Below are 57,671 nucleotides of genomic sequence, written 5' to 3' on the forward strand. Positions count from 1 at the left end.
TTCGCCGCTTGCCGTGGCGAGCAGCGCAAGGAGATACTTTACTCTCCCGTTTCCCTCTTGTCAAGAACTTTTTTCAATTTCTTTCAAAAAGTTTTTGAGGTTGATGGCTTCCACCATCGTCCCTTGACCAAGTGAGTCACGGTGCTGTGTTCTCTCCTCGAAAACGCAGCCCGAATATAATACCGAGCACCCCTACGTTTGACAAGAGGTAATTTTAACTTTTTTCAAAATTTGGGTGAAGAAGGGCGGCGTGGGCGGTGTTATAGTGGCGAAACCGCAGGTGGCGGGTGGTGTGCTGCGTTTGCATGGGCGTGAAGAAAGGTATCTTGAGCCTTCGGATGACTGACTAGCTGATGCCAAGCGGGTCTCGACGGGCACTGAATTGTCGTTGGAGGGCAGTGGGTACCTTATACTAGAGAGTGTCGGCCGCTTTCACTTCTCTTTTTGTCTTCCTTATAAGGAGTGGGTGCAGTGGGCGATTCAGGCGAGAGGAGTTGCGCATGGGTGAACAGACGATAGCTACCGCGAACGCCGAGGGCGTTGTTATTGCGCTGCCAGCACATGCGCTGCGTGCCCTTGAGTTGTTGGAGGGCGCAGGGTATGAGGCGTGGTGCGTGGGAGGGTTTGTGCGCGATGCGCTGTTGGGGCGGCCGGGCGACGATGTGGACCTTGCCACCAACGCGGCGTGGACTGACGTGCAGCGCGTGTTCGAAGACGCGGGCTATCGGACCCATGAGACGGGTGTGAAACACGGCACGCTCACCGTAATAGTGGAGGGCGAGGCACTGGAAATTACCACGTACCGTACCGACGGTATATATAGTGATGCGCGTCACCCCGAGGCCGTCACCTTCGTGCGCACGATAGAGGAAGATCTTGCGCGGCGCGACTTTACTATCAATGCGCTTGCGTACCACCCCACCCGCGGGCTGTTGGACCCGTATGGTGGCGTGGAGGACATGCGCGCGGGAATCATACGCGCCGTGGGTGAGCCCGCCAAGCGCTTCTCCGAGGACGCGCTGCGTATCTTGCGGGCGTGCCGGTTTTGCGCGCAGCTGGGCTTCTCGCTTGACCCGGACACCTATGCGGGCATGATGGCGAACAAATGCCAGCTTTCGCGCATTTCGGCCGAACGTATCACTCACGAGTTGGATCGCTTCCTTTTGGGGGCATTCGCGGGCGAGGCGCTGATGCGCACTGTTGATGTGATCTCTGCGGTGCTGCCGGAGCTGGTGGCCATGAAGGGGTTCAACCAACACACGCCTTACCATATATATGATGTTCTTGAACACACGGCGCATGCGGTGCAGGCTGCAGTGCCTGAGCGGCTGGTGCGCTGGGCGGCGCTCTTCCACGACACCGGCAAGCCGGCGGCGTTTTTCCAGGATGCGGAAGGCACGGGGCACTTTTACGGTCACGCAAAGATCAGCGTAGAGTTGGCACGCTGCTCCATGAATAAGCTGCTGCTGTCCCCTGCGTTCCGCGACCGGGTGCTTGTACTCATTGAACGCCACGACGATGTGATAGAGCCCACGCCCAAAGCGGTGAAGCGGGCACTCGCGCGACTGGGGGGCGATACGGAGTTGTTCCGTGCTCTGTGCGCGCTCAAGCGGGCGGATGCGGCAGCCCAGGCGCCGCAGTGCGCGGGGCGCGTGGCGCTGGCCGATGAGTTGGAAGTGATTCTTGATGAGTTGCTGGCGGCCGACGAGGCGTTCACGTTGAAGAAGCTTGCCCTTGATGGGCGCGCGGTGATGGCGGCCGGCGTTGCGCAGGGGCCGGATGTGGGTGCGGTGCTGGCCGCGGCGCTCGACGCGGTGATTGATGAGCGCGTGCCGAACGAAAAGGACGCGCTGCTTGGCTTCGTAAAGGAGTGGCTTGGCGCGCGTGCGGATGCTGAGGGTGAGTCTCGCTGACGCTATGCCTCTTCGATTTCGCTTCCCCCTTCGCCTTCTTCTTCGCCTTCCTTATAGTGGTGGCTTCTCGCGGCCACTGGACGTGGCGAACCTTTTACGGGTGGCCCACCTGCGCGCAACGATAGCGTGCGGCGGTGCGGTGCGGTGCTTCCCTGCTTCTATACTGGGCCGACTAGTGCGCAGACGTGCAGGTACGCGAGGAAGCGAGGCGCCATGGCAACCATGATGGCAGAACGGCAAAGCGAACAAACTCCCGACACTCAGACAGACACCCGCGCCGAGGCCCTTGAGGGGGCGGCGCGATCCATGAGCATTACTATCACGAAAAACGGCCCCTACGTGGTCTCCGGTGGCGTTCCCCTGCTGCAGGAAATTATCACGCCGGTGGACGGCCATCGCGAGTACCGTCTGCGGCGCTCCTTTCCGCCGGCTCAAACCTATGCGCTCTGTCGCTGCGGGCGCACGAAAACGCCGCCGTTTTGCGACGGCTCGCATATGACGGTGGGGTTTGAGGGTGCCGAAACGGCGAGCAAAGCCCCTTATGAGGAACGTGCCGATATTTATCCGGGGGCAGGCGTATTCCTGATGGACGACAACCGCTGCGCGTATGCACGCTTCTGCCACCGCGAAGACGGCGACGTATGGACGCTCACCGAGCGCTCGGGTGATGCGCGGTTGAAGGACGAAGCGATCAAGGCGTCGTCGGACTGCCCCGCCGGGCGGCTCGTTCACTTTGATGCGGCTGAAGGGGGTTCCTATGAACCGCAACTGGAGCCGTCGATCTCGCTGTTGGAAGACCCTGAGGTGGGTGCCAGCGGGCCGTTGTTCGTGCGCGGCGGCATTCCGCTGATTGGCGCGGATGGCAGCGTGTATGAACTGCGCAACCGCTATGCGCTCTGCCGGTGCGGTTCGTCGCGCAACAAACCGTTTTGCGATGCCATGCATGTGACTGTGTCGTTTTCTGATGGGCTGTTCTAGAGCGCAGGCCGCGGCGGCGAGGCGACGCAACCGGGGACGCCGAGCACCCGGTCGGTGACCCCACAGGCCAAAGTTTCCGAAAAAAGTTGCCAAGAAGGCTTGACGAAGGAAGCGTCACCCCGTAATATATCCACTCGCGCTCGCGTCTTACGACAAACATCGCAGGACGCGCATCGGTAAGCCGATGGGGTGTCGTCTAATGGCAGGACAGCGGTTTCTGGTGCCGTATGTGAGGGTTCGACTCCTTCCACCCCAGCCATTTTTAAGGTATACTGGCACAGCGCAACAACGTGGCTCCGTCGTCTAGCGGTTTAGGACGCCGCCCTCTCAAGGCGGAGGTCGCCGGTTCGAATCCGGTCGGAGCTACCACGAAACTTGCAGGCCGGGGCTTATGCCCCGGCCTTTTGTTTATTCTGCACCAACGGGCACGACGAATGCGTGCGTGTGGCGTCGGGCTGCGGCCGGCGCGGGAAAGGAGCTTCCCATGCAGGTTGATCTCATCATCGAAAGCGAACACGTGTTCACGGGGTGCGAGCCCACCACGCGGTCGGGTGCCGTTGCCTGCGCGGATGGGCACCTTGTGGCCGTGGGGCCGCGCGAGGATGTGCGGACGTTCGCGCGGCAGATGAACGCGGCGAGCGGCGCGGCGGCACCGGAAGTGCGCGACTTCGGCGATGCACTCGTGATGCCGGGGCTTCACGATTCGCACCTGCACTTCTTTCATTCGGCCGTGTACTCGTCACCCCTTGCGACCACCTTTATGGGTACGAGCGAGGCCGACTGCGTGACGCGCATGAAGGCGTTCGCTGCTACGCGCCCGGAAGGTTGGCTGCTCGCCCAGGGATGGCGCGAGTATCGGTGGGAGCCGCCGACCATGCCAACGAAGCGCTCACTTGACGAGGCCTTCCCCACGCGCCCAGTGGCGCTGTATTCAGGTGACGCACACACGCTGTGGCTGAACTCGGTGGCGCTGCACGAGCTGGGGCTTTCGCTTGAAAGCGTGCCGCCGACCGGCGGGTCGTACGACCGTTTCGAAGATGGCGAGTTGACCGGCATTGTGCGCGAGGCGGCGGCCATGGAGCTGATGCCGAAGATCATGGGAGCGTTCAGCAACGCGGAGATCATGGACGCGTACCGCGGGTTCTTCGCCACGTTAGCGCGCAACGGCGTGACGAGCGTATGTGACCTGTCGCTTATGGCACACCCCGGGCTCGACTTCATCCGCGACGATGTGCATGCGGCGCTGCTTGCGCGTGGTGAATTGACGGCGCGCGTGCACGTCTTCCCCACCCTGTTGGCTGACATGAGTCGCTTCGAAGCCATGCGGCAGACGTACACGGGGCCGTATTTGCAAGCGCCGGGGTTCAAGCAATTCTTCGACGGCGTGTCGAGTCAGCATACAGCCTGGGTGAGCGAGCCGTACGCGAACGCGCGCTCGGCGGGAGACTGCGGACGGCCCACGGTGGATGTCGACACCATGCGGACGTTGGTGCTGGCTGCAGCCGCGAAGGGGTATCCCGTGCGCATTCACACGATTGGGGATGCGGCCATTCATGCGGCGCTTGATATCTTTGAGGAAGCGCGCGCAACCTATGGGCCGCTGCCCGAGGGGCGGCGCAACTGCTTGGAACATCTGGAGAACTTCCTGCCTGGCGATGTGGAGCGGCTTGCGAAGTTGCAGGTGGTGGCAGCGGTGCAGCCGCCTCATATGACGCTTGACCCCGGCGGCCCCGAGCGCGACTTGGGACCTGAGCGCGTGCCATACATGTGGCCCTTCCGCACGCTGCTTGACCGGCAAACCGTGTTGGCCTTTGGCACGGACTCGCCCGTGGTGGACGTGAACTCTATGGATGTGCTATACGCAGCCGTGACCAGGCAGGACCCGAAGTCGCACGAGCCGGCGGGCGGCTGGCTTCCCGCCGAGCGTACGGGCATGGCCGAGGCGTTGCGCGCCTACACACAGGGCAGTGCCGCAGCGGCAGGACGGCGCCGCGAGTTGGGTACGCTGGAGGTGGGGATGCTCGCCGACGTGTGCGTACTTGACCGCAACGTGCTTACCTGCGATGTTGCGGACATCCAAAAGACGCAGGTGCTCGCCACATTCATGGGCGGCCGCTGCGTATTCGAACGCTAGGACGACACCGGGCGGCCAGACGAGCAGCGGCGCGCCCGGCGCTATTCCTCGCTGGCCGAGAAGGCCTTGATGGCGGCCTTGTTGCGATACATCGCCTCGTCGGCGCGCTTGAACACCGCATTGAAATCGCAGTCGATAGTTTCGTCGTACACGGCAAGACCACGGGCGAGCGACACGGGGCTCGCCAGCTGCGCGTCGGCATTGACCTGCTCGATCTTTCGTTCTAGATCGTTCAGCAGTTCGCAGCGGCTTGTGAGATCGCGCTGTTCGAGAATGACCACGAATTCGTCTCCCCCGACCCGATAGACTGGGCTGTGCTTAAACACGTCACAGATAATCTTTCCCGAATCAATGATGAGCATATCGCCGAAATCGTGGCCGTGGGTGTCGTTGACATCCTTGAGGTCGTTGATATCAAGTACCACCACACCGAACGCGGGTTTCCCCGATCGTATCTCTTCGTTAAGCCGCTCAACTGCGTCGTTGTAGGCCATCTTGTTCTTCAAGCCGGTGAGTCCGTCGCGATAGGCTAGCCCGTTGATGTATTCCAGATAGCGCCGCAGATGTTCCACCGTTTGCCGGAAGCTTTCCGTGAGGGTGCCCACCTCGTCTTTCGTCCGGCTTTCAAGCTTGATGGACAGGTCGCCGTCGGCGATGCGTTTTGCCGCCCGATCGAGGTCCTTCAGCGGCTGGATAATCCGGCGTGTGACCAGCACCGTAAGCACAATTGAGAGAAGGGCGATGAGCGCAAACGAAATCACATTCTGGAAGATGAGCGCATTCATGGCTGCGTCAATTTCGGACACGGGAGCCGTAATGCCCAGCCGCATTCCGTTATGCAGCGTCGAGAGCGCCATGCGTTTGTCATTGCCGCGCCAGGTGTACGAAAGCAGCCCATTATCTGAAGCCGAAGCAACCATCTGGTCAGCCGTTGGCTGTAAGCCCTGTTCCAGGTCGGCCATGAGGGATCCGTGCGGTGCCGATTTGTGGCTGAGGATGCGTGCGTCGTCGTCTACAAGGAACGCGTACCCCGTGTCGTAAATGCGAATGTCCTTCACGATGTGCTCGATGACTTCGAAATCGATGTCCATGCCCACCACGCCGATGGCCACGCCGTCGCGATAGAGCGGGATGACGTAGGAGATCATCTGCACGCCGATGTTTTTGTTCTGGTAGGGCATCATCCAGAGCGGTTTGCCGTTTTCGATGGGCTGGTAGTACCACCCCACGTGCTCCACATCCTCCGCGCTGTAGCGTGAGATGTCGGTGGGTTTGAGTTCGGTGAAAGAGCCGCTGCGATCGGTGCGGCTCCAGAAGAGGCCTGCCGTGGAAGGGGCCAGGTCAGGACTGAAACGCACGTACACCGCGAGCGCGCCTTCGGTGTTGTTGGCGGCGTTGAGCGCGACGGCGCGAATCTGGTCGGTGACGGTGTCGACGTAGCTCGCATCGTCGTGGAAGCGCGTGAGGTCGGTAATTTGTCCGGCGGAGTATTCGGCAAGCGTATTGACCGATTGCTCGATGCGCAGCAAAAGCGCATCAATTTCTTGCGCGCGATCGTCGCAGGTGAGGTTCATGATGCGGCCGGAGTCCTCGTCGATCACGCGCCCTGCACTCAGGATGCCCGCGCCGCCGATTACGGCCGCCGAAAGCAACACGCATCCGAAGATGAGCAGTATGAACTTGGTTTGGATCGATTTCACGAAAGGCCTTTCCAGCCACCGACGCTTTGCTACCGTTCAGAGAGCAGACGAACTTTAGCATGGGCGTTCAGGGCCGTAAAGGCATTGAACTTATAAGTGAGGATAGCGAAAGGCGCTCTGGGGCGAAGCCTACTCGTACTCCCACATATGGTTAAGCGGGCCGCTTCCGTGGCCAAGGTTGAGACCAGCGGCCAGGGCACCGTAGACGTAGTCCTTGGCGGCACGCACGGCCTGCTCGGTGGTGAAGCCCTGGGCGAGGCCGCAGGCGATGGCGGACGAAAGCGTGCAGCCGGTGCCGTGCGTGTTCGGCGTGTCGATGCGCGGGGCGCGCAGCCAGAGTGCAGGGGCGTCTGCGCTGGTGACGAGCACGTCATCGGCGCTTTCGGCAGCGTGGCCACCTTTTACGAGCACCGCACCCTTCCCTACCGCGGTCAGCTGGCGGGCGGCGCGTTCGAGGGATGCCTCGTCATTGGCCGGGAAGCCGCAAAGAACCGCCGCTTCGGGCATGTTCGGCGTGAGGACATCCGCAAGGGGAAGCAGGTGCTGAGTGAGGGCGCGCACGGCGTCTTCGTCGATGAGGCGCGCGCCGCTTGTGGCCACCATGACGGGGTCGACCACGATGTTGGCTGCTTTGTGCGCTTGCAGGCGCTCGGCTATCGCTTCGATGATGGCGGCCGAGGACACCATGCCAATTTTGACCGCAGCGGGGCGAATGTCTTCGAAGACGGCGTCGATCTGCGCGGCGACAAACGCAGGGTCTATGGCAACCACGCCGGTCACGCCGAGCGTGTTTTGCGCCGTGAGCGCCGTGAGCGCGGTTTCGGCGAACAGGCGGTGCGCCGCGATGGTTTTGATGTCGGCCTGAATGCCGGCACCGCCGCTTGAGTCCGATCCGGCAATACTGAGCACTGCTTCCATGGTGGCCTCCTTTGGTGGCTAGACGCTGAGGGTGTCGCGCACGAGGGTGCGCAGCGTATGGGCGCTTGCACGGATGTCGTCGGCGGCGAAGAGGGCCGATACGACGGCCACGCCATCGGTGCCGGTGCCCGCAAGCGCAGGCACCGTTTCGGCATTGAGCCCGCCGATGGCAACAACCGGAATGTCAACCGCGGCGCGGATAGCGGCAAGACCTTCGACGCCGACGTCGGCGGCATCGGGTTTCGTGGCCGTACCGAATATGGCACCGACGCCCAGGTAGTTAGCGCCGTCGGCCTGGGCGGCGAGCGCCTGGTCGACGGTTTGCACCGACACGCCCACGATGGCTTCGGGGCCGAGCTTGGCGCGCGCGGCGGTGCAGGCGGCGTCGCTTTGACCCACATGTACGCCATCGGCGCCGGCCGCGAGCGCGGCTTCCACGTCGTCGTTAACGATGAGCGGCACGTCTGCTGCCTGGCAAAGGGGCAGGAGTGCTTGTGCCTGGCGTACCACTTCCGCCGACGGCGCGCCTTTTTCGCGCAGCTGCACACAGGTGACGCCACCCGCAAGCGCCTCGGCCACGCACTCCGCGAGCGTGCGGCTGTCGAGCCACGCACGGTCGGTCACCGCATAGAGCGCCATCGCGCGCCGAAGGGATTCTCGTGGGTACATGAGGGTCTTCTTTCTGCTTGTTAGTGTGCCAGTTCTTCTACCTTGGCACCTTGTTCCAGGGCATCACCGGTGAGGTTGAAGAGGATGTCGAGAAGATAGGTGCGGAAGGAGCCGTTGCCGTCGAAGCCACCCATGCGCCCCTGGGCCGTCTGGCCGGCGAGACCCATGGCCGCCACGGCTGCCACCTGGGATTCCAACAGCGCGTCGGGGTTCGCCACAGCGAAGGCAGCGCAGATGCACGTGAGCATGCAGCCCGCACCCGTGATGCGGCCCATGAGCGCACTGCCGTTGCGGATGGCGAACGCGCGGTTCGCATCAGCCACAATGTCGATGGCACCCGTGATGGCAACCACGGCACCCGTCTGTGCCGCGAAGTCGCGGGCGAACGCCGCGCTGGCTGCCAGGTTGTCCTCGGTGACCGCGTCGTCCGGGCATACATCGACGCCGCGCGTGGACGCCGCGCCGCCGGCAAGCGCCTTCACTTCGGACATATTGCCGCGAATGACGGCGATGGGGAACTTGTCAAGTAAGTCACCCGCCGTGGTGGTGCGCAGGGTAGAAGCCCCCGCCCCCACCGGATCGAGCACAATGGGATGGCCCAGTTCAGCCGCACGTTCGCCCGCTGCGAACATGCCTTCAATGGTGTGCTGGTTGAGCGTACCGATGTTGAGCACGAGGCCACCGCAGATGGTTTGGATGTCGCGCACGTCGTTCGGCTCGTCGCTCATGATGGGACTTGCGCCAATGGCCAAGAGCGCGTTCGCGCAGTCGTTCACCGTCACGTAGTTGGTAATGTTGTGCACCAGCGGCGTCGTAGCACGGACAGTATCAAGAGCAGCTTTCAAAGCGAAGGGTTGCATGGGTTATTCCTTTCCCAGGTCAATTGTTAGTCCGTTCATAATCTGGTTTACCGTGCGCATGGCGCACATTTCGCCGCACATGGTGCAGGTGCCGTCCGTCGAAGGCGGGGCGCTTTCGAAATACGCGCGGGCGCGCACCGGGTCGAGCGCTTCGGCGAACATGCCCTCCCAGTCCACGCGGCGGCGGGCATCGCTCATGCGGTTGTCGCGGTCGCGCGCACCGGGCACGCCCTTCGCGATGTCGGCGGCGTGGGCAGCAATCTTGGTGGCCACAAGGCCTTCGCGCACGTCAGCCGCATCGGGCAGGCGCAGGTGTTCGGCCGGTGTGACGTAGCAGAGGAAGTCCGCGCCCGCAGCGGCGGCCACCGCGCCACCAATGGCGGCCGTGATGTGGTCATACCCCGGCGCGATGTCGGTCACGAGCGGCCCCAGCACGTAGAAGGGCGCGTCGTGACAGAGCCGCTTCTCCAGCTTCATGTTGGCAGCAATCTCGTCGAGCGCCATGTGGCCGGGGCCTTCCACCATCACCTGCACGCCCGCGTCCCACGCGCGGCGCGTGAGCTTCCCAATCTCGATGAGTTCGGCTATCTGACCTGCGTCGGTGGCATCGTAGGTGCTCCCGGGGCGCATCGCGTCACCGAGGCTAATGGTGCAGTCGTGCTCGTGCAGGATGGCCAGCACCTCGTCGTAGAACTCGTAGAAGGGGTTCTCGTTGCCGGTGGCTTCCATCCACGCGAATATGAGCGAGCCGCCGCGGCTTACTATATTAGTAAGGCGGCCCGTTTCGCGGAACGACTCGATGACCCGGCGGTTCATGCCGGCGTGAATGGTGACGAAGTCAACGCCGTCCTCGGCATGTGCGCGCACAACATTGAGGAAGTCCGCCGCCGTGATGCCCACGAGCGGCTTTTCCAAGTACCCTATGGCGTCATACAGAGGCACGGTGCCAATCATGGCTGGCGACTTCTCGATGAGCGCGCGGCGGAAGGCGGCCGTTTTGCCGCTGTTGGAGAGGTCCATGATGGCCTCGGCGCCCAGCTCAAGCGCCACGTCCACCTTCTTCCATTCCTCGGCCTCGTTGGCGAGGTCGCCCGAGATCCCTAAGTTAACATTCACTTTCGTGTGCAAGCCACCGCCCACGCCCTCGGGCGAAAGCGATGTGTGGTGGATGTTTGCGGGGATGGCAATGCGCCCGGCCGCCACGCCCTCGCGGATGAATTCGGGGTCGCGGCCCTCTTTGCGCGCCACGGCTTCCATCTGGCGCGTCACCGTACCAGCCCGCGCAGCGTCGATCTGCGTGACGGTTCCGTCACGCGGCGCATTAACATGCGTCATAGAACTCCCTTCGTTGGCATTACCCATGTCAGGTTCTTCGGGTCGAAGCGTGACGGCGCTTCCTCTCAGCCTGCCCGGCCGCAACGCGGCTGCAAGCTCCCCGGTATGAAAAGGTGCGAACACAGTATAGGCGAAGCGCCGCTTGCCGCACTCCCCCATTTCGCGCAAAGCGCGAAAACTCACGTTGATAGGTAGGTTCTGGTGGAGAGTGTCATCCCTGAGCGAAGGCGGCGAAGCCGCCGGAGTCGCGACGCAAAGCTAGTCCCGTAGGGGAAGGATCCCGTGCGGCGCTAGCAGGAAGACTCACGGTTGACACCGCACGGGATCCTTCGACTCGCTTCGCTCGCTCAGGATGACAAGAGGCGCGTTTTGCGGTGTTTCACAATTAGGATGACAGAGAAGGAAATGCATCAAGGCAAAGGATAAAAAACGTAGAGTGTGCCCTCTTCGACGGCGATTCTTGCGGGTTCGCCGGTGAGTTCGTTGGAGAGGCCGCGGGAGGTGCGGTTGGTGAGGTCTTCGTCGTTGAGCGAGTATTCCAGGCCGCGCTCGATGACGCCGCGGACGCGATCGTTTGCGGCGAGCACCGACACGGTGCCTGCATCGAGGTCGGGCAGTTCCAGCACGTCAGGGCCCGTGAGCAAGCGCAGAGCGAAGGTGTCGCCAACCGCCGTCACATACAGCTCGCGCTCGGAGAACGTGGCAAACAATTGCAGGTTCGCAATGGTGTGATCCAGCCGACCTCCCAGCGCACCATAAATGATAAGTTCGTCGTAATCCCAGGCCACGGCCTTCTCAAGCGCCAGCTCCATGTCGCTTTTGTCCTTCTTCACGGGGTGGCGCGACACGCGCCGACACTTCGGCACATAGCCAAGCGAATCGAAGTCGCCCACCGCCATGTCGGGCGCAATTCCCAGCGCCTCAAGGTGAGCAAACCCCGCGTCAACCGCAATCACGAACTCAAACAAGCCCGCGTCATAGCGCGCCTTGAAATCCTCAGCGTTAAAGTCAGAAGCCCCCACCAAAGCACACGTGGCCATTATTGTTCTCCTTATACCCACCATCACGGTTCACCCAGGTCAGAAATGAGCGCCCCACGCACCCCAAAAGCGCGCAGGTAGGTTCACCTTATCTCCCCGGTCCACCTGTGCTAGAATACCATACGCGAGCGGGCCAGACGATCGCGCACTTCGGTGTGAGGAAAGTCCGGGCTCCACAGGGCAGGATGCCAGCTAACGGCTGGGCGGGGCGACCCGACGGAAAGTGCCACAGAAAAGAAAACTCCCCCGTGACCACGCGCTTCGGCGCGCCACAACGGGAGAAAAGCTGAAACGGTGCGGTAAGAGCGCACCAGCGCGTCGGCAACGGCGCGGCTTGGAAAACCCCATCCGGAGCAAGCGCAAATAGGAACGCGACACGGTGGCCCGCCGTACGTTCGGGTTGCGTGCTTAAGGCGTCTGGCGACAGACGCCTCAGATAAATGGTCGTCCAACGACAGAACCCGGCTTATCGACCCGCTCGCACTTCCCACCTCCGAAAACTTTTCTGTCACAGGACGCGAGTTGCGGCGTCTAACTCTGTGCATGGGAAACGATGGGCGTTTCCCCGCTTTGACGAAAGGTGATGAACATGCAACCTGAAACCCCTGATCCTACGTTCGATCTCGTCGATCGCGCGGTGGCTGGCGACACGCAGGCGCTTGAGCAGCTGTTGGCATCGACGCACGGACTAGTGTTTAACCTGGCGCTGCGCTTCCTGGGCACCATCCCCGATGCGGAAGATGCCGCGCAGGAAATTGCCGTCAAAATCATGACGCACCTGTCCACCTTCCGCAAGGAAAGCGCATTTTCTACCTGGATCTACCGCATTGCGGTGAACCACCTGAAGGACTGCCGCACGCACCGATTCGCGAACGCGCCGTTCAGCTTCGAAATGTACGGCGCCGACATCACTGACGAGCGGGCACGCAACGTGCCCGACCTTTCCGAGGGCGTCGACCGCAACCTGCTGGCGAGCGAGCTGAAGCTGTCGTGCACGAACGTGATGCTGCAGTGCCTCGACGCGGACAGCCGCATGGCGTATGTGCTGGGCACGATGTTCAAGGTGGACAGCGCCACGGCGGCCGACGCGCTCGGCATCACGCCCGAGGCCTACCGGCAGCGGCTCTCGCGCGCACGGCGCACCGTGGCGGAATTCCTGCGCGCATACTGCCAGCACGGAGGCTCCGAAACGTGCTCGTGCACGCGGCGCGTGGACTTCGCCATTGCCACGCACCGGCTGGCCCCGCACGACTTGGAGTACAGCCGCCTTTCGGAGGAAGAGCGCGCCACGGGTGCGTTTGTCGAGGCCATGGACGAGTTGGACGGCTACTCGTGCCTGTTCGACGAACTGCCTACCTACCGCCCCACCCCGCGCGCGAAGGAACTGCTGGAAACGTGCATGGCCACGGCGAGTTTCGCCACGGTGGCGGACGGGCGCGCCGAAGCAGGCAAGGGGGTGCACCGTGGGTAACGCCACCATGTTGGAGTTTCTGGCGGAGTTACACGAGAACAACTCCTACGACTGGATGCACGCCCACGAGCAGCAGAAGAAGGACGCGCAGGAGGCGTTTGTCGCGCTGGTGGCCAGCCTCGTGGCCGAACTCGCCGTTGACAAGCCGGAACTAGCCGCGCTTGAGGCAAAGGACCTTGTGTTTCGCATCAACCGCGACACGCGGTTTTCCGACGACAAGTCGCCCTACAACCCGACATTCCGCGCGCACATTTCGCCGGCCGGGCGCGCGCCCGTGCCCGTGGGGTATTTCATCAGCCTGACGCCCGGCGGCACGTTCGCCGGCGGCGGCCTGTTCGCGCCGCACTTCAAGGACGCGACGCGGATGGTGCGCGAAGCGATTGCCTCCGATCCCGCAGGGTTCTTGGGGATGGTGGAAGCACCCGCGTTCAAGGAACGCTTCCACTTTGTTGGCACGCCGCTCAAGCGTGTGCCCGCTGGCTTCGACGCAGAAAGCCCCGCCGCCGAGTACCTCAAGTGCAAGTGCTGGGCCGTTGAGGACTTCCTCGACGACGCCGTAGTGGCTGATGACGCGGCATGCCGCCAAGCGTTTCTGGAAAGCTTCCACGCCATGCGAGCATTCAACCAGTGGCTAAACGATGCCCTCAAAGGCTTCGAGATGCCGACGCGCTAGCACGAAAGCGCAGGTCAAGGATGGGTTCTCCGCCTTTGGCGGAGAGGGCGCCCCTACGAGGGTTGCCGTTCTTGCGAAAAAGACTTGCGAGTACGCGCCCCCGTCATGGTGATAGGGAGAAGGATGCCTTGTGGTTTAATAGATAGCGCGAAGCGCGTCACACTTTTACCCTTGTGCGGGGAAGAGGGTGTAGGCGCGGCCCTCTTTGGTTTCGTGGGGTTGGATAGTCACACCGAAGGCGTGTTCGATGGCGTGGGCGGCAAGCACTTCGTCCACGGCGCCGGCGCAGGTGGCTCTTCCCCGCTCCATTACCAGCAGGCGGTCGGAGTAGCGCAGGGCCAGGTCGAGGTCGTGGATGACCATGACGATAGTCTTGCCATGGTCGCGGTTGAGGGTGCGCACGAGTTCCATCGTTTCGTGGCACGCGCGAATATCGAGGTAGGTGGTGGGCTCGTCAAGCACGATGAGGTCGGTGTCTTGCGCGAGCGTCATCGCGATAAACGCGCGCTGGCGCTCGCCGCCGGAGAGGCGACGCAGTTCATGGTCGCGAAACCGCGCGATACCCGCCAGCTCAAGCGCGTGTTCCACGTGCTCGCGATCTTCCCGAGAGAGTCGCCCCTGATGCGATTGATACGGATAGCGCCCGCACGCCACGAGCGCCTCCACCGTCATCGCCGGCGGCCGCGACGCCTGCGCCAAAACAGCCACCCGCCGCGCCCGCTCCTTCGCCTTCATCGACAACGTGGGCACCCCATCCACGAACACCTCACCCACACGCGGCCGCAGCAGCCCGTCCACCAACTTCACCAACGTAGACTTCCCACACCCATTCGGCCCTACCACACTAGTCACCGCCCCATGAGGAAACGAAGCCGAAAGCCCCTCGATAAACGGCTCTTCCCCATACGAGAACGAAACGCCGCGCACTTCAATTGCAGGGGAATCACATTCAGCAACCGGTGCTTCTGATGCCGGAGTGACGGGGGTCGGGGGATCCGCCGCGAGTTCCGCACGAGCCTCACCAGCAGAAACAACAGGTCCAGCGACCTCTGATCCCGGCTGTAGCATCTGGGTGGCGGGGGTCTGATGCGAGTTCCGCACGAGCCGAACGTCCCTGTGGGACGTTCGTGCGAGCAGGACTGTCTGAGCAGCAGACTCCCGCCGCCCAGACGCGTCCCAGGGAGCAGTCGCATTGTTCAAGGCCGCTGCAAGTTTCGCGCGAACAGGACTGTCTGAGCGCCGGACTCCCCGACCCTCGTCCCGGAGGACCCGGAAAAAACTCGCACTAATCAAGGCCGCGCCTCCTGTTCTTCAAGATGAGGTAGATGAAGAAGGGGCCGCCGAGAAAGGACATGAGGATGCCCACGGGCACCTCGTAGGGCGCGAACAGCACGCGCGACAGCAAATCGCACACCACCACAAACGCCGCGCCCGTCACCGCCGAAAGCGGAAGCACCCAGCGGTTGTCGTGCCCGACGAAGAAGCGCACGAGGTGCGGAATGATAAGCCCCACGAACCCAAGCAGCCCCGCAAAACTCACCGCCGCGCCCGCAAGTACGGCAGCCAAACCAAGCATGGCCAGGCGCGTCGCCCCCACGTTCATGCCAAGCGCGTGGGCCGTTTCGTCGCCCAGCGCCATGATATTGAGCTTCCCCGCCACAAGCAGCGCCACCGCCAAGCCACCCACCACGTAGAGGGCTGGCCACCACAAGTCGTCGAGCAGCACGCCCGCCAGGCCACCCACCAAAAACGATGACGACCCGATGTAGGCATCAGGGTTCACAATGAGGATAGTGTTCATCCCCGCGCCAAACACCGAGGTGATGGCAATACCCGCCAGCACCACGGTGAGCCGCGAGGTGGAAGCGCCAAGCGAAATGCCGAAGATGATGAGCGCCGTCACAAGCGCCCCTCCGAACGCCGCGAGCGGCGGCAACCAGAGCGCGCTGGGGAATACGCTCGCCGCAATGAGCACGAACAGCCCCGCGCCCGAGTTGATGCCGATGATGTTGGGGCTGGCCATGGGGTTGTCAAGCACCGCCTGGATGATGGCGCCCGCCACCGCAAGCGCGCTGCCCGCCAGAAGCGCGGCAAGCACGCGCGGCAGGCGCACGTTCACCAGGATGCTCTTCGCCGAAGCCGCCACGTCACCGCCCGTGGCCCACGCCACCAGTTCGCCCAGGCTCACCGACGACGAGCCCACGAGAAATGCCGCCGCCGTTGCCATCACTAGGAGGGAAACGGAGACAACCGCGATGACCGGCGCTGCTTTATCTCGGTTGAATCCGGCCACGTCAGACGCTACTTTCGCCTACGCGTAGAGCGCGTCGAACAGCGCCTGGTAGCTTTCGTCCCAGCGCTCGTTGGGCTTGTACTGGAACAGGTGCGGGTCAAGCGTCACATAGGTGCCGTTCTGCACGGCGGACAGTGTGGACCAGGCGGGGTTCGCTGAGGTCTGGTCCTCAAGCGCTTTCATGGCAGCCGCGTTGTCGTTGCCCATGGGCACCACGAAGATGAAGTCGGGGTTCAGTTCGATGAGAGATTCTAGGCTGAAGTCCTTGAGCAGGCTCTTGTTGTCGTCAACAAGGTTCTTGACACCCAGGTCGGCCAGCATCGCGCCGGTCATCGTGGAGGATGCCTGCACGCGCGTGCCACCCGAGTAGGTGGTGAGCACGAGCGCCGTGGGGGCCTCGCCCGCGGGAACCTTCGCCACAATGTCGTCGATGCGCTTCTGTGTGGCTTCGCCGTTCTGCTCGTAGAGGTCGGCGCGACCGGTGATGTCGGTGCAGGTCTTAAGCATGCGCAGGTAGTCATCGAACGTCGTCACCTGGAAGGCGGCCACGGGAATGTCGGACGCCTCGAGCGCGGCCCTGAGGTCGGTCTGGCTCGATTCGCCGCCGCGGCCGCCGGAACCGCTGGTCATAATGACGAAGTCGGGCTCAAGGGCGATGATGGCTTCCAGGTTAGGGTTGGTGAAATCGCCCACCTTCTGCACGTTAGGGGACGTGAGGTCGTAGTTGGACAGCGTAAATGCGTCATCAGATGCGCCGACGAGCGTGCCACCGGCAAGTTCCCAAATGCTCGCGAAGCTGCCCATGCAGGCCACCACGCGCTGCGGGTTGTCCACGGTGACTTCCGCGCCCGTGTCGTCGGTGAAAGTGACGGAGGCGGCAGCTGGCGTGGAGGCAGGCTGCTCAGGGGCGGGAGCTGGCTCCGCTTCTGCCGCAGGCTGCGTCGTGGAGCAGCCCGCAAGGAGCGTGAGGGCGAGAGCAGCCGCGAAGGTGGTAGCGACCAGGCGCTTTAAGGTGGTAAGAGTCATGGAAGTCCTTTCTCGTTGAATCAACCTACATGCACGACGTGCTGGCGCGGATACAAGCGACGAAACTGCAAGCCATCGGCCGCGCCTTAACATGGGGGTCAGACCAGGTCTACATCAGTCAGCGAGAAGCGTCGAGGTGCCCAGAATTGCTGCGTTTCGCGGCCGAGCGTGCTTCGCACGTGAGGGTAAGCGAAAAAGCGGCAAGGCTGGGTGCATCGGCGCTTCGCAGCGTCGACTTGTTCCGGCGGCCGTCAGGCCGACGGAACCAAAACATTGCCGTGGGCGCAGTAGTCGTCTTGGGCGAGGATGTCGCCTTCGTGGTAGTAGGCGGCTCGGGCGCGGCAGCCGCCGCAGCCTTGCTTGTAGTCGCAGGTGCCGCAGGAGCCGGAGTAGGCTTGCGTGCGCAGCTTCTCGAATACCGGGCTCGTGTTCCATATCTCGTCGAAGGGTTGTGTGCGCACGTCGCCGGCCTCTTCGGTCATGTAGGCACAGGGGCGCACAATACCCTCGCTGCCAATGACGCAGTACGTGAGCCCCGCGAGGCACCCGCGCGAGAAGCGCGTCTCCACGCCCAGTTGCTTCGCCACGCGCGTGAACTGCGGCGCGCAGGTGGGCTTTACGTCAATGGACACGCTTGCCGCCTTCGTCATAAGGTCGGTGAGCAACTTCTCATTCTCAAGCACCTCAAGCGATGTTTCCTGGATGAACTTGCCGCGACCCACCGGAATCAAAAAGAACACGTAGTGTGCGATGGCGCCTATCTCCACGGCGAAGTCGGTGATGGCGCAAATTTCGTCGCGGTTCCAGTCCACCACGGTGGTGTGCAGCTGAAACGGCAGGCCCGCCTGCTTGCATGCTTCGATGCCCGCCATCGTGAGGTCGTAGGCGTGCTCCAGGCCGCGGAACTTATCGTGCTTCTCGGGCACAAGGCTGTCCACCGAGATACCCATGGCGCACGCCCCGGCCTCCTTCAGGCGCGCGGCCACCTCGGGCGTGATGAGCGTGCCGTTCGAGCCGAACACGGGACGCAGGCCGTTGCTGGCCGCATGCGCCACCAGCTCATAGATGTCCGGACGCATGAGCGGCTCGCCGCCCGAGAAGATCATCACCTTGAAGCCGGCACGCGCAATCTCGTCGATCATCTTCTTGCCCTCGGCGGTCGAAAGCTCCCGGTCGCTGGCTTCCTCGGCGTCCTGATAGCAATGCACACATTTGAGGTTGCATTGGTTCGTCGTCATCCACGACACGAGCATGGGCAACTCCTTTCATCTGGGCGCACCGACAGACGGCGCGCATGACTGCGGCATTCGGAAACGTGAAACGATTGAAAGGAATGCGCCGGTCGGACGCGGTACCAGGAGAGATACGGGAGCGGTACCGCGTCCAACGAGCGCCGAATAAGGCTAGTCGGCCGGGTCAGGGCAGCCGCGATACGCAGCCACAACGGCCTCCAGGTAATTGAACACCGCTTGGCGCAACTCGTCGAATGAACCATCGTCGTTGCCGTGCGGCGCGATGTTTTCCATGAGAATAAAGTTCCGCTCGGCCGTGGCTGCGTCCTGCGATGCATCGAGCGCAAGGTAGCGCTCGGCCAGGTCACGGTTGCGGGGGCTGTCGAGGGGCTCACCCGCGGGCATGAGGCGAATGGTGTCGGCAATAAGCTCGTGCCACTTCGACACGGACTCGCCGCGGGCCACGCGCTCATCGGCGGCTTCGCTCGGCGCGTCCTCGCGAATGCAGGTGAGACGCCAGAAGAACTGGCTTTCGCCCTGGCAGCGCTCCACGGCAGAGGCAAGCGCCTCCCAGTCCGACGGGCCTTCGCCCGCTTCAACGGCCTCATCGTGAAGGGTGCGCAGGGTGGTCATGCGCCGAAACAGCTGCTGGAACTGCTCTTCGATGGCATCCATCTGCTCGTCGGCCAACTCCTGCAGTGCGGCGGGCGCGTCGAAGAGGGCTGCGTCCGATTTGATTTGGGCGAGAGAAAGCCCCAGGTACTTCAAGGTAAGGATGCGATAGAGATCCTTCACGTTGTCGTCGGTGTACAGGCGCTGATTCTGAGGGCCCTTCGCCGACGGCGACAGCAGGCCCTGCTGGTCGTAGTATTGGATCGTGCGCACCGTCACCCCGACGCGGCGGGCAAGCTCGCCCACGGTCAGGTATCGTTGATCGGTCATGCAAGTCTCCTCGTGCGATGCCGCGTCCAGCCGGCGCGACCGCTTCCTCGTCCTTTCGTCGGACGCCCCCGTCCGACGAAACCGAGCATATGCGATGACGCTACGTCATCGTCAACGACAATCTGTGAGCTTCTGGGAAATGGAGCAAAAAAGCGGGAAAACCCCTAACAGTAATCCCTGAGGTAAGGACGAAATAAAAAAGCGCGTCCCGGAAAGGAACGCGCTTTCGTACCGTTATTCAACCTGCGAAGCTAGTCAATCTCTTCGAACTCAAACGCGTCGTCTGCGTCACCGAAGCCGGAGAGATCCTTCTCTACGCGGGAGGGCGTCGGGGTGGCCGGTGCCACGGTTACGGCGTTGGTTTGCGGCGTGGCGTAAGAGCTGCCCTCTTTGTTGATGGGAGCCTGCGCCGGGGAGGTGACAACGCGGCCGGTTGCTGCCTGCTCGGGAGCAGCGACGCGGGCGTGTGCGCTCACGGGCAGCGCGGGCGCGGGCACGTCGCCACCGATCTCGGCCAGCTTGCGCGTTGCGTCGGTGATGAAGTCGGTCAGCAGCTCCTGGTATTCCTCGCGAGCATCCTCGCGGTCGTCCTCAAGCTTCTTGATGGCGTCGAGCACCTTCTGCTTCTCGGTTTCAGCCTTGCCCACAATGCGCTCGGCCTCTTCCTCGGCGTCCTTGATGGTGCTGGCCGCCGTGGCGTTGGCGTTCGCGATAATCTCGTCGGCGGAGCGCTGCGCGATGATGAGCGCCTGGGCGATGGCGTTGTCGTCAGCCTTCTTCGCCGCCAGTTCACGCTCAAGCTCAGCGATGCGCGCGTCTTTGGCCGCCAGTTCCTCATCACTCGCTTTCGCGGCCGGAACCGGCGCATCGTCGATGCGAGCCGGCGTATCAAACCCGGCGAACGAGGTGTCGTCAAGCTGACTTTCCAGCGTCTCGATCTGGTTGTTCAACCCGTCGATTTCGTCGGCGACGTGCTCAAGGAACACGTCCACTTCGTCGACGTCGTAGCCCTTGCGGTCTATCGAGAAACTTTGGTTGTGTATCTCAGCCGAGGTGATTGCCATGTCGATCCCTTCGTTACGTCCGCGCGCGAACGCGGTCAGGCGCAGTTAAAACAAACCTATCACTAATCGTACCCCGAATTGTAATACAAGCAGGGCAATGATAGGGGTTACATCCACCATACCTCCAAGAGGTGGTATGAGCTTCTTAAAAAGGTTGAGGTACGGATCGCACACTTTGCCCAAAATGCGGTAGATATCGGCAAGGATGCCGCGGTCGGTGGGCAGCCACGACATGATGACATACACGAACAGCACCATGCTGTACGCATCGGCAAGTGACACGATGAGGTACTTCAGGCTTAGCACAGGCCTTGCTCCTTAGAACGTAAAGGCAGGTCAAACTTACAATGCAAACATGCTCCAGCGCTACAGCACACCTTGGTTGCGCAGGGCACTTCGTTCGGCCTCGGTCAAAGCATCGCCGCGCGTGATGGCGAACACCTTGTCGGCAACGCATTCCACACGGGCATCGAGCGCGCTCGACACGCCAAACGAGAAGTCCAGGATGCGCTTGGCCAGCGAATCAGGCGTGTTGCGCAACGCAAGCACCACAGCATCCCCCGCCTTGAGCACCTTGGCCACGCGCTCAACCTCGCCATACGCGGCCGGCTTGATAACCGTGAGCGAACGCGAGGGACCATGGGCCGCCGAACCGGAGCCAGCGTAGGCTTCGTACGGGTCAAACGCGCCGGTCACTGCCGAGGACGTTGTACTGGCAGTTGACGACGTGGTGGCCGCATGGGCACCCGCTCCGACAGACGCTGCGGACGTGCTGGGCTCGAAGAGCGAGTTCAGCCCCTCAGACCTCTCACGCTGAGCCGCCGTGTGGGCCGGCGAAGACGGCGCGGGTGCGGTGGCATTCACCACCGTGCGCTCGCCGCGGTAGCCACCAGCCGTTGCAGAAGCGCTGCTCACGCGGCGCGGCGGCAGCGGATCACGATTCAAGCTGTCGGGCACCTGCGTGTGGGCACGCACGTCGTCGATGGACACCAGCTTGGGGAACTCGGAGTCCGACGCGCCTGTACGTGAGGAACGCCCACCACGCGCGGGACGCGTGGTCACGGGCGCGTACGGATCGTAGCGCGAGGCCGGAGCTGCATCGTCGTAGTCCGGGCCGTATTCGCCATACTCGTCGTCATAGGTGCCGTAGTCGTCGGCGTAATCGTCGTAATACTCATCCTGGCCGTGATCGGCCTCGGCAAAGCCGAGTTTCGACTTAATGCCGTCGAGCATTCCCCCATGCTCCGATTTCTTGATTCTGGGCAGCTCCATGTTCACCACCTGCTTCGTTTGATTCCGACGGTCGAACCGCCGCTGCGTTTCATCCTGCTGCTGTTATACAGGCCACGTCCCCGCGCCTGCGACTTCACTTTTCAAAGGCGTCGTCAAACACCGCTCTTCCGATGCGCACTATGGTAGCGCCCGCGGCCACGGCCTCGCGCCAGTCTTCGCTCATACCCATAGAAAGCCCATCGAACGCCGCCGCCTGCTCGGCGTCCAGGCCAGCGCGCAGTTCATCGCGCAAACGGGCCAGCCCTTCGAAGGTTTCGCGCGCGGTGGCCGCGTCTCCACGGGGTGCCATGGTCATGAGGCCGCGCACGCGCACGTTGGGAAGCGCGGTGCACACCTCCAGAAGTTCGCGCACGTCAGCGGGCGTGCGACCGCTTTTGCTGGCCTCGCCCGATACATTCACCTCAAGAAGCACGTCTTGTATCTTGCCTGCGGCGCGGGCCGCTTCGTCAATTTTGCGCGCGTGCCGCTCTTCGAAAAGCGAATGAATGAGCGCGGCTGACCCCACGATATCCGGGATGCGCCGCGACTGAATATTTCCAATAAAGTGCCACGTGGCCTGCGGATACACTGCCGCTTTCTGCACGAGGCCCTCGGGGCGATTTTCGCCGAAGTCGTGCGCGCCCGCTACCAGGGCCTCACCCACTGCTTCCGGCCCCACCGTCTTGGAGACGGCGACAACGCGCACCTCGCGTGGGTCACGGCCGGCGGCTCGACACACCTCCGCCACCTCCGCGGCTACCTTCTTATAGCGTTCTTCAACGCCCACGAACAATCACCCTTTCTGCAATACCGCAAACGCGCCGTGGCGGCCGCACCGGCCCCCAGACGCGCGGTAGGAGAAGTACTCATCAGAATGGCAGACCGTGCACACCCCCGCATCGGCAATGCGGCTTGGTTGCACACCCGCCTGCTCAAGGTCGCGCGTGATGGCGCGCGCCAGGTCAACGTGATGCGCATCGGGTGCCACTTCTGCGCCGAAGCGCTGCACGAACTGTTCGCGCACATCAGCACCCGTTTCAAAGCAGCACGCACGAATGTGGGGTCCCAGGTAGGCATTCAGCGTGGAAGCTGCCGTGCGCTCATCAACACCTGTCTCGGCCGCCTCGCGCGCCGCAACGAGCCGCGCGGCCTTGCCCGCCACGCCCGCCACCGCGCCGCGCCACCCCGCGTGCGCAACGGCGAAGCGCCCCGAGGGCGCAGCCACAATCACCGGGACACAGTCGGCAAAGCACAGAAGCGCCACCACCTCAGGCGCGCCCACTACCAGAATATCAGCGCCAGCCGCAGCGTGGCGGCGCGCCTCTTCCACTGCAGCCGCATCGGCCGAGGTCACTTCCACGGCTTCGTCACCGTGCACCTGGCTGGGAACAAGGAGCGGCGCGTCTGCCGCGCCCAGCGCTTCCAGCAAAAGCGCGCGGTTCACCTCCACCGCAGACAGGTCGTCGTCCACGTGCGATCCCAAATTCAAGCTGTCGTACGGCGCTTCACTCACCCCGCCCCCACGCGCCGTGAAGGCAATGCGCAGGCCCGTGCGCTCAAACAGCGACTCGTCGGTGAGCGCGGATATGCGACGCGCGCCAAACAGGCGCGCGTCGAGATGTGGTTTTGGAAGCTCCACGATGTTCGCGAGCATGCGGGCGAACCCTTAGCGCTGGCGCTTCAGGAAGTCGGGAATGTAATCCTCATCCGCAAAGCGACCGCTGTTCGACGACGTGGAGAACGACACCGGCGGCGCAGAAGGCTGCGGCGTGGACACCGGCATCGACGGCTCCGGCGTGGTGGATGCAAACAGGTTGCTGCGCGAGAAGTCCATGGAGGACTGCTGCTGGCCGTTGGACTTAAAACCCGTGGCAATAACCGTGATGCGCACCTGGTCACCCATGCCCTCATCGACAATCTGGCCGTAGATGATGTTGGCGTTCTCGTCGGCGCAGGCCTCAACGGTGCGAGCCGCGGCATCCACTTCGGTAAGCGTCAAGTCAGGCCCACCGGCAATGGAGAACAGCACGCGCGAAGCACCCGCGATGGAGGTCTCCAGCAAGTTCGAGTTCGTGGCCTGCTGAGCGGCGTCGAGCGCACGGTTTTCGCCCTGCGCAATGCCGATGCCCATCATGGCCGTGCCAGCATCCTTCATGACGGTGCGGATGTCCGCGAAGTCAAGGTTGATGAGGCCCGGAATGGTGATGAGGTCGGTCACGCCCTGGATGCCCTGGCGCAGCGTGTCGTCGGCGATGCGGAACGCGTCCAGCATGCTCGTTTTCTTGTCAACAATTTCCAGCAAGCGGTCGTTCGGGATAACAATGAGCGTGTCAACTTTTTGCGACAGCAGATCGACACCCTGCTCGGCCTGGTTCCGGCGCGTACGGCCCTCAAACGAGAACGGCTTGGTAACCACGCCCACCGTCAGCGCGCCAATTTCTTCGCGCGCAATTTCAGCAATAATAGGAGCGGCGCCCGTACCCGTGCCGCCGCCTTCGCCAGCCGTAACGAACACCATGTCCGCTTCGGCAAGCGCCTCGCGAATTTCCGCGCGGCTTTCTTCCGCCGCCTGGCAACCCACCTCAGGATTCGCACCGGCACCCAGGCCGCGTGTCAACTCCTCGCCGATGTGAATCGTCTTGTCGGCATCCGACATGAGCAAGGCCTGTCGGTCGGTGTTCACGGCGATAAACTCGACGCCACGCACCCCCGCCTCGACCATGCGGTTCACGGCATTCGTGCCGCCGCCTCCGACACCGACGACCTTAATGACCGCCAAATGATCGGAACCCATTTTGTTTGGCATTGTATCCTCCACACCTGCTGCGTTTTGAGTCTGCGATTCCCGTTGGGTACAGTTCACGTGGGGTTATTGTACACGATGCTCAACCATTTGCAAATTACACCGAGGTAATGAAAACCGCACGTCCACAGATATAGCGGATGAACGGAACTGAGCCGTGCGCCTTATAAGGATTACGCGCCCGCGCAGGCGAAAACGCCGCTTCAAAAAGCGCTACAGCGCGCGCCAGGTGGGGCGTTCGACGGCTCGGACGTTGATGTAAACGACATCCGGGTTGTCTTCCATGATTTTGAGGCAGACGCGTTCCTTTTCGCGGATGTCGTCTGCTTTGCCGAAGGCTATCTCTACGCCGCTGTCCAGTTCGAGCTTTGTTTCCTCGGGACCGGCGGCCGATACCTTGGTGACGTGGTCGGCCAAATCGGTGGTCAGGCCCGACACAATGTCAAGCGCGTTATTCACGTTATCGTCGGAGCAGTACGTGCCGATGTCGGCCTTCGTTGCGTAGGGTACGTCGGTGATAGCCAGCACGGCGGCGGCATCCTCGTACACCTTGGGGCTGGTGGCCTTACCTGTTTCGGACTCGGGGTCGGGGATGGGCATGAGCCACATGTGATCCGATGCGATGGCCCACTGCTTGACAGACGTGGCGTCCTCGGTGGGCACGTGCACCACTGCAGCGATGGTACGCTCGGTTACCGCCAGTTCCAACGTGTTGGGAAATACGCGTTTGACCTGCGCGTCTTTCACCCACGAGTTCTTCAGCAGCCGCTCGCGAATGCCGGAGGCATCCACGCGCAGAAGCGTGGTGTTCGCGGGCACGTTCGCCATGTTCGTCATGTCGTTGGCCGTGAGGTGCTCCACGCCGGAAACTGTCACGTTTTCGATGGCGAATGCGTCGGAGTAGTACACGGCAACGCCGCCGCCCACGAGCGCGGCCACCACGCAGAGCACGGCCACAATGCGGATGACGTGGCGACGGTAGGTGTTGTGGGCGCGCTGGGCACGTTCGGCGCGGTCGAGGTCACCCACGCGCACCGACGTGATGCGCTGCTGCGGACGCGGCGAACCCGTGTAGCGGCCGCCCGGCATAGCGCGGTAGGCCCCGGCCTGCGAAGGGCGCGACGAAGTGCGCCCGGAACTGGTCGGACGATTCCCCTGCCGCGTGCTCCTGCCCGCCTTCGCTTGCGAGCGGGTAGAACGCGACGAGGGCGCTGGCGTCCGTCCGCGTCCTGACTTACTGCGAGAACCCGAGGAAGCGGACTTCCGGTTGTAATTCGATGCCATAGGTTTCGCTTACCTTCGCCTGTACGAGTTCGATAAGATCCTTCACGTCGCGCGCCGTGGCGTCGCCCGTGTTCACGATGAAATTCGCGTGCAGCTCGCTCACCTGCGCGCCTCCCTTACACACGCCCTTGAGCCCGGCGCCTTCCACGAGCGCGCCCGCCGAGTTGCCCTCGGGGTTGCGAAACACGCTGCCGCACGAGGGGTCCGACAGCGGCTGTGTCTTCTTGCGCCGCGCGAGCGAGGCCTCCATCTTACCGCGGATGAAGAACGGATCGGCAGGCTCTACGGAAAGTTCGCATTCGAGAATGATGTCCTCGGGGCGAAACGAGCTGGTGCGATAGTCCCACGCAATCTCGTCGCCCGCACGGCGCACAAGGCCCTCACCTGGGGTGAACGTGGTCACCGAGGCCACGCGCTCGCCTATCCACTCGTCACGCGAGCCGGCGTTCATACGCAGCGCGCCCCCCACCGTGCCCGGGGTACCCACGGCGAACTCAAGCCCCGCAAGCGAGCGGCGAAACGCCTCCTGCACCACCGACGACAGCGGCACGCCCGCACCCACGCAAAAACGCTGCGTGTCCTCGTCGAAGCGGCAGGTGCGAAAATCCCGCCCGAGCGCTATCACCACGCCGGGAAAGCCCTCGTCAGCCACCAGTAAATTACTGCCGCGGCCAACGACCACCCACGGTACGTCCGTGCGTTCGCACGCTTCCACCAGCCGCGTGAGCGCGCCGATGGACGCCACCTGCACGTAGAAGCGCGCGGGGCCGCCGATGCGGTACATCGTGTGGCGGCTCATGGGTTCGGAAGGATACACATCGGCGTCGAAACGACCGTCGACGAGCAGCGCCTCCAGCGGCGAAGATGCGTGGCGTGCGGTCACGGCTGCCCTACCTTTGGGTGGGGGCTGCGGAAGCCGCGCTCGAGTCGCCCGCGTGCAGCACCTCAACCAGCTGCGGCCCGATGGCCGTCACGTCGCCCGCACCCATGGTGATAACCAGGTCACCCGCGTTCGCTTTCGCGGCCAGATACGGCACCACTTCAATGCGGCGCGGCACGTAGGCCGCCTCGGGGTGACCCGCATGATCCAACACCACGTTGAGGAACGTCTTGCCACTCACACCCGGGATGGGCGCCTCGCCCGCCGGATACACGTCCATGAAGGTGACGGAATCCGCCGCGTCGAACGCGCGGCCAAATTCGTCGGCCAGCACCTCGGTGAACAGGGGGGCACGCGAGTAGCGGTGCGGCTGGAACAGCACGTGCACGTGGCGATAGCCCAAGCGCGAGGCCGCCTCAATGGTGGCCGCAATCTCGGTCGGGTGGTGCGCGTAATCGTCCACCACCGTAATGCCGGCCGCCTCCCCTACCAAATCGAAGCGGCGGCGCACGCCGGCAAAGTTGCCTATGGCCTGGGCTGCCACCAGCGCATCCATGCCCAGCGCGTCAATGAGCGTTATAACACCTGCGGCATTGAGTGCGTTATGCGAGCCAGGATTCTGCTTAATGTGAGCCGCCAGTACGCGCCCGTCAGGCAGCGCGAGCGAAAAGTCACTCCCCACGCCCTTCGGCTCAAACGACACAATGCGCGCGTCGCAGTCTTCGCCAAAGCCGTACGTGATGACCGGGCGGCCGGTGGAGCGTGCCAAGCGAGTGAGTTCTGCGTCGTCGCCGCAGACCACGGCCACGCCGCCATCCTCGGGCACCGATGCAATGAACGCGCCAAACTTCTCGTAGATTTCGTCGAGGTCGCGGTAGTGATCCAAGTGATCGGCCTCGATGTTGGTCACCAGCACAGCGCGCGGCGACAAGTACGTGAACGACTTGTCGCTTTCGTCGGCCTCCACCACGTAGTGCGGCCCGCGCCCGGAATGGGCGTTGGTGCCGTAGGCGCGCACGATGCCGCCAATGAGGAACGTGGGGTCTTCGCCCATGTCATCCAGCACGCTGGCCAGCATAGAAGACGTGGTGGTCTTGCCGTGCGTGCCCGCCACCGCAAGCGTTTCCAAGTCGCGGCCCAAATGCGCCAGCATCTGCGCGCGGTGCCAAATGGGCAGGCCACGTTCTTGGGCGGCGCGGTATTCGGGGTTGTTGTCCAAAATGGCCGTGGACACCACCACGCGGTCGGGCGCCGCATCGGTACATCCCGGGCCACCGGGAATATTCGCCGCATCGTGGCCAATGTGCACGTCGATGCCTGCCGCTTTCAGCTGCTTGGTGTAGCGGCTTTCCTTCAAATCCGAGCCGCTCACGCACAGGCCCTGGTCAAACGCCACGCGCGCAATGCCACTCATGCCGACGCCGCCCACCCCGATGAAGTGCACCGAGCGCAGGTTGCAATTGTCGTTGGTATCCATATCGTAGTGCCTTTCCTCTGCGAGCCTTCCATGGTAACCAAAGAGGGCCTAACGCGCCGCCTCCATCACAACATCTGCCAATCTTGCAGCCGCGTCCTCAGTTTTTTGCGCGCGGGCCGCTGCACTCATGCGTGCGCGTACGTCCGCATCATCCAGCAGCGAGTGCACAAGCTGCGCGAACTCGGGGCCTTCTACCTTGTCGTCTGCCACCAGGTACGCGCAACCCGCTTCCACGTAGGCGCGCGCGTTCGTGGTCTGGTGGTCTTCGGTGGCGAAGGGGAACGGCACAAGCAGCGCCGGCAACGCCCGCGCCGACACTTCGGCAAGCGACGAGGCCCCCGCGCGCGACACGATGGCATCGGCCGCCGCCATGGCCGCACCCATAAAGTCCAGGTAGCCGAAGAGGTGCCAGCGCTTTTCTTCTTCCGGCGTGAGCGCCAGGGCATCACGCACGGCGTCATACTCCTTCGGACCCGTGACGTGCACCACATGCACATCAGGCGCGGACAGAAGGTCACCCTTCATGGCGCACACCGCCTGGTTGAGGTGGCGCGCACCCAGGCTGCCGCCCGTCACCAACAGCAGGCGCGCGTCCTCCGGCACGCCCAAACGCTCGCGACCTTCGGCGCGTGTGGCCGACAGCACGCTGCGGCGCACCGGGTTGCCCGTCAGCACCACGCGCGAGCGCGCGGGTTCTTTCAGCGGAGCGGCGGCATGCTCGTAGGTGAGACACACGGCGCGCGCCTTCTTCGCCAGGTACTTGTTTGCCATGCCCATGACGGAGTTTTGCTCGTGTATGACCACGGGAATGCCCAACTTTTCGGCCGCGCGCCCCACGGGAATGCACACGTAGCCGCCGAAGCACACCACGATGTCGGCACCAATCTCGGCAAGCCACTTCTTTGCGGCACCCGTGCTCTTTTGGATTTTCGCCACGCCCTTTGGCAGCGTGAGCGGGTGGTTGCGATTGAAACCAGCGGCCTCGAACGCCTGAAACGGGATGCCCGCCTCGCGCACAAGCCGCCCCTCCACGCCCTGTGGGGTACCGGCGAAACGCACGTCGCAGCCGCGCTCTTTCAGCACCTCGGCCAGCGCAAGCGCCGGGTTAATATGACCAGCGGTTCCGCCGCCGGAAAGTACGACCAGCATGTTCTACCTCCTGTTGCTGCGGGCGCGCGACGAACCACTGCGCGGCTCGGCCGGCTCGGCGCGCACAACGCGTAAGTCGGCGCGACGGCGCTCGTAGACCTCGGACACATTCGACCCCTGCGACACCGACAAGATCAACCCCACCATCATAAGCGAGGCAATGAGCGACGAGCCGCCGGACGATATGAACGGCAGCGGCTTTCCCACCACGGGGAACCACCCGATAACCATGGCGATATTCAGAAACGCCTGGAACGCTATCATAATAGTAAGACCGCCGGCAATCATGGTACCGAACCCGTCGGGTGCCGAGCGCGCCACGCGCATGCCAGCGTACAAAAACAGCAGGAACAGCACGATAACTGCCAGCGCGCCCACCAGCCCCAATTCCTCAGCAATGATGGCGAAGATGAAGTCGGTGTCGGACTGCGTGAGGTACAAGAACTTCTCGTGCGAGTTGCCCAACCCCACACCGAACAGGCCACCGCCCGAGATGGCATAGAGCGAGTGAATGAGCTGGTAGCCCGTGCCGTAGCCACCCTCGCCGTCGTTCCACGGGTTCAGAAACACCATGAGGCGCGCGCGGCGGTACTCCGACCCGAAGATGCCCACCAGGCCAAGCGCCACCACAGCCAGGAGCACCACCACAATCACACGCGTGGGCACCTCGCCCAGCCACATGACCGCGACAATACCCACGACGCAGATCATGGCCGTGCCGAGGTCCGATTGCTGCACCAACACCAGCAGCACGGGGGCCAGCACCAGCAGAAATATCAGCACGAAGAAAGTGGACACCGTAAGTTGGCCGTCGCGGAAATCCGAGAACAGGCGCGCGGCCACCAGCACGAGCGCAATCTTGGCGAACTCCGAGGGTTGGAGGCTGGCGCCTCCCACGGCAAGCCAGCGACTCGCGCCCCACTCGTCTTCACCCACGCCCATAAACGCGGTAGCCAGCAGCAGCACAAACGCAACGCCCCACACAATCCAGACGGCGTTACTCTTCCAAAGCGTATAGGGGATGAACTTCCACAAAATGATGGCGAGCACAATACCCACGGCGGCGTACTTTACCTGGCCCACCATGTCGGCCATGGGGTTGACCTCGGCCGGGTCACCCGTGGAAAGCGCAATGACCGACGAGGTGGAATACACCATGACGAAGCCCAACAGCAGCAACGCCAGTGTGGTCAGCAGAAGGATGATGCGCGGTCCCATGATGTGCGCGGGGACTTCCCGCGCTCCGCGCGCGCCCCGGGCAGCCATGACAAGCCTACCCTTCCGCGCGGGCTGCGCGCTGGGCTACGAGCGCCTTAAAGACACGCCCCCGCTCTTCGAAGGAGCCGAACTCATCAAACGACGCGCAGGCCGGGGACAGCAACACCACGTCCCCCGGGCGTGCGGCTGCGAGTGCCGCGTCGAAGGCGTCTTCCAGGTGGGCGGCGCGCAGGACGGAGAAATCCTCAGATACAGATCCACTAAAAGCTTCGCTAAAGCGTGACCCCGCTTCGCCAAAGCACACGACCGCGCGGGTGTGTGCGTGCGCGGCTTCTACCAGCGGTGCGAGGTCGGTTCCCTTGTCGTCGCCGCCCAGAAGCGCAATCACGCCCGTGCCGGGGAACGACGCGAGCGCCTTCAGCGTGGCGTCCACATTCGTGGCCTTGGAGTCGTTAACGCACGTGACGCCTGCCACCGAACCGCACGGTTCGATGCGATGCTCAAGCGGTGCGAAGGTGCGCAGGCCGCGCGCAACGGATGCCTCATCAGCGCCAAGAGCCAGCGCGCAGGCCGCCGCAGCAAGGGCGTTGCCCGCGTTGTGTGCGCCTTCGATAAGCAACTCGTCGGCGCGCACGAGCGCGTGCTCGCGGCCGCCCAATGCCACGGTAAGCGTGTCATCAGCGGCGATGAAGGCCGCGTTGTGGCTGCCGCAGCGCGCACGCATGTCGCCTGCCAAACCCTCTGCCGTGCCCAGCGGCACGTAGGCAAACCCGCGTTCATCGCCGAGCGCGCGCAGGCGCCTCACCTCAGCACGCACGATGTCGTTCGTCGCGTCAAGCACCGCCACAGAACCCGGTATGTCCGCCAAGTTCGCCAGCAACTTCAACTTAGCGTCACGATACGCCTCAAACGTGCCATGCCAGTGCAAGTGATCAGAGGTAATGTTCAGCAGCGCCGCCGCGTTTGGCGCAAACTGCCTTGTGGAGGCCAACTGGTAGGACGACACCTCAGCCACATACACGTCAGTGCGCCCCGCCGCCACGGCGGCAATGCACGTGTCGCCGATGTTGCCCACGGCCGCGGCACGCGTTCCCGCTTCGCGCATGAGGTGCGCGACAAGGGACGCCACCGTTGTCTTGCCGTTCGTGCCGGTGACGGCCGCCCACCGGCTGTCCGCCGCGCTCTCGCGCCAGGCGAATTCCACTTCGCTCACTGTTTCGGCGCTGGTCGCGGCACCGGACGCATAGAGCGCCGAAGACTGGGGAATACCAGGGCTCGGCACGCAGATATCAAACGCGGGGTTCTGCTCACGCACAGGCAACGCAGCCACCAGTTCGGCCACGGCATCATCGCCGAACGCCACGTGCGCACCGGCCGCAGCCGCTTGGGCCGCGAACGCCTCGGACGCATCCGTGCGTGCGCCGGCCGCTATAGCCAGCGCTTCCACGCGCTCGCCCACCAGCGGCAGGCAGTAGTCCACCATGGCGCGGCCGGAGGCCCCCAGGCCCAAAATAAGCACACGCCCCAGGCGCATTGGCGCGCATCGACGCCCTTCGATGAAGCCCTCGCGCGTCATACCCTACGCCACCGCCATGAGCGACTCGGCGAAGTACAGCGAGAAACCGCAGGCCGCAAGCACACCGGAGATAATCCAGAAGCGCACAACCACCTTCGTCTCGCTCCACCCCTTCTTCTCGAAGTGGTGATGCAACGGCGCCATGAGGAAGATGCGCTTGCGGGTTTTCTTGAAGTAGAACACCTGAATCATGACGGACAGGGCCTCGGCCACAAACAGGCCGCCAATGATGATGGAGATGAACTCGGTCTTCGTGAGCACAGCCAGGCACCCAAGCGCCATGCCGAGCGCAAGCGAGCCGGTGTCGCCCATGAAGATGTCGGCCGGGAACGAGTTGAACCACAGAAACCCGACGCACGCGCCCGCGATGGCGGCCGCAAAGATGGCGGGCTCCAGAAGGTCGGAGCGGTACGCGATGGCGGCCATAACAATCATAACAATCATGACGGTGCCGGCGGCCAGGCCGTCCAGCCCGTCAGTGAGGTTCACCGCGTTGCACAAGCCCACCAACAGGATATTCACGAACAAGAGGTAGAGCCACGGAATGGCGATGCCGTCGCCAATGGGCACCACCGTGGTGAGAATGCCGAAGTCAAATGTGTAGATAAACGGAATCTCCACCGTGGGCTCAATGCCAATGAGGTTCACTGCCACCAGGCAAAACACCGTGGCAATGGCGAACTGGCCCACCAGTTTCATCTTCGGCGTAAGGCCGAGCGAGCGCTCTTTGATCACCTTCGACGCATCGTCGACCAAACCCAACAGACCCGTGAGCACCGTGGCACCCAACAGCACAAACGTCTCGGGCGTGGGCATGCCTACCACAAGCGCCGTCGCGATAACGGCAATGAGCATGATGACGCCACCCATGGTGGGCGTGCCTTGCTTGACCAGGTGACTCTCGGGGCCGTCAGCGCGCACCTGCTGACCGATGTGGCTGGATTTGAGGAACCTAATCCAAAACGGCGTGAGCGCCATGGTAACCACAATGGCCAGTACAATGGCCAAAAACACGAGAAACGTTGGATATTCCGAAAAGATAGCAAACATATCAGTTGACCAGTCCTTCGACCACGCGCTCCAAACCCATGAAATGCGACGCCTTCACCAAGACAGCATCCCCGGGCTCCAGATACGCATCCAAATCTCCGAGCACCTCCGCGACGCAGTCGGCGCGCACGATGCGCGCCGGATCCATACCCGCCTGCTCAGCGGCGTCCGCAATGAGACGCGCCAGTTCACCCACACAGATGAGACGCTCAAGCGGAAGCGACCCCGCCAGCGCACCCACCCCTTCGTGGCACGCCGGGGCGTATTCGCCCAGCTCGCCCATATCACCCAGTACCGCAACACGACGACCGGGCACTTCCAGCGCGCAGAACGTGCGCAGGGAAGCCCGCATGGAATCGGGGTTGGCGTTGTACGCGTCGTTGACCACGGTGTAGCCCGCGCGTGCAGCAAGCACTTCCTGGCGGCCCGCCTCCGGCTCGGCGTGCGAAAGCGCCTCGGCCACGGCGGCAAGCGACATACCAAAGGCGCGCCCCACCGCTGCGGCAGCGCAGGCGTTCGCCACGTTGTGCAGGCCTCGCAGAGTGAGCGAACAGGGCGCGGTTTCCACCGCGGGCGCGGGCGCAGCCGCGTCGTCGTCACCAAACCCGCAGGCACACAACGTGAAGTGCGGACGACCCTGCTCATCAAGCGTCACATCTTCAGCCCACATGCGTGCCGGAGCAGCCTCGTCGCCGCTCCCCTGCCCGCAGCGCTCAGGCGCCTGCGACGAGCCGTCGAACAGCACCGTTGCCACCCCGCGCGCATCCACGTGTGCATCGGCGCGCACGAAGTCTGCGAAGTCGTCATCGGCATTCACGAACGCGCGGCCCACCCCTTCAGGCAGCTCACGCAAAAGCTCCGCCTTGGCGCGCGCGATATTCTCGCGGCTCCCCAGAAGCTCAATGTGGCTTTCGCCCACGTTGGTAATGAGGCCCCAGTCGGGACGCACGAACGCGCAGAGCGCGGCAATCTGGCCCGCGCCGCGCATGCCCATCTCCACCACTACCGCTTCGGTGTCGGGTTCGGCGGTAAGCAGCGTCTTGGGAACGCCCAACTCGTTGTTCTGGTTACCGGCCGTAGCCACCACCGTGTGCGCCGCGGCCAACACGTCGCGCACGAGGTTTTTCGTAGTGGTCTTGCCCGTGGAACCTGTGAGCGCAATAACGCGGCCCTTCAAGTGGCCGCGCCATTCACGCGCAATGTCAGTTACCGCATGAGTCGTATCGGGCACGTCGATGAGCGCCGCGCCCAACTCGCGCGCAAGAGTGCGCACCGACTGGTCTACCGGCTGCATGACCAGTGCCCCCAGCGCCCCCGCGCGTAGCGCCGCAGCAATGAAGGCGTGGCCATCCACCCGCTCACCCGGCAGTGCCACATACAAATCACCCGGATGCACCTCGCGCGAATCCCAGGTTAGCCCCGTCAACAGCGCCCGAGCATCCACCGGTTCCACCACGAAGGTGCCCCCGGTACACGCCGCTATCTGCTTCGCATTCAAGCGCATGGGCTACTTCGCTTCCTCATCAAGCAGGCCGCCAAACGCGCGCTTCAATTCCTCAGCCGCTACCACCCGATCGTCGAACGACAGCACCTCGTCACCCACCAGTTGGTAGTCCTCGTGGCCCTTGCCCGCAATGAGCACCACGTCATCCGGGCGCGCGTACGCCAGCGCGAGCGCAATGGCCGCGCGGCGGTCGGGTTCCACGGCGTAGCGCTCGCCCGCCGGACCCATGCCCGCCACGATGTCGTCGATGATAGCCAGCGGGTCCTCGTGGCGCGGGTTGTCGCTCGTGACCACGGCAAAGTCAGCCGAAAGCGCTACCTTACCCATGATGGAGCGCTTCGACGCGTCGCGGTCGCCGCCGCACCCAAACACGCAGATGGTGCGCCCGCGTGCTAACTCTTTAATGGACCCCAGCGCCTTCTCCAGCGCATCAGGTGTGTGCGCATAGTCCACAAACACGGCCACGCCACCGTCGCACGGCGCACTCACGCGCTCCAGGCGCCCGGGAATCTGCGGCGCATCCTTCAGCGCATCAACAATGGTGTCGGTCGAAATGCCCAGCTGCAGCGCAATGCCGAACGCGCACATGACGTTCTCCACATTGAAGCGGCCCACCAGTGGGTAGCGCAGGTTCACGCGGCTACCGCGCACCTCAAGTTCCACCTCGGTGAGCGTGGGAGTATAGCGCACCTTCACGGGATGAATTTGCGCGGCGGGGTCAAAGCCCGTCGTAATAATGCTGTCCTCAGCCGACGAGCAGCGACGCAGCAACTCCTTGCCCCACTTGTCGTCGATGCAGATAACGCGCCGAGCCGGGTAATCCTTCGAGAACAGGCGCGCCTTCGCTTCGAAGTACGCTTCAAACGTGTGGTGGTAGTCCAGGTGATCCTGCGTGAGATTCGAGAACGCCGTCACGGCAAACTGAGTACCCCACGTGCGCTCCAAATCCAGCGCGTGCGAACTCACCTCCATAGCCACCACGTCGCAGCGCGCGTCGCGCATGCGGGCGAACGTGGCCTGCAAATCGGGCGACTCGGGCGTCGTGCGCGCGGATTTCTCCTGCTCATCGCCTATGCGCACGCCCACGGTACCAATCACGCCCGTACGCTTGCCCGCCTCGCGCGCAATGTGTTCCACCAAATAGGTAGTGGTGGTTTTGCCGTTCGTGCCGGTAATGCCCACCAGCGAGAAATCGCGGGAGGGATGATCGTAGAAGTTCGCGGCGGCCGCAGCCATGGCCTTGCGCGTGTCGGTAACCACTACTTCGGTGACATCCGTCGCGTCGGCCAGATACACCTTGCGCTCCACCACCAGCACCTTGGCGCCGCGGTTGATGGCGTCTTGCGCAAACGAGTGGCCGTCGGTGGTCAGGCCCACAATGCAAAAGAACGCGTCGCCTGGCTGCACGCGGTCGCTGCGGTAGGCGATGCCGCCCACTTCTTCGTCAGCGTTGCCGATAATAGTGCAGTTCACGCCCGCGAAAAGCTCGGTGCAGGTTTTCCCCATGATGATCTATCCTCATTCCGGCAAAATCTGGAAACGGTCGATGGCAGTAGCCATTATATCCTTAAACAGCGGAGTGACCACACCGTCTGAGGGAACCTCGTTCGCACCCACAAAACAAACCAATTGACTTGACGAGTCGGCCAGAAAACCGGTGAAGGCCAGGTTGTACACGCCTTCGCGGTAGCCCTTGCCCTGCTCATAGATCTCGGCCGTGGACGTTTTGCCCGCCACATTGAAGCCCTCAATGGCGGCCTTTTTGCCGGTACCTTCCGTGACCACCGTCTTCAGCATGTCGGTCATCTGCGGAATGGCGGCCTTGTTTTCCACCACGTCTTCAGTGGGATAGCAGATTTTCTCACCTGTTTGCGGCTTACTAATAAGGAAGTGCGGGGTGCACTCCACGCCGTTATTGGTAAGCGCGCCGTAGAAGCGCGTCATCTGGAGCGGCGTGACGGAAATGCCCTGGCCGAAGCTGACGTTGTACGCGCCGACGCGGCTGAGTTCGTCGAACGGCACCATGTAACCCACTACGTCCGAGCCTTCCACGCCCTCACCGGGGAAATCCACGCCCGTCTTCTCGTGCAGGTTGTACTTTAATATGTAGTCGTACAGCTTGTCGAAGCCCATGTTCTGCGCGGCCAGCGAGATGCCGATGTTCGACGACTGGTCCATGATCTGCCGCAACGTGAACGTGGCGTCGCCGCGGTCGTGCGCGTCAGAAATGACGTAGCCATCGGCCTCCAGCGTGGCGGGGCAGAACAGTTCGGTATCAGGCGTCATGGTTTCCGTTTCCAGCACAGCCATGGCGGTTACCGATTTGAAGATGGAACCCGGCTCGAACAGGTCCGACACACTCTTGAGTTCGGTGGCACCCGTCTCAACTTTCGAGCGGTCGGCGGGGTTGAACAGCGGAAGCGACGCGGCGGCGTAGATTTCACCCGTGGCGCCGTCCATAACCACCGCATTGCCGCCGGTGGCGCTGAGGTCCTTCACGCCCGAGGTCAGGCGCTCTTCCACAAACTGCTGTAACTCCAGGTCAATGGAGATAATGATGTCCTGGCCGTCCACCGCCGGGGTTGATTCGTGCACGCCGCCGGGAATGGGCTGGCCGTCGCGCCCGCGTTCGGCCTCGTAGTAGCCCGGTTCGCCGGACAGGATGTCGTCGTAGTATTTTTCCAGGCCCGTGAGGCCCTTGTAGTATTCGCGACCCGCCTCTTTGTCGAGCGCAATCTCGCAACTGCCCACAATCTGGCCCGCAATCTGGCCATTCGGGTATTCGCGACGCGTGTCGGCAATGAAGTAAATGCCCTTGAGCTTAAGCTCCTTCACCTTCTGCGCCACCTCAACGTCGGCCTTGCGTTTGACGAAGGCGAACGTGGAGGTGTTGGCGGCAAGAATGTCCTCGTAGTCGGCCATCTCTCCACCCAGTACGCCGGCAAGCGCCTTGGCGGTGCCGCGAATGTCTTCCACCTCAGAGGGGTTTGCATAGATGGTGGTGGCATCCACGCTCACAGCCAGCACCGTGCCGTTGCGGTCGTAAATGGTGCCACGCCGAGGCTCTATGCCAAAGCCCACCGTGCGCGCTTCCTGGGCCTGCGCCGAATACTCCGGCGCCACGATGACCTGCAAATACACCAGGCGTGCCAACAGCAAAAGCGCAATAACGCCAAACACCACTATAGGAAAGAAGGCGCGGCTGGACTCAGCCGCTTCCACAAAGGATGACGCACGCGAAGACCCCGCGAACGCACGGCCCTGGCCGCCGCGCGCGGCGCGGGACGTGTGGGACTTGCCCGCCACGATGCTACTCCGCGGTTCCGGCGGCGATCTGCACGCTCTTGGACAGGGAAAGGTTACCAGCCGCGTCGTAGGCGACCACGTCAACACCCAGGTCAATCACGCCCACAGACTCGGGGGCAGCCATGTTCAAGCGGCCCGCCTCGCCCTTGACGCGCGTGGGGTTGGAAAGCGTGCTCTGCTTCACTTCCAGGTTGCTGCCGGTGGAACGCGCCTCGTCAATCTGATTTTCCAGCTGCTGAGCCTGAAGCGACGTGGACACGGCGGCCGAAGCCAGCGCAATGCGCGCGCAGCACAGAAGCGCCACCGCTACCAATATAACGGCCGCGGCCTTCGCCAACAGCACCACGGTGGTGGGCATGGCATGCGTGCTTTCGCGCGTGCCCGTACCGGGCATAACGCTGACGCGCGGGCGCAGAGGACGCTCAGGGATGCGCTCGGGATAGCTATATGAGAACGCCGGTGCGGCTCCCGCCATGACCAACCTCCTTCTACTTCGTTTCTGGCTGCGTTTCGGTGGTCTGTATATAAGGCGGTCGGGCACGACCCGACCGTCACGTTGTGTTCGTTAGCGTTTCTGGGCCACGCGCAGCTTGGCGCTGCGGGCCCGGGGGTTGCGCTCGATCTCCCCCGGTGTGGGTAGAAGCGGTTTGCGCGTTATCACATCGAGTATCGGCTGTTTTCCACACACACAAACTGGCAGGTCTGGTGGGCACGTGCAGCGGTTCGCATACGAGTTGAACGTTTCTTTCACAATGCGATCTTCCAGCGAGTGATAACTGATAACCACCAGGCGACCACCAGGATTGAGCCAGCGGACAGCCGCGTCGAGTCCTCGACGCAACACGTCCAGCTCCGAGTTGACTTCAATCCTGAGCGCCTGGAACGTTCGCTTCGCCGGATGGCCGCCAGCGCGTCGCGCCGAGGCCGGAATAGCTGCTTTAATAAGGTCGACCAACTGCTCGCTCGTTTCGAACGGGGCCTTCTCGCGCTCGCGCACGATGAAGTCCGCAATGCGGCTGGCCCACTTTTCGTCCGAGTTCGTACGGATGATCCGAGTGAGATCTGCTGCGTTATAGGTGTTGATGATCTCTGCTGCGGTAAGGGTTTGTTTTCCCGGATCCATCCGCATATCAAGGGGGCCATTCTCCTTGAAGGAGAAGCCACGAGACGGTGTGTCTATCTGCACCGACGATACTCCCAGGTCGAAGAGGAACGCATCGACCCCGGGCACCTCGGCACTGACGAGCAAGTCGTCCATATCCCCGAAATTGCCGCGCAGAAGTTCCAGGTGCGGGCGCTGCTCCACAGGCAAAGATTCCAACCGCTGACGGGCGGCGGCGAGCGCCACTTCGTCTTGGTCGATGCCGATAAGCGTACCGCCAGCCCCAATGAGCTTGGCCATTTCGAGAGAATGCCCTGCACCGCCGAGTGTTGCGTCCACGAACGTCTGCTGTGGTTTAAGGTGTGATTGTTCGAGGCACTCGGCGAGCAGAACCGGTGTGTGCTTGAATTGCCGATATTCGCTTGTCATTGCGCTCACGTCTTACGATCTGCCCGCACTCAGCCGAAGAGCAAGCTGAGGTCGGTGTCGTCGTCCTGCATCTCGTAACGCTTCGCGTCCCAAATCTCGAAGTAGCCCGTGTTGCCCACGACCGCGACATCCTTGTCGATGCCCGTTGCCGCGCGCGCCTCGCTGGGGAGCATGATGCGCCCCGAACCATCCACTTCCACGTCCTTCGCGCGCGACTTCAGCTTGCGGCGCAGACGTACATGCAGATCGTTCGTGGAATCAAACTTCCCGAACTTGTCCTCAAGCGCTTTGATCACCCAGTTGTTGAACGCTTCGGGTTCGAAAACGTAGAGGCACTCGTCCTTCGGATTGCGGGTTACCACCAGATCGCTCGAAAGTGCTTTGCGGAATTTCGCGGGCAGGGACATGCGGCCTTTGGCATCCACCTTGAAGCGGTATTCACCATTCAGATCGACGATACGCGTCGTCTTGGTGCCTTCCGCTGTGTCGACGACGTCCGCCATGCTACCCTTTCCGTGTTGGCCCACTCGGCCCTTTCGATGTTTGGCATTCTATCCCACTTCATCCCACTTCGCAACATTTTTGCGCCCTGGCGGGCCCTTTTTGCCGTGATGAAACCGTATGTTTAACCTCAGGTGAACTGGTGTTCGCCCCTAAAATTTTGTACCTCTCCCATATGTTGCCGGGCACGGAAAAACACCCACAAGATATGGATTGGTGGGTCAGAAAAACGCGCGGGGGGATAAAGTGGGAGAAATTGTGGGCTTCCCCCACCCCGTCCCACTGCTACCCGTAAGAGGTGCGTCTAGGCGCGCGGGTGGGCGTGGAGGTATTCCTCGCGAATGTGGGTGCGGTTCACGTGGGTGTAGATCTGCGTGGTGGAGATGTCTGAGTGGCCGAGGATTTCCTGGATGACGCGCAGATCGGCCCCGCCTTCCAGCATGTGAGTGGCGAACGAGTGGCGCAGCGTGTGGGGGTGCAGGTCGGCAAGGCCGATGGTGCGGCCGGCATCCGCTACTATAGTATGTACGCTTTGGCGCGTGAGGCGCCCGCCGCGCGCGTTGAGGAACACGGCGGACGTGGGCTTCGCATAGGGTTTCAGCAGGTCAGGGCGCGCGTTGGCCAGGTAGTCCTCAAGCGCGGCCAAGCCGGCACCGGAGATGGGGGCGATGCGTTCCTTGTTGCCTTTGCCCACAATGCGCAGGTAGCCTTCATCCAGAATGCAGTCACCCAGGTCCAACCCCGTACACTCGCTCACGCGCAAGCCACAGCCGTAGAGCACTTCCAGGATGGCGCGGTTGCGCACGGTGAGCGGCGCGCGGTCGGCCTCGCCGGACAAAAGCGCGTTCACCTGCGACACGGACAGCACATCGGGCAGGCGCTCGGGCGGCTTCGGCAGCTGCAGCGTGTCGGTGGGGTTGCGGCGCGCGTAGCCCTCGCGCACGAGGAAGCGGTGGAAGCCCTTGAGCACCGACACGCGTCGACCCACGCTTGAGGTGGCATAGCCGCGCTCAATAAGGCTGGCCTCGTAGGCCACCACCACCGTGCGGTCGATGTCATCCACGGTGCGCGTGCCCTGTTCGGCCAGGAAGGTCGCGTAGTCGGCGAGGTCGGTGGCGTAGGACGACACGGTAAGCGGCGAGCTGCCCCGCTCCACGCGCAGGTGCGACAGGTATTCGTCGATGAGGGGTTTTAGCGCCTCAGGCATGGCACCGCCCCTCGGGGCGGGGAGGCCGCGGCAGCCACCGTAGCACCAGCGCGCATTCGCTTCCCTTTCCCCACGTCAACCACTGCCTCACCTCCGCTCTTTCGCTTCCGTCGCGCCCGATTCCCCACATTCTACTGCACGCGCCCGCGAACGGCCGCGAAAACCAGGGGCACTCACCTGGTGAATTCACACACCGGCAACATCCGCGCCTGCCGAGTAGGCTATAATTTCAGTCGAAGAGACCGCCGCGCGAGTGCGGCGCCACCCGTTCCCCATCCCATCCAAGAAAGGGGCCCGCTTACCCATGCGCATCGGATTTGACAACGACAAGTACATCGCGCTGCAAGCAGAGCGCATCCGCGACCGTATTGAGATGTTCGGCGGCAAGCTGTACCTGGAATTCGGCGGCAAGCTGTTCGACGACTACCACGCGGCGCGCGTGCTGCCCGGCTTCGAGCCCGACTCCAAAATCCGCATGCTGAAGCAGCTGATAGACGATGTGGAAATTATTGTTACCATCAACGCGAACGACATCGAGAAGAGCAAGCAGCGCGGGGACTTGGGCATCACCTACGATGAGGACTCGCTGCGCCTGATGGACATTTTCCGCGGCATGGGCTTTCTGGTGAACAGCGTGGTGATAACCCACTACACGAACCAGCCCGATGCCGACGCGTTCCGCAAGCGCCTGGACGCGCTGGGCATTAAGACGTACGTGCACCACCCCATTGCCGGCTACCCCTACGACATCGACCACATCGTAAGCGACGAGGGCTACGGCCAAAACGCCTACATCGAAACCACGCGCCCGCTGGTGGTAGTGACCGCGCCGGGCCCCGGATCAGGCAAAATGGCCACGTGCCTGTCGCAGCTCTACCATGAGCACGAACGCGGCGTGGCGGCTGGCTACGCGAAGTACGAAACGTTCCCCGTGTGGAACTTGCCGCTGAAGCATCCGGTGAACGTGGCGTATGAGGCGGCCACGGTTGACCTGAATGACGTGAACACCATCGACCCCTTCCACTTGGAAGCCTATGGCGAAACCACGGTGAACTACAACCGCGACGTGGAGATATTCCCCGTGCTGAAAGCCATGATGGAGCGCATTGCGGGCGACAGCCCCTACAAGTCGCCCACCGACATGGGTGTGAACATGGCGGGTTTGGCCATTGTGGATGACGAGGCGGTGTGCGACGCGGCGCGCATGGAGATAGTGCGGCGCTACTTCCAGACGGCCGTGGAAGTGAAGCGCAGCGGCGTGGGCGAAGAGCAGGTGGAGAAGCTGGAGCTGCTCATGAACCAGGCCGGCGTGGGGATGGGGCTCTCCCCCGCGCGCTCGGCCGCGCTGCTGAAAGAGGAAATGACCGGCGCGCCGGCTGGCGGCATGGTGCTGCCTGACGGCACCGTGGTGACGGGCAAAACGTCCACGCTGCTGGGCGCGGCATCGTCGCTGATGATGAACGCGCTGAAGGGCGTGGCGGGCGTGGATGACGACATCGATGTCATAAGTGATGAGGTCATTGAGCCCATCTGCCGCCTGAAAACCGACCAGCTGCACAGCACGAACCCGCGCCTACACTCCGACGAGACACTGATCGCCCTGTCCATCAGCTCCGCCACCGACCCCCTGGCGAAAAAGCTGATCGACCACATTGACGACCTGCGCGGCTGCGACGCCTTCTTCAGCGTGATTATCTCCGCCACCGACGAGAAGCTGTACCGCACCCTCGGCATCAACGTCTGCTGCGAACCCAAATACGAGCAACACAGGTACTACCATAAATAGGTAAGAGAGAGGGCTTCGGCCCTCTTTTTGTGCCTGGGCGCGCCTCTCGTGTCATCCTGTTGGTAAAAATAGTTTCTTTGACAATAGGTTTTTTATACGCAATAATTATGGGAAACTGCGTTAGGAGGATAGCATGCTCAGCACAAAAGAAGCAGCCGACAGGCTTGGAATCACCGAAGTACGCGTGAGGGCGCTACTTGAAAAGAACCTTCTGGAAGGCACGAAGGTTGGCCGCACGTGGGTTGTATCGGAAGAGTCGGTCGAAGCACGCATCCGTCAAAAACCGCGCGCTGGTCGGCCCCCCAAGCAAAAAGAGGTCGAACCCCAAGACAACCCGTTCGACATCGAGAAAGCCCATCAGCTCTATCTGGACTGCAAAGAAACGCTGTCCGGCATCTTTAACGGCAACTTCCTTAACCAAGCTCAAACCAAAGAAGAAGAAGCTTTCTTCGTAACCGTTGCAACGTTTTTCCTCCAAGAAAAGCAGAAACGCCTCATTGAAGAAGGCGTGTTCTGATGCAGGCGCAGCTTCGCTATACGCTTTTTGCTGGGGTGAATGGTGCTGGCAAGTCAACGCTTTTTAGGTCTGATCTGTGGGATTCTTCCACGATAACCCCAACCACCCCACGCGTAAACTCAGATGAGATACTTTTAGCAAGCGGATGGGATTGGACAGACTCCACTGCGCAACTACGCGCAGGAAAGGAAGCGCTTCGTATAGTTAAAACATGCCTTGAGCAGCGGGTTTCTTTCAATCAAGAAACCACCTTAACGGGACGCACTATCATGCGTTTTATTGCTCAGGCAAAAGAATTAGGCTTCTACATCACTTTATATTATGTAGGCATTGAAGATCCTGAAATAGCCAACCGTCGTATCGCTTATCGGGTGACCCAAGGAGGTCACGGCATAGACCCCGATACGGTGCGGCGGCGCGCAAAAGCATCCTTCGATAATTTGGTTCAGGCAGTTCCTCTTTGTGACGAAGTCTTCCTTTTTGACAACACGTATCTTCTGAAACCTATGGCTCGTTTCTTTGCTGGTGACCTTGTTAGCTATGAAAACCAGAGCATCGACGTCACATGGATACACGAAATCATGATGCGCCTCATCGCCAACAGCGAGACATAACCTTTGTGAACACAATGTCGCTGCGCCGCCCAAGTGTGACGCGCTTACGCGCTATCAATTGCGTCAAGAGCACCCATCCTACCCTCACATTATGACGCGGGCATCTTGCCAGCACCATAAACATTACCTGTCAGGCACTCCCCGTGAGGGGCTTTTTCGCGCGGCAGGGACGCAGCGTACCCAAAACCACAACAGGCGCGCCCGTGATGGGGAGGCGCGCCTGTTGGGTTTGCGCAACCGGACGGGTGGTTCCGGCCGCTGGTTGCCGCCTCTAGGAGGCTCAGGCGGCACTTACCACGTAGGAGAGGTTAGCTACAGAAACCTCACCATCTCCTGCGAGGTAGTTGAGTTGGGCTCCATCCGGCAAAGACAGGCTGAAATCAACCAAGAGGGTGGATGGGTTATCAATGGTTCCCGCAGCAATAGTCCAACCTTCACCAGGAATGGTTGTTGTTGTTGTTGCTGTCGTGAGAGGAACCTCAACGGTCGATCCGGAGGCCGCAGGCGGCGTCAGCAGAATGCGCGTACCGCGCAAGGTTGCAACACCGACAAACAGTGAGTCAGCTCCGGAATCCTGTGAACTTTCAACAGCGGTTATTTTAATGGCCCCCGCACTTGTAGAAGAAAACGGAAGTCCTTCTTGGCCGGTAATGTTACCTGCTGCATCCACCCGAACGAGAGCTTTGCTGGGGAACGTGCACTGTATCTGTAAGGCCCAGTGAGCATAAAGAGTGGTGTCTGACGTTTTGTCCCACTTACCAAGTCCTTTGCCCTCTGTGTCGAAATACATTTTGTTCGCGCTATCAAAGTAGCCCAGAAACGAATAGCCATCTCTTTGTTTTGGGGGCGTCACTGAACCTAGATAAGCATCATAAACAACATCAAAGGTTTGATTCGGCTCTACGCCGTCGTTATCTAGCGTAATGGTATAGATAGAAGAGTTCTTTATGTTGATGCTGAGCATAGTGGGTCCCGTGTCCGCAAGAGCTTTTGCTTGAGGCAAAACAAGCATCAAAGCTGCCGAGAAAACAAGCAGAAACAAAAGCACAACGAGGAGGGGCCGGGTGTGTGGCTTTGAGATATGTCTCATGTCCGGCATTGCTGACACACTCCTTTCTTTCAGCTCCGCAGACGAGTAGCTGCGAAGTAGTAACTAGCGGTGTGAGGAAGTGAGGGACTCTGCCGGGGACACAGCCCCGGCAGATTCTGGATGTTGGATTAGAGGCAGAAGCAGGGGCAAACTCCCGTCGAGCCCGGAGCGTCGCTGGCTCTAGCATCGGGGTCCCCGTCCTTACCTCTATACATGAAGCCATTCGGGTTGTATGGAGTCACAGAGCGCTGCCACCAGTAGATCGCCCACGAGTAGGACTGGGGGTGCTTTACGAGGTTCGGATTGGCACCATAACTGTTAGGAACCTTTCCTTCCCAATATTCATACTGGTAACCCTCAGCTGTTAGCCACGCCCTACCTGCGAAGCTACCTCCAGTGTAGACTGAGTCTGAAAGCTCACGGTAGCTAGCCAGGAAGAGATAGTCTTGCGAGTATTCAACAATACTATATTGTGCATTCCAGGTAGGCCCATAGGCTTTGAGTACTTGAGCAATTTCCTTCCGTAGATCAACTGGAACCATGTTCCAGATTTCACCACCAGGGTTCATCTTTCTACGAAGTCCGCTTGCACCCCAGCCACCAGTGTTGGTAACACTTGTGGGATTCATCTCGTACGTCTGGTCAAGTAGATTCACAAACTGGAAGGTAAGACCAGCCTTGCTGCGACCGTCAGCAGACCGCTCTGAAAGTTCATCGTGATTGATGCCAATGATGCGCACATCGTAGGGAGTATCATCCCAAACAGTCTTGCACTCGTAAGTGTCCTCTTTAGTCATAAAGGATTGATACGCTGCTTTAATGTCTTGGTTGCCGCTTGCGATTGCGTTGGCATGTTCCTTGACTTCAGCTGCGGTGTACACCTCACCGGTAGTCTTGTCCTTTAGGTAGAAGGGCGATGACTCAACCTTACCGGATCCAAAGCCGAGAAGAGGCACCGTTTCAAAGGTGTACATTAAGGAGGCAAGTTTTTTCGTCTCGGTGTTTTTGGTAGCAACGCTCGGATTCACCTTGGCATTGGCAAGGTTGGTTGTGTCGTTGGTGAGGTTCAAGCGAAAGATAAAAGGAGATTTGGACTTGGGCTGTATGGTAAAAGCACTTGGATTATTGGGGGACGCAGTTTTAATGTCCTTATCGCATCCAAAATGCATTGCCTCTCCTTCGGCCCCTTCAGGATAGAGACTGAAAAGCTTTTGATTCGTAACAAGAGTGGCACCAGTATTCCCCACAAGAACGGTACTAACCTCTTCCTGCGTGCAATCAACTTGAGCCAGATAAACAGGAACATCCATGTTGTTTTCGAAGTACTCCTTTGATTGCATGGATGCCGGAGGATTAGCATCTGCCACATCGTAGGGAGTGTCTTTGCCAAAGGTGACACCAACGGGAGCTGTGACATTGAGTTGGGTTTCGCGAGCGTTAGCGAGATAGGCAGCAGGCAGGGGTACTTCGGAGTTGAGGATGGCAATGTCAGGTTCCCCTTCGGGATTTGGGGAGACTTCGACAATGCGAGTTGCGCGAGTGAGTTCGATGCCGTCCAAGGAAAGCACAGCGGTTACGTCTGTGGTGCCTGCTTTCTTGGCAGAGATGATACCATCTTCCACCGACAGAGGTGCAGCGGCGTAGGAGTAGGAAACTTCTATGGGGTCGGGTGCTTGGAGGTTAGCACCTTCGAGCAGGTTGGCTTCCTGACCAGCTTCAATAGTGAGGGTTTCTTCTGAGAGGGAGATACCGTAAGGCATGAGGTGGTTGTTGTCTGAGGGTATGCCTGGGTTCCAAGTATCTTCGGAGCCTGAGGGAACGTAGATCGAGACGTTGGTGCAGCCGGCGAGGGCGTCATTTGCTACTTCGGAGTTACCGAGAGCCACCACGCGCTCAAGGGTTGAACAAGAGGCAAAGGCGCGAGAGCCGATGGAGTTAATGCTGGCGGGAAGCCACACGTCTTTGAGGGAAGTAGCTTCGAAGGCGCGCTCGCCTATCTCGCGAAGAGTGTTCGGAAACTCGATAGCTGCGAGGTTGGCGCAGCCAGCGAAGGCTCCGTTGTTGATGGTGGTGATGGTTGTGGGGAGTTTCACGCTAGTGAGTGAGCCGCGGTTTGCGAAGGCGCTCTCAGCAATGGTGCTTACGCGGTAGGGGACGCCGTTGATCTCGGCAAATGACGGGATTTCAAGGTCGCCTTGCGGGTCATCTTTACCTTGCCAGGTGACTGCGAGCGTGTAATCGTTGAGCAAGGTGTAAGCGAGGCCGCTGGTTTCGTTGGTGTTCGCACTTGTGGTTGCACCAGGTTGAGCAGGCTCTGCGAAGTGCTGGAAGCCAGCCGCCTTCCAAACGGCCTTGCGAGCTGCGTAGTCCTGCCCCGCCGGAAGAGCTACAACTGCGGAAGCTTTGACTTCATCAGCGAAGGCCGTCGGGTCGATTGATTGAACATTCCCGAGCACAGTGATTGATGCCAGGTCTTTACAACCAGCAAGAGCATACTCACTGATAGATTCAGTCTCGGCTGGCAATACCACGGCCGTCCCGTAAGCCGAAGGAACCGCAACCAGGGTTTTGAGATCCTTGGTGAACAGCATCCTGTCATGTGAAGCAAATGCGGTGCTGCCATCCCCGGTGGTGAGTGAGGAGCCCGATTGGCACAGGGACAATGCCTGGGCAGAGACATGGGTTGTAGAACCAGGGATGGCGATAGCACCCTCCTTACCCTCGGGAATGAGTAGGAGATGCGAGTAGTCTTTCGTAAAGAGCATGCCGTCTAACGAAGAAAAGCCCTCACACTTGGGGCTTATCTGGACGTGCTTAAGTGACGAGATACCTTTGAGTGCCTCGTCGTCTATTGTTTGAATTGTTTCAGGAAGGGAGAGTGATTCTAGAGAAGAATCAGTGAATGCCCCCCCCCCCCCCCGAGGGATTTAAGGGTCGTGACAGTGTAGGTGTCGCTACCACTTACAACCTGGGTGGGGACGGAGATGGTTTTGAGATCGGTGGCAGAAATGCCAACCAGAGCGACGGACGTGCCGTCTTCGTTCACTTCAAAAATGAGACCTTCAGACACAAACGTGCCGAGTGTTGCTTTGGGAGTCCCTTGGACGAGTGGGAGTGATCCGGTTGTTTGAGAATCAAGAAGGGCGACCGAAGTCGCAAGAGATTCAGAGCTTGTGGTTCCCGAGGTTTCGCCTTGGGCGACTAAAGGCTCAGAAAGCCCCCCCCCCCCCGGAGATTTTCGGATTCTGCGGTACCTGCGAAGGCAGGTAGTGGGCCGGCAGCAAGCGCGAGTGTAAGCGTTACTACACACGCCGTTCTGCCGTACCGTGACATTCGGTTTCGCATGATTATCCCTTGTCCTTTTGTAGTGCTTCTTCCCGTGCATACCGCCGCGACATCGTTTCCCGGTCCGTCGCTTGCATGCGGCATATAGTCGGCATAGTAGCATGCGATTCGGGATTGTGAAGAGTGGCCCATCTTCCCTATCGACAGCAGAACCAAGCCCGCAATTCCCCATTCCCGCAGGTAGATTGTATCCCCCAGCCCGCAACAAGAGGCATTCCCTAAACTTCCAAGCCTCCACACTTTCTCCACAAAGTGTGACGCGCTTGCGCGCTACCTAATACGCCAAGACACCCCCACCTACCCTCACATTATGACGCGGACATATGCAGATAGTGTTAACCTTACCTGTTAGATCACCATCGTAGGGATGCTCTCCAGAGCATCCGCTCCGCCGAAGGCGGAGAGGGCGCTTCGTGAAGCGCCCCTACGAAGATTACCGTTCTAGTTATGTTTATCGTACACGGAATAGCCCCCGTCATAGTGGTAGGGAGGAAACAATCTCTTGGTGTAATGAGTAGCGCGATAGCGCGTCACATTTTTATTCCCCCAGCGCCACAACGCTTACACTGTGGAATCGGCGGCTTCTATGTGCCAGATGAGGGTGCCGTAGGCGAAGGAGCCTTCGGAGGCGGCGGCGGTTTCGAGAAGGGTTTTCATGCCGAGGTCGGTGAACGTGCCTTCCCACACCAGATCGATGCTTTCGGCGCTCGACGGCAACATGACGGGAGTGTCGAGCACAGCCTCCAGACCAAGCGGGGTGAAGCGGGCATCGTCGACGAAATGGGCTCCGGTCTGGGCCGACACGAGCGACCAGGTACCGGCTGGCAGGTCGGTGCTCGCCTTCTTCAGACGCACGCCCACAACCTCGGCCGGCGCTTCGGAGTTGTTGGCAAGCGACACCGAAATGCTCGCGGAGTTCGGGCCGTTTTGCCCCAAGATCAGCGAGACCAACGACGGCACCGTGATGCTCACCTGCGGAGCAGGCGGCTCGACGGGCTGTTCCTCTTCGACCGGGGGAACTTCGTCGGTGGGTTGGTCGGTGGCATCGGGGTTGAGCGTGGGGTCTGATGGCGTGGTAGCGTCGGGGTCGGTTGGAGTAGTGTCGTCGGGAGTAGTGGGGTCAGCCGGGTCGGTGGGGTTGGTTGGATCGTCAGGATTGGCTGGCTCTGTTGGAGTTGTAGGATCGTCGGGGTTGGTTGGTTCCGTTGGATTCGCAGGATCAGTGGGGTCAGTTGGCGTTGTTGCTTCGCCATCGGGGTTGGGAGCTGGGTTTTCGGGCTGATCGGTGCCCGTATCGGGCGCGTCGGGCGTGACGGGGACGTCGGGGTTTACGAGAGTGCGGCCGTCTTGGGCCCAGTCGTAGGCGCGCACTGCGGAATCGGTGCCGCGATACGTCGTGATGAGTGGTTCGGTAGGCGTCTCGGCGAAGCCGAAACAGGCCTTGGTTTTTGCATCGGGTGCAAACGTGAAATCGTCGGAGAGTTCTTTCAACTTGGCACAGTTGAAGAACGTGTGCGTCATGTCGAGTGCCGCGGGCACGCTGGCCAGTTCAGTGAGGTTTTCGCAGCCCTCGAACCAGTACGCAAGGCTCTTGGGTGCGATGACGTCAGCGAAGATGACGCGCTTGATATCGGCCGCGAACCCGGCTTTGAGCCATGGAACGCTTTTGGCGTCTTCGAATACAAGCGTGTCGCCTGCTCCGTCGACGACGAAGGTGCCGTCGTTCCAGAGTTCAGCCACAACGGCCGATGCGTCGTCCGCGCCGATGAACCACGTGCGGTCGTTGACCGGCTCCGTCGGTGTGACGGGTGCGGGGTCTTCGGCGGGAGGTTGCGGCTCGACCGCCGGCTCCGAGGGTGTTTCGACAGGCGTGTCACTTGGCGTGGACGTCTCGTCCGTTATCTCGGGAGTTCCAGGTTGCGGCAAGGATTCAGGTGTCTCAACAACAACCGGCGTACCCTCCCCCACCTGCGGAGTCTCGGCATAGCCCAACGAACCGAGAGGCAAAAACCCCACCACCAGCAGGCAAGTAAGCACGCAGGCCGCGCCAATCTTTAGCGCGGCCGCATGCAAAAATTTCTTATGTAGATCGTGCTTCATCATGAAGCAAAACCACAATCCTTAGCTTCTACTTTCTTGATCAAACTATGCGTATAGACCCCCACCAATAGTCCAAGTCAGAGTTGTCAAAGTGAACGGGTCAAACGTGTTAACGTTCTTTACTGCACCTGCAAACTTAATTGGAAGCTTGGAGGCAGATGCAACATCCCAACTAGCATCTGCAACCGTCAGCTTCGAACTCAGATCTTTATCAGCAGACGTGGTGCCAATTTTCAGCCATGCCGCATTTGCAGCTGTACTACTTGCGAATGCACTCGATTGATCGAGCAAGCTTCCAGCACTAGCCTCAATACTTACGACGTGAATCCCGTATGCCGAGCTTGTGTTCTCAATATAGAGCTCGCTATCGGCAGGAAATATAAGACTTCCATCAGCAGAACTGATACCAACAGTAAGGGTAGTAGGAACCGTTGCCGAAAGCTGTCCATCTACTTGGGCATTGATCGTAGTTTTGGCTGCATTGCTAGAATCAACACCTCCGTTAGAAACGCTAGGAGTAACCGCCGCTGCAAACGCCGGGGCCACACACATGCCTGTTAGCAGCGTGGCTGCGCATACTCCGGCAATACCCCTCTTCAAATTCGTGAACTTCATCCTTCTTGTCCTTTCCTCTGTGCCATTACGTTGTCGAACATGCTCTACGTATCTTCTCGCGGAAGGCCCCTTAGCCTTCTACGTGAATCACAATCTCGGCGGCCGCTTGGCCGGTCTGCTTGTGCGTTTCGCGATCGTAGCCCGTAAACGTTGCCACGGCGGTGTAGTCGCCCGGATCTAGGTCGCGCGTCAGCTTGATATTCTGAATGTGCTGATCAGGCGCCAGCGCACCAGACTCATACACCACTTCGCCCGAATCCTTCAGCGCGATGACCACCTTCTGATCCACCGGGTTGGCAGCGATGTTCTCAATGCGCGCCTCGCCCTCTGACGCGCCGTCGGGGAACTTGATGACGGCGGCAATGGAGATGTTCATCATGCCCTTTTTGACCTCTTCGTTCAGGGCGGCCTGAATTTCTTCCTTGCTCTTGCCCTCGAACTGGCCCTGCGAAGCGTTCGGGTCGAACCAGTCCTCAAGCGCGGGCTGCTGCGTCAGCACCACACCAGCCGTGACCGCCGCAACCACGGCGACCGCAGCCACCACGCCCGCGAAGGCGTGACGAGACAGGCCGAGGATTTTCCCCGCGCCCTTGGCAGCCTTGGCGGCCGCCCCCGCTGTGGTGGAAGAAGAATCAGAAGCTCCGGTTGCGGAACTTTGACCGGCAGGTGCCGATTCAGAAGGGACAGCGCCGCTCCCCTGCGCGCCGTCGGCCGCGTGGGCAGCCTGGCTGGAGGATGTGCTTGTGCTGTCGTCTACTGGAAGGCTCTGCGTGCTCTGACCATCTTGCGTGCTCATACGTAAAAAACTCCTCTGTTCTGGCTTCCATGAAGAAATCGTGGAAGCTTAGTGAGCTAAGATACGCCATGGGGGTGGCGGAAGTCAATGCTTTGAGGGAAGAAAATAACACCCCCGTGAAGTTTTTTCAACAAAAAATAACCCCTATGAACAGGGGTTATATATAACTAGAGCAATGGGATTAGAGGCGTTAAAGCGCTTCAAACGCCATTTTGGGCGCTGATGCGTGCCTAGAAAAACACCTTTGCGGCGTGTTCGTAGAAGCCTTCGCGTTGGTAGCGCAGAAGCACCGTGGGAGCCTCGCCGCGTGCGATATAAACACGCGTGACGGGGCTCTCGAATTCCAGAAGCTCGCCGTCGGCGAACAGCGTGACCTCGCGGGTGTCCGCATTGTGGGACAGGTCCATTTCCACCACGTCGTTGGCGGCGGTCACAATGGCGCGCGAATGCAGCGTATGGGGCGCGAGCGGCACCACCACCAGGCCTGCGAACCCGGGCGAGACCAGCGGGCCGCCAGCCGAGAGCGCGTAGGCCGTGGAGCCCGTGGCCGTGGCCACCACCAGTCCGTCGCCGCGCATGTCCGCGATATGTGCGCCCGAGATGTCCAGGCCGAAGTCGATGATGCGGCCGTTCGCACCACGGGTAACGGCCAGTTCGTTCAGGGCGAAGAACGTGCGCGGGGATTCGGGGGCTTCCAGCGACTGGGCCAAGGCGCTGAACTGGCCTTCCCCGTCGTTCGCCCAGGGGTCTTCCTCGCCTTCGCACACCACGTCGATGCGCAGGTTGGTGCGGTGTTCGGCCACCACGTCGCCCGCCAAGGCCGAGGCCACCACAGCAACCACACCCTCTTCGCTTGAATTCGCCAGGAAGCCGAGGCGACCGAAATTGATACCCAGAATGGGCACCCCGGTGGTGCCAATCTGGCGCGCCGTACGCAGGATGGTGCCATCACCGCCCAGCACCACCGCCATGTCGACACCCGCCGTCAACGCTGCGTTCACCTCTTCGTGGTCACAGCGGCACGACAACTCCGACGAATCAACCAGCGTGTAAGCCGCCCCCTGCGTGGCCAGGTACGTCGCCAGCAGAAGCGACGCGTCGATGGCCTGCGAGTTGGAATTATTGCGTACGATGAGGATGTGCATGAAGGTCCTCTTTCCGGGTTTGCTATGATGGGACATTATATCCGAAGGTCAAGAAAGCGTCCGTTCATGTCCGATAAGCTCGCACGAGCTCAACATACGCGCGTTGCCGATATGGCACATGGCGCTTCTAATCCTGCTCCCGCGGCGCGTCCGGGGGCTGCTGGTGCGCCCGCCGCTGCGGGTGACACGGCGCACGGCGAGGCTGCGCCTGTCGGACGGCGGGCGGCGGCGCACGCACGCGCAATCGACCCGGGATGCACGTCGGAGCTATTTGTGGGCGGACGCCACGCGGGGCTCGACCGCACGGTTATTGCCGCGAAGGTGGCAGACCAGGTGGTTCCGCGGCCTCAGCCGCGCCGTGCCGCGGTGCCGAAGGACGTGCGTGTGGATGGGTCGGGCGCGTATGCCAACCGTCCGGTTGCGGGTGGCGCGGGCGGAAGCCGTCGGCACGCGGGGGTTGACCGCACGGCGGCAGCGGGCGCGGGTGGCGGCGCGAGTGCGGCGGGCGCAGCCAACGCACCCGCCAACTCCCCCACCACCGACCCCGGTGCAACCGGCGCCATCTTCGTCGGCGGCCGCCACGCGGGCGTGGACAAAACGCTCGTGCGCACCGAGCAGCCCGCCCCCACCGATTCCGCCGCAGAAGTAGGTTCTTCGGCGGCGCTCATCAGCGTGTGCGTGATGATTTCCCGCGTGCTGGGTTTCGTGCGCACGTGGGCCATGGCCTTCGCGCTGGGCTCCACGCTGCTCGCCAGCTCCTACTCGGTAGCCTACAATCTGCCAAGCCTGCTGTATGAGCTGGTCATTGGAGGCATGCTGGTAACGGCCTTCCTGCCCGTGTACCTGTCAGTAAAAAAGAAGCTGGGGCAGCAAGCGTCAAACGAGTACGCGTCGAATCTGCTCACTATTGTAGTAGTGTTCCTGGGCGTGGTGTCGGCGCTCTGCATCGCGTTCCCCTCGGTGGTTATTTACACGCAGAGTTTCTACTCCGACCAGGCGGAGATGTCGGACGCGGTGTTCTTCTTCCAGTTCTTCGCCATACAAATTGTGTTCTACGGCGCGGGTGCCATCATATCGGGCCTGCTCAACGCGAACCGCGACTACCTGTGGTCGTCCATAGCGCCGGCGGCGAACAACGTTATTGTCATTGCATCGTTTCTGCTGTATGTGCTGGTGGCGCCTCAGAACCAGCAACTTGCGCTCTACATTATTGCCATCGGCAACCCGCTTGGCGTGTTTGTGCAGCTGGCTATTCAACTGCCGGCGCTCAAAAAGAATGGCATCCGCATCCGCCCGCGCATCAACTTCCGCGACCCGGCGCTGCGCGAGACGCTGGGCATTGGCATTCCCACGGTGTTTGTGATGGTGTGCTCGTTTGCCGTGGTGTCGGTGCAGAACGCCGCGGCGTACAGCTTCGCCGACAACGGGCCGTCCATCCTCACGTACGCGCGCCTGTGGTTCACGCTGCCCTATTCGTTCTTGGCGGTGCCCATCACCACGGCCATGTTCACCGAGCTAGCCGACATGCAGGCCGAAGGCAACGCTGCGGGCGTGAAGCGCGGCATTGTGAGCGGCACGAACCAAATTCTGTTCTTCATGATTCCGTTCGCGATGTACCTTATGGTGTTTGCGTTGCCGCTGGTCACGCTTTACAACGCGGGCGCGTTTACCATGGAGAACGTATCGTCGGTCGCGTCGTATCTGGCCGTGTGGGCGTTCGCGCTGCCGCTCTACGGCGTGAACACGTACCTGCAAAAAATATTCAGCAGCCTGCGGAAGATGGGCGTGTTCGCGGCGTTCAACTTCGTGGCGGGCGCGGTGCAGATTGGCCTCACCATGTTTGGCGCGGCGAACATCGGGCGCTTCCCTATTGAGATTATCGCGGTGGCCGAGGTCATGTTTTACGTGGTGGCCGATATCTGCCTGTTCGCGTACCTGCGGCACCGCCTGGGGCCGTTTGGCCTACGCTCGGTGGCGAAGGCGGTGCTGTCGGGCCTGGTGTTTGGCGGGCTGGGTGCCGCGGCGGGCGGCGGCGTGCTGTTCGCGCTGCAGACGTTTGTGGGGCCGCTGTCGGGCTCCATCCCGCAGGCGTTCGCCTACGTGATTGCTGGCGGCGTGGTGGCGCTCGTGGTGACGTTTGGCCTGTCCATGAAGCTACACGTGCCCGAGGCAGCGTTCGTTACCTCCATTGTTGGCAAGGTGAAGGGGAAGCTGGGGCGCGGCAGGGGTTAGCAGCGGCGTCTGGCTGGCGATAATGCGCGGGCAAGATACACGCTGGCGCGCCGTGCGTTAGGAATGATGACGCACGCGAGCTAGTGCGACCGCGGCAACAACCGCACTACCTGCGGCAATAGCTGCCACCATGCCTGCCACAAGCATTGCATTCCTGGGAACTGCATCACCCGTTGCAGCTAACGTCGCCCGAGACGATACCTTCGAAGGCTTCGTTACCGACGCACAACCCGCCGAACCCGCCCCGCCTGAGCCGCCCGTCCCCGCCGGAGGCGTGGGCTGCACATCAGACGAAGGTATGGGTTCGAACAGCGCATTCACCGTCATATCTTTCGTCACATAGTCGAAGGGCTGATCCCACCCAACGAACCGATACCCCTCGGGCACCGTCACCACCGGAGCCGTGGCCGCCCCGAACAGCTTGATGGTTTCCGTCGCCAGCGGTGCGCCATCGAACCCGCGGAAAGCCACCTGGCGCGTGGCCGTGATGTTGAACGACCCATCCGTATTAAGCGTGCCTATTTCCTCTTCGTTCTCATACACCGGCACCGCGTCGTAGATAACAAGGTTCTGGTACGTGATGAGTTGATGCAGGTCAGTGGCCCCAAAGGGAGCAACGATGGCGAGCGTGGCGGTGGTGCCCACCGCAATGCCGCCAATCGGGATAGGCGCGCCGAACATCACCTGCGACAGATCGAGGATGCCGCCGTACACCGTAATGGGGCCTTTGACATCGGCGCGCGGCCCCAGCACGAGCCGCGCCTTCTGCCACACGTGCGCCGCTTGGATGGGCCCATCGACGCGGACTACCGCTCGGTCGAACACGTCCACGCCAGCGTCCCCGGTCTCAATAGTGATGCTGCCGTCGCCGCCGATGGCGTCGTCGCGTACGGTATCCACCTGAAACACCTCATTGTTCGTGCCGCTCACCACAAACGTGGTCGCGCGCTTCACCGTGAGCGTGGAAATGCGCACGTTCGCGCCGATGCCGACCGTTTGCACCTGGTCGCCGACCACCACCGCCCCCGCCGGAGCATCCGCGCTTGACATACCCTGAATGGTGACGCCATTTGCAGTAATGGTGAGCGTTGAGCCATCCCATTCAAACGAGTCTGTAGGCCCCTCAACCTCAAACGGGCCAGCAACCTCCGCAAACGCCCGCCCGGGCACCAGCGCACAACACACCGCCAGCACAAACACAGCTACACACCAATAAACAAGCGAACGAGAGAGCGGCTTGGCACGCATGAGAACTCCTTGGGTTTCGACCTACTTACCGCCCAAGCCTAGCACGCGCCTCCCTCCGACCAGCCATTCCGTCACACCCCCGAAACTCCCACCACCAACCCGTTACCCACCCCTCGCAACATTTTTGCATCACTCACTGAACAAATTTGTTCAGTCATTGAACATTTTTATTCAGTCCCTTAGTATGGCTCTAAACAGAAAGGACAAGCCATGCAGCCTCACTTTCAACGAAGCATCGTAAATACTCTGGTAGAACGCCTCCAGGAGCCGCGGCGTTTTATTCAAGTCATTGTGGGCCCACGCCAAACCGGAAAGACCACCGCGGTCAGGCAAGCTTTGGAAACCGAAACACGCCCCGTGCGATTCGTTCGCGCTTCGCAAGACATTCCTGCAACGCAGGACTGGCTTCGGCGTGAATGGGGCGAAGCGCGGCGCCTCGCCGCTTTAGAGGGGTGTGCTCTGCTGGTAGTGGATGAGGTTCAGATGGTGTCGCAGTGGTCGGCTGTAGTAAAGGCGCTTTGGGACGAAGATACCGACAAAGGAACCAACCTTCTTGTGGTGCTTACCGGCTCATCGTCGCTGCTTCTACAAAAGGGACTGCGCGAGGGGCTGACCGGCCGATTTGAGATTATCTCCTGCCTGCAGTGGGATTTCAACGAATGCGCTGAGGCCTTCGGATTCACCTTGGACGAGTATCTCTATTTCGGTGGGTATCCGGGCGCGGCGCCCCTCAAGAACGACAAGGATCGTTGGCTCGATTACTTGCAGAACTCCATCATTGCGCCGAGCGTACTCAAAGATGTTATCTCGCTTGACCGTGTCACGAAGCCCGCCCTCATGGAGGCCCTGTTCACCTTGGGGTCAGCCTATTCCGGACAAGAGGTTTCGTACCGAAAGTTGCTCGGCCAGCTTGACGATGCAGGAAACGCCACCACTGTTGCGCACTATCTGTCGCTGCTTTCGGATGCCGGTTTGCTCAGCGGGCTTCAAAAGTATACCGAGAAGCTCATGAAAACGCGCGCCTCTTCGCCACGACTTATCGCACACGATACCTCGCTCATGGTGGCGTCATACGGCCGCTATCGCGAATTCCTACTTTCTGACCCGGACCGACGCGGACATCTTGTCGAAAGCGCCGTCGGCGGATACCTGCTCAAACGCGCAATCAAGGAGCATT

48 protein-coding genes, 2 tRNA genes, 1 other RNA gene, 1 pseudogene and 1 riboswitch (1 of these 53 running past the window's edge) are annotated in these 57,671 nt (G+C 61.5%); of the genes and pseudogenes, 13 read left to right on the forward strand and 39 right to left on the reverse strand.

The window, feature by feature from the left end:
* Positions 1 to 500: 500 nt before the first annotated feature.
* The 5 genes from QNJ86_RS08475 (at position 501) to QNJ86_RS08495 (ending at position 5,025) form a co-directional block, all read left to right on the forward strand.
* Entirely contained in the window at positions 501 to 1,913 is a 1,413-nt protein-coding gene (locus QNJ86_RS08475; RefSeq protein ID WP_283832180.1) for a CCA tRNA nucleotidyltransferase, read from the forward strand.
* Between the two features lie 213 nt (positions 1,914 to 2,126).
* The gene (locus QNJ86_RS08480) at positions 2,127 to 2,891 is read left to right on the forward strand and encodes a CDGSH iron-sulfur domain-containing protein (RefSeq protein WP_283832181.1); all 765 of its coding nucleotides are present in this window, start codon (positions 2,127 to 2,129) and stop codon (positions 2,889 to 2,891) included.
* 185 nt (positions 2,892 to 3,076) lie between these two features.
* Positions 3,077 to 3,150, forward strand: a tRNA-Gln gene (locus QNJ86_RS08485).
* Between the two features lie 33 nt (positions 3,151 to 3,183).
* Positions 3,184 to 3,260, forward strand: a tRNA-Glu gene (locus QNJ86_RS08490).
* Between the two features lie 115 nt (positions 3,261 to 3,375).
* Positions 3,376 to 5,025, forward strand: a complete 1,650-nt coding sequence (locus QNJ86_RS08495; RefSeq protein ID WP_283832182.1) for an amidohydrolase — start codon at positions 3,376 to 3,378, stop codon at positions 5,023 to 5,025.
* Positions 5,026 to 5,066: 41 nt separating this feature from the next.
* Here the strand turns inward: QNJ86_RS08495 and QNJ86_RS08500 are convergent, their stop codons facing one another.
* The 6 genes from QNJ86_RS08500 to QNJ86_RS08525 form a co-directional block, all read right to left on the reverse strand.
* A complete protein-coding gene (locus QNJ86_RS08500) occupies positions 5,067 to 6,725 on the reverse strand; it encodes a sensor domain-containing diguanylate cyclase (protein ID WP_283832183.1) in 1,659 nt (552 codons plus the stop codon).
* A 129-nt stretch (positions 6,726 to 6,854) separates the two neighbouring features.
* Positions 6,855 to 7,643, reverse strand: coding sequence for a bifunctional hydroxymethylpyrimidine kinase/phosphomethylpyrimidine kinase (thiD, locus tag QNJ86_RS08505; protein ID WP_283832184.1), 789 nt, complete (start codon positions 7,641 to 7,643; stop codon positions 6,855 to 6,857).
* An 18-nt stretch (positions 7,644 to 7,661) separates the two neighbouring features.
* Positions 7,662 to 8,312 carry a thiamine phosphate synthase gene (gene thiE, locus QNJ86_RS08510; protein ID WP_283832185.1) on the reverse strand — a complete coding sequence of 217 codons (651 nt, stop codon included), beginning with the start codon at positions 8,310 to 8,312 and terminating at the stop codon, positions 7,662 to 7,664.
* Positions 8,313 to 8,332: 20 nt separating this feature from the next.
* Positions 8,333 to 9,172 (reverse strand): hydroxyethylthiazole kinase, encoded by an 840-nt coding sequence (gene thiM, locus QNJ86_RS08515; protein WP_283832186.1) that lies wholly within the window; start codon positions 9,170 to 9,172, stop codon positions 8,333 to 8,335.
* A 3-nt stretch (positions 9,173 to 9,175) separates the two neighbouring features.
* A complete protein-coding gene (gene thiC, locus QNJ86_RS08520) occupies positions 9,176 to 10,507 on the reverse strand; it encodes a phosphomethylpyrimidine synthase ThiC (RefSeq protein WP_283832187.1) in 1,332 nt (443 codons plus the stop codon).
* Positions 10,496 to 10,620: riboswitch (TPP riboswitch) on the reverse strand. Its footprint overlaps the gene before it by 12 nt.
* A gap of 297 nt (positions 10,621 to 10,917) precedes the next feature.
* Positions 10,918 to 11,547: a thiamine diphosphokinase gene (locus QNJ86_RS08525; protein WP_283832188.1), complete on the reverse strand. Its 630-nt coding sequence runs from the start codon at positions 11,545 to 11,547 to the stop codon at positions 10,918 to 10,920.
* Between the two features lie 125 nt (positions 11,548 to 11,672).
* Here QNJ86_RS08525 and rnpB point away from each other — a divergent pair.
* From rnpB to QNJ86_RS08540, 3 genes are all read left to right on the forward strand, one after another.
* An RNA gene (gene rnpB / locus QNJ86_RS08530) (RNase P RNA component class A) lies at positions 11,673 to 12,032 on the forward strand.
* 104 nt (positions 12,033 to 12,136) lie between these two features.
* The gene (locus QNJ86_RS08535) at positions 12,137 to 13,018 is read left to right on the forward strand and encodes an RNA polymerase sigma factor (protein WP_283832189.1); all 882 of its coding nucleotides are present in this window, start codon (positions 12,137 to 12,139) and stop codon (positions 13,016 to 13,018) included.
* The gene (locus tag QNJ86_RS08540) at positions 13,011 to 13,691 is read left to right on the forward strand and encodes a DUF2461 domain-containing protein (RefSeq protein ID WP_283832190.1); all 681 of its coding nucleotides are present in this window, start codon (positions 13,011 to 13,013) and stop codon (positions 13,689 to 13,691) included. Before QNJ86_RS08535 ends, QNJ86_RS08540 begins: the two co-directional genes overlap by 8 nt.
* 165 nt (positions 13,692 to 13,856) lie before the next feature.
* Here QNJ86_RS08540 and QNJ86_RS08545 read toward each other — a convergent pair whose 3' ends face one another.
* From QNJ86_RS08545 to QNJ86_RS08665, 25 genes are all read right to left on the reverse strand, one after another.
* Positions 13,857 to 14,618, reverse strand: a complete 762-nt coding sequence (locus tag QNJ86_RS08545; protein ID WP_283832237.1) for an ABC transporter ATP-binding protein — start codon at positions 14,616 to 14,618, stop codon at positions 13,857 to 13,859.
* Between the two features lie 358 nt (positions 14,619 to 14,976).
* On the reverse strand, positions 14,977 to 15,984 hold the full coding sequence (locus tag QNJ86_RS08550) for a FecCD family ABC transporter permease (protein ID WP_283832191.1): 1,008 nt from the start codon (positions 15,982 to 15,984) through the stop codon (positions 14,977 to 14,979).
* An 18-nt stretch (positions 15,985 to 16,002) separates the two neighbouring features.
* Positions 16,003 to 17,010: an ABC transporter substrate-binding protein gene (locus QNJ86_RS08555; protein ID WP_283832192.1), complete on the reverse strand. Its 1,008-nt coding sequence runs from the start codon at positions 17,008 to 17,010 to the stop codon at positions 16,003 to 16,005.
* A gap of 251 nt (positions 17,011 to 17,261) precedes the next feature.
* Positions 17,262 to 18,263 (reverse strand): putative heme d1 biosynthesis radical SAM protein NirJ2, encoded by a 1,002-nt coding sequence (nirJ2, locus tag QNJ86_RS08560; protein ID WP_283832193.1) that lies wholly within the window; start codon positions 18,261 to 18,263, stop codon positions 17,262 to 17,264.
* Positions 18,264 to 18,413: 150 nt separating this feature from the next.
* Complete coding sequence (locus QNJ86_RS08565; protein ID WP_283832194.1) at positions 18,414 to 19,184, reverse strand: MerR family transcriptional regulator; 771 nt, start codon at positions 19,182 to 19,184, stop codon at positions 18,414 to 18,416.
* Positions 19,185 to 19,435: 251 nt separating this feature from the next.
* Positions 19,436 to 20,248, reverse strand: coding sequence for a DivIVA domain-containing protein (locus tag QNJ86_RS08570; protein ID WP_283832195.1), 813 nt, complete (start codon positions 20,246 to 20,248; stop codon positions 19,436 to 19,438).
* A gap of 45 nt (positions 20,249 to 20,293) precedes the next feature.
* On the reverse strand, positions 20,294 to 20,554 hold the full coding sequence (locus QNJ86_RS08575) for a YggT family protein (RefSeq protein ID WP_283832196.1): 261 nt from the start codon (positions 20,552 to 20,554) through the stop codon (positions 20,294 to 20,296).
* A gap of 60 nt (positions 20,555 to 20,614) precedes the next feature.
* Positions 20,615 to 21,520 (reverse strand): cell division protein SepF, encoded by a 906-nt coding sequence (locus tag QNJ86_RS08580; RefSeq protein WP_283832197.1) that lies wholly within the window; start codon positions 21,518 to 21,520, stop codon positions 20,615 to 20,617.
* Positions 21,521 to 21,614: 94 nt separating this feature from the next.
* Positions 21,615 to 22,307 carry a YggS family pyridoxal phosphate-dependent enzyme gene (locus QNJ86_RS08585; protein WP_283832198.1) on the reverse strand — a complete coding sequence of 231 codons (693 nt, stop codon included), beginning with the start codon at positions 22,305 to 22,307 and terminating at the stop codon, positions 21,615 to 21,617.
* A 6-nt stretch (positions 22,308 to 22,313) separates the two neighbouring features.
* Positions 22,314 to 23,174 carry a purine nucleoside phosphorylase YfiH/LACC1 family protein gene (locus QNJ86_RS08590; protein WP_283832199.1) on the reverse strand — a complete coding sequence of 287 codons (861 nt, stop codon included), beginning with the start codon at positions 23,172 to 23,174 and terminating at the stop codon, positions 22,314 to 22,316.
* A gap of 12 nt (positions 23,175 to 23,186) precedes the next feature.
* Entirely contained in the window at positions 23,187 to 24,326 is a 1,140-nt protein-coding gene (gene ftsZ / locus QNJ86_RS08595) for a cell division protein FtsZ (RefSeq protein WP_283832200.1), read from the reverse strand.
* Between the two features lie 210 nt (positions 24,327 to 24,536).
* Positions 24,537 to 25,412 (reverse strand): cell division protein FtsQ/DivIB, encoded by an 876-nt coding sequence (locus QNJ86_RS08600; protein ID WP_283832201.1) that lies wholly within the window; start codon positions 25,410 to 25,412, stop codon positions 24,537 to 24,539.
* Between the two features lie 145 nt (positions 25,413 to 25,557).
* Positions 25,558 to 26,490 (reverse strand): UDP-N-acetylmuramate dehydrogenase, encoded by a 933-nt coding sequence (murB, locus tag QNJ86_RS08605; RefSeq protein ID WP_283832202.1) that lies wholly within the window; start codon positions 26,488 to 26,490, stop codon positions 25,558 to 25,560.
* A gap of 7 nt (positions 26,491 to 26,497) precedes the next feature.
* Positions 26,498 to 27,964 carry a UDP-N-acetylmuramate--L-alanine ligase gene (gene murC / locus QNJ86_RS08610; protein ID WP_283832203.1) on the reverse strand — a complete coding sequence of 489 codons (1,467 nt, stop codon included), beginning with the start codon at positions 27,962 to 27,964 and terminating at the stop codon, positions 26,498 to 26,500.
* A 48-nt stretch (positions 27,965 to 28,012) separates the two neighbouring features.
* On the reverse strand, positions 28,013 to 29,113 hold the full coding sequence (murG, locus tag QNJ86_RS08615) for an undecaprenyldiphospho-muramoylpentapeptide beta-N-acetylglucosaminyltransferase (protein WP_283832204.1): 1,101 nt from the start codon (positions 29,111 to 29,113) through the stop codon (positions 28,013 to 28,015).
* 3 nt (positions 29,114 to 29,116) lie between these two features.
* A complete protein-coding gene (locus QNJ86_RS08620; protein ID WP_283832205.1) occupies positions 29,117 to 30,379 on the reverse strand; it encodes an FtsW/RodA/SpoVE family cell cycle protein in 1,263 nt (420 codons plus the stop codon).
* A 7-nt stretch (positions 30,380 to 30,386) separates the two neighbouring features.
* Positions 30,387 to 31,907 carry a UDP-N-acetylmuramoyl-L-alanine--D-glutamate ligase gene (gene murD / locus QNJ86_RS08625; RefSeq protein ID WP_283832206.1) on the reverse strand — a complete coding sequence of 507 codons (1,521 nt, stop codon included), beginning with the start codon at positions 31,905 to 31,907 and terminating at the stop codon, positions 30,387 to 30,389.
* A gap of 3 nt (positions 31,908 to 31,910) precedes the next feature.
* Positions 31,911 to 32,957 carry a phospho-N-acetylmuramoyl-pentapeptide-transferase gene (gene mraY / locus QNJ86_RS08630; protein ID WP_283832207.1) on the reverse strand — a complete coding sequence of 349 codons (1,047 nt, stop codon included), beginning with the start codon at positions 32,955 to 32,957 and terminating at the stop codon, positions 31,911 to 31,913.
* A gap of 1 nt (position 32,958) precedes the next feature.
* Entirely contained in the window at positions 32,959 to 34,461 is a 1,503-nt protein-coding gene (locus QNJ86_RS08635) for a UDP-N-acetylmuramoyl-tripeptide--D-alanyl-D-alanine ligase (protein WP_283832208.1), read from the reverse strand.
* Positions 34,462 to 34,464: 3 nt separating this feature from the next.
* Positions 34,465 to 35,967: a UDP-N-acetylmuramoyl-L-alanyl-D-glutamate--2,6-diaminopimelate ligase gene (locus QNJ86_RS08640; protein WP_283832209.1), complete on the reverse strand. Its 1,503-nt coding sequence runs from the start codon at positions 35,965 to 35,967 to the stop codon at positions 34,465 to 34,467.
* Between the two features lie 12 nt (positions 35,968 to 35,979).
* On the reverse strand, positions 35,980 to 37,767 hold the full coding sequence (locus QNJ86_RS08645) for a peptidoglycan D,D-transpeptidase FtsI family protein (protein WP_283832210.1): 1,788 nt from the start codon (positions 37,765 to 37,767) through the stop codon (positions 35,980 to 35,982).
* Positions 37,768 to 37,771: 4 nt separating this feature from the next.
* Positions 37,772 to 38,242 carry a cell division protein FtsL gene (locus tag QNJ86_RS08650; protein WP_283832211.1) on the reverse strand — a complete coding sequence of 157 codons (471 nt, stop codon included), beginning with the start codon at positions 38,240 to 38,242 and terminating at the stop codon, positions 37,772 to 37,774.
* Between the two features lie 90 nt (positions 38,243 to 38,332).
* Positions 38,333 to 39,298, reverse strand: a complete 966-nt coding sequence (rsmH, locus tag QNJ86_RS08655; protein WP_283832212.1) for a 16S rRNA (cytosine(1402)-N(4))-methyltransferase RsmH — start codon at positions 39,296 to 39,298, stop codon at positions 38,333 to 38,335.
* 29 nt (positions 39,299 to 39,327) lie between these two features.
* Positions 39,328 to 39,801 (reverse strand): division/cell wall cluster transcriptional repressor MraZ, encoded by a 474-nt coding sequence (locus QNJ86_RS08660; protein ID WP_283832213.1) that lies wholly within the window; start codon positions 39,799 to 39,801, stop codon positions 39,328 to 39,330.
* Between the two features lie 302 nt (positions 39,802 to 40,103).
* Positions 40,104 to 41,006 (reverse strand): site-specific tyrosine recombinase, encoded by a 903-nt coding sequence (locus QNJ86_RS08665; RefSeq protein ID WP_283832214.1) that lies wholly within the window; start codon positions 41,004 to 41,006, stop codon positions 40,104 to 40,106.
* Between the two features lie 304 nt (positions 41,007 to 41,310).
* Here QNJ86_RS08665 and QNJ86_RS08670 point away from each other — a divergent pair, with 304 nt between their 5' ends.
* The 3 genes from QNJ86_RS08670 (at position 41,311) to QNJ86_RS08680 (ending at position 43,923) form a co-directional block, all read left to right on the forward strand.
* The gene (locus QNJ86_RS08670; RefSeq protein WP_283832215.1) at positions 41,311 to 42,792 is read left to right on the forward strand and encodes a DUF1846 domain-containing protein; all 1,482 of its coding nucleotides are present in this window, start codon (positions 41,311 to 41,313) and stop codon (positions 42,790 to 42,792) included.
* A 133-nt stretch (positions 42,793 to 42,925) separates the two neighbouring features.
* Positions 42,926 to 43,309, forward strand: coding sequence for a helix-turn-helix domain-containing protein (locus QNJ86_RS08675; protein WP_283832216.1), 384 nt, complete (start codon positions 42,926 to 42,928; stop codon positions 43,307 to 43,309).
* A complete protein-coding gene (locus QNJ86_RS08680; RefSeq protein WP_283832217.1) occupies positions 43,309 to 43,923 on the forward strand; it encodes an ATPase in 615 nt (204 codons plus the stop codon). The genes QNJ86_RS08675 and QNJ86_RS08680 overlap by 1 nt, the downstream gene beginning before the upstream one ends.
* A gap of 280 nt (positions 43,924 to 44,203) precedes the next feature.
* Here QNJ86_RS08680 and QNJ86_RS08685 read toward each other — a convergent pair whose 3' ends face one another.
* The 7 genes and pseudogenes from QNJ86_RS08685 to QNJ86_RS08710 form a co-directional block, all read right to left on the reverse strand.
* Positions 44,204 to 45,022, reverse strand: coding sequence for an InlB B-repeat-containing protein (locus tag QNJ86_RS08685; protein WP_283832218.1), 819 nt, complete (start codon positions 45,020 to 45,022; stop codon positions 44,204 to 44,206).
* Positions 45,023 to 45,141: 119 nt separating this feature from the next.
* The gene (locus tag QNJ86_RS08690; RefSeq protein ID WP_283832219.1) at positions 45,142 to 47,778 is read right to left on the reverse strand and encodes a leucine-rich repeat protein; all 2,637 of its coding nucleotides are present in this window, start codon (positions 47,776 to 47,778) and stop codon (positions 45,142 to 45,144) included.
* A gap of 36 nt (positions 47,779 to 47,814) precedes the next feature.
* Positions 47,815 to 47,940 (reverse strand): annotated as a pseudogene (locus QNJ86_RS13910) (hypothetical protein); the annotation flags it as partial.
* A 979-nt stretch (positions 47,941 to 48,919) separates the two neighbouring features.
* Positions 48,920 to 50,461 carry a hypothetical protein gene (locus QNJ86_RS08695; protein ID WP_283832220.1) on the reverse strand — a complete coding sequence of 514 codons (1,542 nt, stop codon included), beginning with the start codon at positions 50,459 to 50,461 and terminating at the stop codon, positions 48,920 to 48,922.
* Positions 50,462 to 50,503: 42 nt separating this feature from the next.
* Positions 50,504 to 51,073, reverse strand: a complete 570-nt coding sequence (locus tag QNJ86_RS08700) for a hypothetical protein (protein WP_283832221.1) — start codon at positions 51,071 to 51,073, stop codon at positions 50,504 to 50,506.
* Between the two features lie 70 nt (positions 51,074 to 51,143).
* Positions 51,144 to 51,869, reverse strand: coding sequence for a flagellar protein FliS (locus QNJ86_RS08705; protein ID WP_283832222.1), 726 nt, complete (start codon positions 51,867 to 51,869; stop codon positions 51,144 to 51,146).
* Positions 51,870 to 52,099: 230 nt separating this feature from the next.
* Positions 52,100 to 53,014, reverse strand: a complete 915-nt coding sequence (locus QNJ86_RS08710; protein ID WP_283832223.1) for an NAD(+)/NADH kinase — start codon at positions 53,012 to 53,014, stop codon at positions 52,100 to 52,102.
* Between the two features lie 66 nt (positions 53,015 to 53,080).
* Between QNJ86_RS08710 and murJ the strand changes: the two genes are divergently transcribed.
* Complete coding sequence (gene murJ / locus QNJ86_RS08715; protein ID WP_283832224.1) at positions 53,081 to 55,246, forward strand: murein biosynthesis integral membrane protein MurJ; 2,166 nt, start codon at positions 53,081 to 53,083, stop codon at positions 55,244 to 55,246.
* A 57-nt stretch (positions 55,247 to 55,303) separates the two neighbouring features.
* Here the strand turns inward: murJ and QNJ86_RS08720 are convergent, their stop codons facing one another.
* Positions 55,304 to 56,494, reverse strand: a complete 1,191-nt coding sequence (locus QNJ86_RS08720) for a hypothetical protein (RefSeq protein ID WP_283832225.1) — start codon at positions 56,492 to 56,494, stop codon at positions 55,304 to 55,306.
* Positions 56,495 to 56,704: 210 nt separating this feature from the next.
* Between QNJ86_RS08720 and QNJ86_RS08725 the strand changes: the two genes are divergently transcribed.
* Positions 56,705 to 57,671, forward strand: the 5' portion of a protein-coding gene (locus tag QNJ86_RS08725; protein WP_283832226.1) for an ATP-binding protein. 218 nt of this gene lie beyond the right edge of the window; only the first 967 of its 1,185 coding nucleotides appear in the window; it begins with the start codon at positions 56,705 to 56,707; the stop codon falls past the right edge of the window.

It is taken from the genome of Gordonibacter faecis (assembly GCF_030077735.1).
Lineage (GTDB): Bacteria > Actinomycetota > Coriobacteriia > Coriobacteriales > Eggerthellaceae > Gordonibacter > Gordonibacter faecis.

Coding starts and splice junctions, on each gene's coding strand:
- QNJ86_RS08475 (WP_283832180.1), top strand. CDS start 501: ATGGGTGAACAGACGATAGCTACCGCGAACGCCGAGGGCGTTGTTATT.
- QNJ86_RS08480 (WP_283832181.1), top strand. CDS start 2,127: ATGGCAACCATGATGGCAGAACGGCAAAGCGAACAAACTCCCGACACT.
- QNJ86_RS08495 (WP_283832182.1), top strand. CDS start 3,376: ATGCAGGTTGATCTCATCATCGAAAGCGAACACGTGTTCACGGGGTGC.
- thiD (WP_283832184.1), bottom strand. CDS start 7,643: ATGGAAGCAGTGCTCAGTATTGCCGGATCGGACTCAAGCGGCGGTGCC.
- thiE (WP_283832185.1), bottom strand. CDS start 8,312: ATGTACCCACGAGAATCCCTTCGGCGCGCGATGGCGCTCTATGCGGTG.
- thiM (WP_283832186.1), bottom strand. CDS start 9,172: ATGCAACCCTTCGCTTTGAAAGCTGCTCTTGATACTGTCCGTGCTACG.
- thiC (WP_283832187.1), bottom strand. CDS start 10,507: ATGACGCATGTTAATGCGCCGCGTGACGGAACCGTCACGCAGATCGAC.
- QNJ86_RS08525 (WP_283832188.1), bottom strand. CDS start 11,547: ATGGCCACGTGTGCTTTGGTGGGGGCTTCTGACTTTAACGCTGAGGAT.
- QNJ86_RS08535 (WP_283832189.1), top strand. CDS start 12,137: ATGCAACCTGAAACCCCTGATCCTACGTTCGATCTCGTCGATCGCGCG.
- QNJ86_RS08555 (WP_283832192.1), bottom strand. CDS start 17,010: ATGACTCTTACCACCTTAAAGCGCCTGGTCGCTACCACCTTCGCGGCT.
- nirJ2 (WP_283832193.1), bottom strand. CDS start 18,263: ATGCTCGTGTCGTGGATGACGACGAACCAATGCAACCTCAAATGTGTG.
- QNJ86_RS08565 (WP_283832194.1), bottom strand. CDS start 19,184: ATGACCGATCAACGATACCTGACCGTGGGCGAGCTTGCCCGCCGCGTC.
- QNJ86_RS08570 (WP_283832195.1), bottom strand. CDS start 20,248: ATGGCAATCACCTCGGCTGAGATACACAACCAAAGTTTCTCGATAGAC.
- QNJ86_RS08580 (WP_283832197.1), bottom strand. CDS start 21,520: ATGGAGCTGCCCAGAATCAAGAAATCGGAGCATGGGGGAATGCTCGAC.
- QNJ86_RS08590 (WP_283832199.1), bottom strand. CDS start 23,174: ATGCTCGCGAACATCGTGGAGCTTCCAAAACCACATCTCGACGCGCGC.
- ftsZ (WP_283832200.1), bottom strand. CDS start 24,326: ATGCCAAACAAAATGGGTTCCGATCATTTGGCGGTCATTAAGGTCGTC.
- QNJ86_RS08600 (WP_283832201.1), bottom strand. CDS start 25,412: ATGCCGGGCGGCCGCTACACGGGTTCGCCGCGTCCGCAGCAGCGCATC.
- murC (WP_283832203.1), bottom strand. CDS start 27,964: ATGGATACCAACGACAATTGCAACCTGCGCTCGGTGCACTTCATCGGG.
- murG (WP_283832204.1), bottom strand. CDS start 29,113: ATGCTGGTCGTACTTTCCGGCGGCGGAACCGCTGGTCATATTAACCCG.
- QNJ86_RS08620 (WP_283832205.1), bottom strand. CDS start 30,379: ATGGCTGCCCGGGGCGCGCGCGGAGCGCGGGAAGTCCCCGCGCACATC.
- murD (WP_283832206.1), bottom strand. CDS start 31,907: ATGACGCGCGAGGGCTTCATCGAAGGGCGTCGATGCGCGCCAATGCGC.
- mraY (WP_283832207.1), bottom strand. CDS start 32,957: ATGTTTGCTATCTTTTCGGAATATCCAACGTTTCTCGTGTTTTTGGCC.
- QNJ86_RS08635 (WP_283832208.1), bottom strand. CDS start 34,461: ATGCGCTTGAATGCGAAGCAGATAGCGGCGTGTACCGGGGGCACCTTC.
- QNJ86_RS08640 (WP_283832209.1), bottom strand. CDS start 35,967: ATGGGGAAAACCTGCACCGAGCTTTTCGCGGGCGTGAACTGCACTATT.
- QNJ86_RS08650 (WP_283832211.1), bottom strand. CDS start 38,242: ATGGCGGGAGCCGCACCGGCGTTCTCATATAGCTATCCCGAGCGCATC.
- rsmH (WP_283832212.1), bottom strand. CDS start 39,298: ATGACAAGCGAATATCGGCAATTCAAGCACACACCGGTTCTGCTCGCC.
- QNJ86_RS08660 (WP_283832213.1), bottom strand. CDS start 39,801: ATGGCGGACGTCGTCGACACAGCGGAAGGCACCAAGACGACGCGTATC.
- QNJ86_RS08665 (WP_283832214.1), bottom strand. CDS start 41,006: ATGCCTGAGGCGCTAAAACCCCTCATCGACGAATACCTGTCGCACCTG.
- QNJ86_RS08670 (WP_283832215.1), top strand. CDS start 41,311: ATGCGCATCGGATTTGACAACGACAAGTACATCGCGCTGCAAGCAGAG.
- QNJ86_RS08675 (WP_283832216.1), top strand. CDS start 42,926: ATGCTCAGCACAAAAGAAGCAGCCGACAGGCTTGGAATCACCGAAGTA.
- QNJ86_RS08680 (WP_283832217.1), top strand. CDS start 43,309: ATGCAGGCGCAGCTTCGCTATACGCTTTTTGCTGGGGTGAATGGTGCT.
- QNJ86_RS08685 (WP_283832218.1), bottom strand. CDS start 45,022: ATGCCGGACATGAGACATATCTCAAAGCCACACACCCGGCCCCTCCTC.
- QNJ86_RS08690 (WP_283832219.1), bottom strand. CDS start 47,778: ATGCTCTTTACGAAAGACTACTCGCATCTCCTACTCATTCCCGAGGGT.
- QNJ86_RS08695 (WP_283832220.1), bottom strand. CDS start 50,461: ATGATGAAGCACGATCTACATAAGAAATTTTTGCATGCGGCCGCGCTA.
- QNJ86_RS08700 (WP_283832221.1), bottom strand. CDS start 51,073: ATGAAGTTCACGAATTTGAAGAGGGGTATTGCCGGAGTATGCGCAGCC.
- QNJ86_RS08705 (WP_283832222.1), bottom strand. CDS start 51,869: ATGAGCACGCAAGATGGTCAGAGCACGCAGAGCCTTCCAGTAGACGAC.
- QNJ86_RS08710 (WP_283832223.1), bottom strand. CDS start 53,014: ATGCACATCCTCATCGTACGCAATAATTCCAACTCGCAGGCCATCGAC.
- murJ (WP_283832224.1), top strand. CDS start 53,081: ATGTCCGATAAGCTCGCACGAGCTCAACATACGCGCGTTGCCGATATG.
- QNJ86_RS08720 (WP_283832225.1), bottom strand. CDS start 56,494: ATGCGTGCCAAGCCGCTCTCTCGTTCGCTTGTTTATTGGTGTGTAGCT.